Raw genomic sequence first — 56865 nt, 5'->3', positions numbered from 1 at the left:
ACGTTGAACGCGGCCGATTTCTATCGGCGCTGCGGTTATGTGGGGGAGGGGAGTGCGGTATACCAATCACCTTCAGGGCTGCAACTGGCGTGCGTGCCAATGGTGAAGACGTTGGGGTAAAGATCAAAAGATCGCAGCACCTACATTGGGACGGCGTACACCCTGTAGGAGCTGCCGAAGGCTGCGATCTTTTGATCTTGAAACCCCAAACGCAAAAACGGCACCCGAAGGTGCCGTTTCTGTTTTCTACCGAGTATCGCTAAACGATCAACCCGCCAGCACTGCCTGCTGAACCAGAGTCAGCAACGGCTGTGGATACAGGCCGAGGAAGAACGCCAGTGCGGCGATGGCCAGCAGCATCACGCCGCCTGCACGTTGTTCCCAGTGCAGTTGCGCATCGTGGCGACGCAGGTTCGGCTCGATCAGGTACAGGGTGACCATCACGCGCAGGTAGTAGAAGACGCCGATGGCGCTGCCCAGTACCAGGGAACCGACCAGCCACCATTGGTGCGACTCGACGCCGGTAGCAATGATGTAGAACTTGCCAATGAAGCCCGCGGTCAGCGGGATACCGGCCAGGGACAGCATCATCACGGTCAGTACGGCGGTCAGGTACGGACGACGCCAGAACAGGCCGCGGTATTCGTACAGTGCGTCGGCGTCACGGCCTTTGTACGGCGAGGACATCAGGGTAATCACGCCGAAGGCGCCGAGGCTGGTGATCACGTAGGTGACCAGGTACACGCCGATGGCTTCCACGGCCAGACCTTTGCTCGCCACCAGGGCGATCAGCAGGTAACCGAAGTGAGCGATGGACGAGTAACCCAGCAGACGCTTGAGGTTGCTTTGGGTCAGTGCCAGCAGGTTACCGAACAGGATCGACGCGATGGCGATGATGGTCAGCACGTCGCTCAGCACACCGCTGCTCGCCGCTGGGGAGATCTGGAACAGACGCACCATCACCGCAAACACGGCGACTTTGGAAGCGGTCGCCAGGAACGCGGCCACCGGTGCCGGAGCACCTTCGTAAACGTCCGGGGTCCAGAGGTGGAACGGTACCAGCGACAGCTTGAACGCCAGGCCGATGAGCATCATGCCCAGGCCCATCTGAGCCAGCGAGCTTGGCAGGCCGGTAGCCGCCAGCGCCTGACCGATACCGACGAAGCTCAGGCTGCCGGAGTCGGCGTAGAGCAGGGCCATACCGAACAACAGGAACGCGGAACCGGCAGCCGACAGCACCATGTACTTGATGCCGGCTTCCAGTGACCGCTTGTTGAAGAAGGCGTAGGCCACCAGGCCGTAGACCGGCACCGACAACAGTTCCAGACCGATGAACAACCCGGCCAGGTGTTGCGCGCTAACCAGAACCAGGCCACCGGCGGCGGCCATCAGGATCAGCAGGTACAGTTCTTCGCGGTTGCCCGGGTAACCCGTGCCGCCATCGCCGAGGTAGGCGTGGGCGAGGGTCACACAAGCGAGGGTGGCGACCAGGATCAGCGCCATGTACAAGCAAGCGAAGCTATCGATTTGCAGCAGTGGGGTCACGGCCAGAGGCGCGACCTTCAAGGCTGGCAGGATCGACAGCAACGCCAGGTTCAGGCCCGCCACGGAAATCAGGAAGGTCTGCGAGTGGTTGCGGCGCCAGGCAATTGCCAACATCACCACGATGATCGTGGCGGTGGTGATCAACAACGGCGCGAGCGCGATAAAGTGTTGAGTCGTGAATTCCATAGCGCTCTTACCGGGCCGAAGCGAGTTGAGTGAAGGCGGTACCGAACCACTGCTGCACGCCATGCATCGTCGCGGCAGAGGTGTCGAGGAACGGTTGCGGGTACACGCCGATGTAAATCAGCAGCGCCGCAAGCCCAACCACCATGATCAGTTCGCGACCATCCATGCCATGCAGTACCGCGTCCGATTTGGACGGGCCGAAGTAGGCGCGGTGGATCATGATCAGCGAGTAGACCGAACCGAACACCAGGCCAGAGGTTGCAATCGCGGTGATCCACGGTGCAGCAGCGAACGTGCCGATCAGGATCAGGAACTCACCGACGAAGTTACCGGTACCCGGCAAGCCCAGCGATGCAGCGGCGAAGAACAGGCTGATGGCCGGCAGGTAAGCGATCTTCGACCACAAGCCACCCATTTCACGCATGTCGCGGGTGTGGGTGCGTTCGTACAACTGACCACTCAGGATAAAGAGTGCCGCGGCCGAAATACCGTGCGCCAGCATCTGCATCACTGCGCCCTGCAGCGCCAGTTGGCTGCCGGAGTAGATGCCGATCAACACGAAGCCCATGTGGGAAACGGAGGAGTAGGCGATCAGACGCTTGATGTCGGTTTGGGCGAAGGCCAGGAACGCACCGTAGAAGATCCCGATCAGACCGAGGGTCATGGCGATCGGCGCAAACTCGGCCGAGGCATTCGGGAACAGCGGCAGGGCGAAACGCAGCAGACCGTAAGCAGCCGTCTTCAACAAGATACCGGCCAGGTCGACCGAACCTGCGGTTGGCGCCTGGGCGTGAGCGTCAGGCAACCAGGAGTGGAACGGTACGACCGGCAGCTTCACCGCGAAGGCGATGAAGAAGCCGAGCATCAGGATGTACTCGGTAGTGAGCGACATCTTGGTTTTCAACAGGTCGGAGTAGTTGAACGTGATTACGCCGGTGCTGTTGAAGTTGACCAGTACTAGACCCAGGATCGCCACCAACATGATCAGGCCGGAAGCCTGAGTGAAGATGAAGAACTTGGTCGCTGCGTAGATCCGGGTTTTCTTGCCGTCCGAAGAACTGTGACCCCAGAGCGCGATGAGGAAGTACATCGGCACCAGCATCATTTCCCAGAAGAAGAAGAACATGAACAGGTCGAGGGCGAGGAACACGCCGACGACACCGCCCAGGATCCACATCAGGTTCAAGTGGAAGAAGCCAACGTGACGCTGGATCTCTTTCCACGAGCAGAGTACCGAGAGGATACCCAGCAGACCGGTCAGCAGGATCATCAACAGCGACAGGCCGTCGAGGGCCAGGTGCACGCTGATGCCGAAGCGCTGGATCCAGATGTGCTTGAACTCAAGCGCCCAGACCGGATCGGCGCCAGGCGCCGGAGCAAATGAATAATTACCGTGGGCCCACAGCCAGAGGCCGAGAGCGAGTTCCAGGGTCATGGTCAACAGCGCAATCCAGCGGGGGAGGGTGGCGCCGAAGCGCTCACCCATCCAGCACAGCAGGCCGCCGATGAAGGGGATCAGGATTAGCCAAGGCAGAATCATGACGGGCTCAATTCCTTTCGCAAGTTCGCAAGGTTCATATTCAGACCGCTACCAGCACGATGGCGCCGATGACCAGCACGGAGCCGGCTGCCATCGATGCCGCGTACCAACGCAGTTGACCGGTTTCGGTACGGCTCAGGGCGGTATGACCACCCTTGGCCATACGCGGGATCAAACCGATGGTTTGATCGAGCGGGTCTTTGCGCAGTGCGTGGCTGATCGCGAGGTATGGCTTGACGAACAGTTTGTCGTAGATCCAGTCGAAGCCCCAGGCAGCGAACCACCAGGCCGAAAGGAAGCGGCCGATGCCGCTGTTGGCGATTGCAGTGACGAAACGACGCTTGCCGAGAAACAGCAGTGCGGCCAGCAGGATACCGGCCAGGGCGATGGCGCCCGAAGCGATTTCCAGACTGTGCTTGGCTTCGCCGCCGGCATGGCCGACGCTCTCTGGCAGTACGCCGTGCAGCGGCGGAACGATCATCGCGCCAACGAAGGTCGACAGAACGATCAGCACCGACAGTGGCAGCCAGTGAGCGATGCCGTGACCGGCGTGGGCTTCGGTCTTCGCTTCACCGTGGAACGCGATGAAGATCAGGCGGAAGGTGTACAGCGAAGTCATGAACGCGCCGACCAGACCTGCATACAGCAGACCGTGGTTGCCGCTGGCGAACGCTTCCCAGAGGATTTCGTCCTTGGAGTAGAAGCCCGCGGTCACCAGTGGCAGGGCAGACAGTGCCGCGCCGCCGACGATGAAGCTGGTGTAGGCCAGCGGCAGTTTCTTCCACAGGCCGCCCATCTTGAAGATGTTCTGCTCGTGGTGGCAGGCAACGATCACCGCACCGGATGCCAGGAACAGCAGCGCCTTGAAGAAGGCGTGGGTCATCAGGTGGAAGATCGCGCCTTCCCATGCACCAACGCCCAGCGCCAGGAACATGTAGCCGATCTGGCTCATGGTCGAGTAGGCGAGGATACGTTTGATGTCGGTCTGGACCAGTGCAGCAAAACCGGCGAGTACCAGGGTCACGCCGCCGACAATGCCGACCAGGTGCAGGATATCCGGCGCCAGGGCGAACAAGCCGTGAGTACGGGCGATCAGGTAAACGCCTGCGGTCACCATGGTTGCCGCGTGGATCAGTGCCGAAACCGGGGTAGGACCGGCCATCGCATCCGCCAGCCAGGTTTGCAGCGGCAGTTGCGCGGATTTACCGACAGCGCCGCCCAGCAGCATCAGGGTCGCCAGAACGATCCAGAAGTCGCCGACCTTGAAGTGCTCAGGTGCCTTGACCAGCAGTTCCTGGATATTCAGCGTGCCCAACTGTTGGAACAGGATGAACAGCCCGATGGCCATGAACACGTCGCCGATACGGGTGACGATAAAGGCTTTGAGTGCCGCGTTACCGTTGTTGCGGTTGCTGTAGTAGAAACCGATCAACAGGTACGAGCACAGGCCCACGCCTTCCCAGCCGAAGTACAGGAACAACAGGTTATCGCCCAGGATCAGGAACAGCATGCTGGCGATAAACAGGTTGGTGTAGGCGAAGAAGCGCGAGTAACCATCTTCACCGCGCATGTACCACGATGCGAACAGGTGGATCAGGAAGCCGACGCCGACAACCACACCGAGCATGGTCACGGACAGGCCATCCAGGTACAGCGCGAAGTTCGGCGTGAAGCCTTCAACGGCCATCCACTGCCACAACACCTGGGTGTAGTGACCGCCTTCCGGCGGGGCGACGTTGAATTGCCAGATCACGTAAGCCGCGACGATGGCAGACAGGCCAATGGAACCGACGCCAATCAGCGCCGACAGGTTTTCCGAGAAGCGGCCGCGTGAGAACGACAGCAGCAGGAAACCTATAAGAGGGAATACGAAAGTCAGATAGAGAAGATTCATCCGCGCATCTCGCTGGCAGCGTCGATATCGAGAGTGTGGAAGCGGCGATACAGCTGCAACAGAATCGCCAGGCCAATACTGGCCTCGGCGGCTGCCAGGCTGATCACCAGGATGAACATGATCTGTCCATCCGGCTGACCCCAGCGGCTACCGGCAACGATGAATGCCAAAGCGGAGGCATTCATCATGACCTCCAGGCTCATCAGCACGAACAAAATGTTGCGGCGGACCATCAGGCCGACCAGACCGAGGCAGAACAGGATGCCGGCAACCGCCAGGCCATGTTCCATTGGGATAGCAGGCATGACTTACTCCTTCGCCTCGTTACGGCCGAGATGGAACGCCGTGACGGCTGCGGCGAGCAGCAACATCGAGGCGAGTTCAACCACCAGCAGATACGGACCGAACAGGCTGATGCCCACGGCCTTCGCATCGACGGTGGTGTGGCCGACGGCCTGACCGCTGGAGTGGCTGAACAGCACGTACAGCAGTTCAGCCAGCAGCAGGGCGCCGAGAATGACCGGGCCGAGCCAGATGCCGGGCTTGAGCCAGACGCGCTCTTGCTGAACCGAGGCGGGACCGAGGTTCAGCATCATCACCACGAACACGAACAGCACCATGATGGCGCCAGCGTAGGCGATCACTTCCAGCACACCGGCAAACGGTGCGCCGAGGGCGAAAAACGTCATCGCCACGGCAATCAGCGAAATGATCAGGTAGAGCAGGGCGTGCACAGGGTTGGTGTTGGTGATCACGCGAAGCGTGGACACCACAGCGATACCCGATGCGAAATAGAAAGCGAATTCCATCTTTCTTCCTTAAGGCAGCAAGCTCTTCACGTTGATCGGTTCGGCTTCATTCTGCGCGGCGCCTTTGGGCTTACCGGCAATCGCCATACCTGCAACACGATAGAAGTTGTAATCAGGGTTTTTGCCGGGGCCGGAGATCAGCAGATCTTCTTTCTCGTAAACCAGGTCCTGACGTTTGAACTCGGCCATCTCGAAATCCGGTGTCAGCTGGATCGCGGTGGTCGGGCAGGCTTCCTCGCAGAGGCCGCAAAAGATGCAGCGCGAGAAGTTGATGCGGAAGAAGTCCGGGTACCAGCGACCGTCTTCGGTTTCGGCTTTCTGCAGCGAGATGCAACCGACCGGGCACGCTACGGCGCACAGGTTGCAGGCTACACAACGCTCTTCGCCATCAGGGTCGCGGGTCAGGACGATACGGCCACGGTAGCGCGGCGGCAGGTACACGGCTTCTTCCGGGTACTGCAGCGTGTCGCGCTTGCGGAAGGCATGGCCGAAGATCATCACCAGGCTGCGAAGCTGGGTGAAGAAGCCATGCACGATGTCAAAAATGTACTTCATGATTCTCTATCCTCACTGAGCCGCGACGGCGGGCGTGTTGAGCAACACGATCGCAGCGGTCACCAGCATGTTGACGAGGGTCAGCGGCAGGCAGAACTTCCAGCTGAAATCCATCACTTGGTCATACCGTGGGCGCGGAATCGAGGCGCGCAGCAGGATGAAGATCATGATGAAGAACGCGGTTTTAAGCGCGAACCAGATGAACGGGATCTGCGGCAGAATGCCGAACGGACCGTGCCAGCCACCGAAGAACAAGGTCACCAGCAGCGCCGAAATCAACACGATGCCGATGTACTCACCGACGAAGAACATGCCCCATTTCATGCCGGCATATTCAATGTGGTAACCGTCAGCCAGTTCCTGTTCCGCTTCCGGTTGGTCGAACGGGTGACGGTGAGTCACGGCGACGCCAGCGATGAAGAAGGTCAGGAAGCCGAAGATCTGCGGAATGATGAACCACAGGTGCTGGGCTTGATAATCGACGATGTCGCGCATGTTGAACGAGCCGACCTGGATCACGATGCCCATCAACGACAGGCCCATGAACACTTCGTACGACACGGTTTGTGCCGAGGCCCGCAAGCTGCCCAACAGGGCGAACTTGTTGTTACTCGACCAACCGGCGAACAACACCGCGTAGACCGACAGACCGGCCATGGCGAAGAAGAACAGGATGCCGATGTTCAGATCCGCGACGCCCCAGGTCGGGGTGATCGGGATGATCGCGAAGGCAATCAGCAGGGCGCTCATGGCCACAACCGGTGCCAGGGTGAAGATCATCTTGTCGGCGAATGGAGGCGTCCAGTCTTCCTTGAAGAACATCTTGATCATGTCGGCCGCGATCTGGAACGCGCCGAACGGGCCCACGCGGTTCGGACCGTAACGGTCCTGCCAGAGGGCGAGCAAACGACGCTCGACCCAGCTCAGCAGCGCGCCGCAAACCACCACGGCGAGCAGAATCACGATGGCCTTGAGGACGGCGATGATTACGTCGATCACTTCAGGCGTGAACCAGGTCATTGAGCTGCCTCCTGCAGACCGTCAACGGTTTTGCCAAAGATTGCCGCTGGAATGCCGGCGATACCCGCAGGCAATGCCACCAGGCCAGCACCCAGCTCTTCGTTGATGCGCAGTGGTAGACGCAAGGTCTGGCCGGCTACGGTCAAGCTGAGCATTGCGCCATCGTTGACACCCAGACGGTCGGCTTCGGATTTGGCCAAAGCGACGTAGGCGGCCGGGATGCGTTCCTGAACCGGTGCGGCTTTGGAAGAGGTCTCTTCGCTGCCGAGCAGGTGGAAGAACGGCACGACCTGCCAGGTACCTGGCGCCGGGTTGAACGCGCGCGGAACACTGGCGAACCAGTTCAGCGAATCACCAGCACTTTCGATCAGGCGGGTGCCCGGGTCGCCAGCGCGGATGTGACCACCGACTTCGTCCTGGAACTTGTTCCAGGCTTGCGGCGAGTTCCAGCCCGGCGACCAGGCGAATGGCACTTGCTGACGCGGTTCGACCGAGCCCGAGTAACCTTCCATCGAGAAGTTGAACGCGGTGTCGTTGTCTTGCGGGGTACGCGGTTCGTGCACGCTGATGTCAGCGCGCATGGCGGTACGACCGGAGTAACGCAGCGGTTCGCGGGCCAGTTTCATGCCCTTGATGCGGAACGCGGCGGACGGTGCGGCGTCAACGATACGCGCCAGTTGCGGCGTGCTCGAAGCAACGGCAGCGGTGACGTGGTCCAGTTGGGTCCAGTCGATCGGCTGATTCAGCAGGGTTGCGCGCAGGGCATGCAGCCAGCGCCAGCCTTCGTGAACCAGGATGCTTGCGTCCATGTATTTCGGGTCGAACACTTGGAAGAAGCGCTGGGCGCGGCCTTCCTGGCTGACCAGCGTACCGTCGCCTTCAGCGAAGCTGGCGGCTGGCAGAACCAGGTCCGCGCGATCGCTGGTGGCAGTCTTCTGATGGTCTGCAACGATCACCACTTTCGCGGCGTTCAGGGCAGCATCGACCTTCGCTTTGTCGGTGCGGGTGTACAGATCGTTTTCCAGCACGACGATGGCGTCGGCCTTACCGTCGATCACCGCTTGCAGCGCATCGTCGACCGAGTTGCCACCGAGCATGGCCAGGCCGAGGCTGTTGGCCTCTGGCACGATCAGGCTGATGGAACCGTTCTTCTCGCGCAGCTTCAGGGCTTTGGCAATGTTCGCCGCCGCTTCGATCAGCGCTTTGGAACCCAACGAAGTACCGGCAATGATCAGCGGACGCTTGGCGGCCAGCAGGGCATTGGCGATACGTTGAGCCAGTTCAACGGCTTCCGCGTCCAGGCCTTCAACGGCGGGTGCGCTGGCGTCGAGGGCGTGAGCCACAGCGAAACCGATGCGGGCCAGGTCGTCCGGGGCCGCGTGTACGCATTCTTCAGCGATGTCGTCGAGCTTGGTTTCAGCCAGGCTGGCGATAAACAGCGGGTTCAGCTCGTGCTGACCGATGTTCTTCACCGCAGCGTCGAGCCACGGCTGAACGCGCATCGCGTCGGCCATGTCTTCGGCTTTGCCCTTGACCGATTGACGCAGGGACAGGGCCATACGGGCGGCGGTCTGGGTCAGGTCTTCACCGAGGACGAAGATCGCGTCGTGGTCTTCGATGTCGCGCATGTTCGGGATCGGCAGCGGGCTGTCTTTCAGAACTTGCATGACCAGGCGGATGCGATCCAGCTCGGCGGCTTCGATACCGGAGTAGAAGTGCTCGGCGCCGACCAGTTCACGCAACGCGAAGTTGCTTTCGAGGCTGGCACGCGGCGAACCGATACCGACGATGTTGCGACCGCGCAGCAGGTCAGAGGCTTTATCCAGTGCTTCGTCGAGGCTCAGCTTGGCGCCGTTGGCCAGCAGTGGCTGACGCGGGCGGTCTTCGCGGTTGACGTAGCCATAGCCGAAACGGCCACGGTCGCACAGGAAGTACTGGTTTACCGAACCGTTGAAGCGGTTTTCGATACGACGCAGTTCACCGTAGCGCTCGCCCGGGGAGATGTTGCAACCGCTGGAGCAGCCATGGCAGATGCTCGGCGAGAACTGCATGTCCCACTTGCGGTTGTAGCGCTCGGAGTGAGTCTTGTCGGTGAACACACCGGTCGGGCAGACCTCGGTGAGGTTGCCGGAGAACTCGCTTTCCAGCACGCCGTCTTCAACGCGACCGAAGTACACGTTGTCGTGGGCGCCGAATACACCGAGGTCGGTGCCGCCAGCGTAATCCTTATAGAAGCGCACGCAGCGGTAGCAAGCGATGCAGCGGTTCATTTCGTGGGAAATGAACGGGCCCAGTTGCTGGTTCTGGTGAGTACGCTTGGTGAAGCGATAACGGCGCTCGTTGTGGCCGGTCATCACCGTCATGTCTTGCAGGTGGCAGTGACCGCCTTCTTCACAGACCGGGCAGTCGTGAGGGTGGTTGGTCATCAGCCATTCGACGACGCTGGCGCGAAACACTTTCGCTTCTTCGTCTTCGATGGAGATCCAGCTGCCGTCGGTGGCGGGGGTCATGCAGGACATGACGATCCGACCACGGGTGTCGTTGGCGTCGGTGTACTGCTTGACCGCGCACTGGCGGCAAGCGCCAACACTGCCCAGGGCTGGGTGCCAGCAGAAATAAGGGATATCGAGGCCTAGCGACAGACATGCCTGTAACAGGTTGTCTGCCCCATCGACTTCGAGCTCTTTGCCGTCTACGTGGATAGTGGCCATGGTTCAAAGTTCTTCGTTGGCCCGGTGTCAGCGGGCGTGGCTAATGGAATCTTGTTATTCGCGTGAATCAACACAGCCGTTTAAGGCGTCATCACACGAGAAGGCGAAGGGCACGGACCCTTCGCCTTTTTTAAGTGTTTACGCGCCGACTACGATCGGCCTTGCCAGAGGCGGGACGGCGGCGCTGGTAGGCGCGATGCCGGCTTCGAACTCTGGGCGGAAGTATTTGATTGCGCTGCCCAATGGCTCCACGGCGCCCGGTGCGTGAGCACAGAAGGTCTTGCCAGGGCCGAGGAAACCGACCAGACCCAGCAGGGTCTCGATATCGCCGGCTTGCCCTTCACCGTTCTCGATCGCACGCAGAAGCTTGACGCTCCACGGCAAACCGTCACGGCACGGGGTGCAGAAGCCGCACGACTCGCGGGAGAAGAACTCTTCCATGTTGCGCAGAAGGGAAACCATGTTGACGCTGTCGTCCACAGCCATGGCCAGGCCGGTACCCATCCGGGTGCCAACCTTGGCGATGCCGCCGGCGTACATTTGTGCGTCCAGGTGTTCCGGCAACAGGAAACCGGTACCGGCGCCGCCGGGCTGCCAGCACTTGAGCTTGAAGCCGTCGCGCATGCCGCCGGCGTAGTCTTCGAACAACTCGCGAGCGGTCACGCCGAATGGCAGTTCCCACAGGCCCGGGTTCTTGACCTTGCCAGAGAAGCCCATGAGCTTGGTGCCCATGTCTTCGCTGCCTTCACGCGCCAACGATTTGTACCAGTCCACGCCGTCGGCAATGATTGCCGGCACGTTGCACAGGGTTTCAACGTTGTTCACGCAAGTCGGCTTGCCCCAAACGCCAACGGCGGCAGGGAAGGGCGGCTTGGAGCGCGGGTTGGCGCGGCGGCCTTCGAGGGAGTTGATCAGTGCGGTTTCTTCACCGCAGATGTAACGCCCGGCGCCGGTGTGGACGAACAGCTCGAAATCGAAGCCGCTGCCCAGGATATTCTTGCCCAGCAGACCTGCTGCCTTGGCTTCTTCCACGGCACGGTTCAAGTGCTTGGCGGCGGTGGTGTATTCGCCACGCAGGAAGATGTAGCCACGGTAGGTTTTCAGCGCGCGAGCACTGATCAGCATGCCTTCGATCAGCAGATGGGGCAGTTGCTCCATCAGCATGCGGTCTTTCCAGGTGTTCGGCTCCATTTCATCCGCGTTGCACAGCAGGTAGCGGATGTTGATGGATTCGTCCTTGGGCATCAGGCCCCACTTGACTCCAGTGGGGAAGCCTGCACCGCCGCGACCTTTCAGGCCGGCGTCTTTCACGGTCTGGACGATGTCGTCCTGGGCCATGTCGGCGAAGGCTTTGCGCGCAGCTGCGTAACCGTTCTTGGCCTGGTACTCGTCGAGCCACACAGCCTCGCCGTCGTCACGCAGACGCCAGGTCAGCGGATGAGTCTCGGCCGAACGCTTGAAGCGGTTGGCAGGACCGAAGGAAGTCAGGGTCATACGTAGCCCTCGAGCAATTTGGCGACGCCAGCAGGCTGCACATCACCGAATGTGTCGTCGTCGATCATCAACGCCGGCGCCTTGTCGCAGTTGCCGAGGCAGCAAACCGGCAGCAGGGTGAAACGACCGTCGGCGGTGGTCTGACCCAGGCCGATGCCAAGCTTGCTCTGGATTTCGCTGACCACGGATTCATGGCCGCCGATGTAGCAGACCATGCTGTCGCAGACGCGAATGATGTGACGGCCCACTGGCTGACGGAAGATCTGGCTATAGAACGTCGCCACCCCTTCAACGTCGCTGGCCGGGATGCCGAGCATCTCGCCGATGGCGTAGAGCGCGCCGTCAGGCACCCAGCCACGTTCCTTCTGGACGATCTTCAGGGCTTCGATCGACGCCGCGCGCGGGTCTTCGTAGTGATGCAGCTCGTGCTCGATGGCCGAGCGCTCGGTTTCGCTCAGGGCGAAACGGTCTGTCTGGATAAGCGTGCTGTTCATGCTTAGCGGTCCACGTCGGCCATAACGAAATCGATACTACCCAGGTACGCGATCAAGTCCGCGACCATGCTGCCTTTGATCACCGAAGGGATCTGCTGCAAGTGCGGGAAGCTTGGGGTGCGAATCCGGGTGCGGTAGCTCATGGTGCCGCCATCGCTCGTCAGGTAATAACTGTTGATGCCCTTGGTCGCTTCAATCATCTGGAAGGACTCGTTGGCCGGCATGACCGGGCCCCACGAAACTTGCAGGAAGTGTGTGATCAGGGTCTCGATGTGCTGCAGCGTGCGTTCTTTCGGCGGCGGCGTCGTCAGCGGGTGATCCGCCTTGTACGGGCCTTCCGGCATGTTGCGCATGCACTGCTCGATGATTTTCAGGCTCTGGCGCATTTCTTCGACGCGCACGATGCAACGGTCGTAGGCATCGCCATTGGCCGCCAGCGGGACTTCGAATTCGAAGTTCTCGTAGCCGGAGTACGGGCGAGCTTTACGCAAGTCGAAGTCGCAACCGGTCGAACGCAAGCCTGCACCGGTGACGCCCCATTCCAGGGCTTCTTTGGTGTTGTAGGCCGCGACGCCGATGGTCCGGCCTTTGAGGATGCTGTTGTCCAGCGCGGCTTTCTGGTATTCGTCCAGACGCTTTGGCATCCACTCGACGAAGTCTTTAACCAGTTTTTCCCAGCCGCGTGGCAGGTCGTGAGCAACGCCACCGATGCGATACCAGGCCGGGTGCAGACGGAAACCGGTGATGGCTTCGATCACCGTGTACGCCTTCTGGCGGTCGGTGAAGGTGAAGAACACCGGAGTCATTGCGCCGACGTCCTGGATGTAGGTGCCCAGGAACAGCAGGTGGCTGGTGATCCGGAAGAACTCGGCCATCATGATGCGGATGACGTCGACCTTCTCGGGCACCTTGATGCCGGCCAGCTTCTCGACCGAGAGCACGTACGGCAGGTTGTTCATCACGCCGCCGAGGTAGTCGATACGGTCGGTGTACGGGATGAAGCTGTGCCAGGACTGACGCTCGGCCATCTTCTCGGCACCACGGTGGTGGTAGCCAACGTCCGGTACGCAATCGACGATCTCTTCACCGTCCAGCTGCAGGATGATGCGGAACGCACCGTGCGCGGAAGGGTGGTTTGGGCCGAGGTTGAGGAACATGTAGTCCTCGTTCGCACCGGAACGCTTCATGCCCCAGTCTTCAGGCTTGAAGCGCGCGGCCTCTTCCTCAAGCTGTTGCTTGGCCAGGTTCAGGGTGAACGGGTCGAACTCGGTGGCACGGGCCGGGAAGTCCTTGCGCAGCGGGTGACCTTCCCAGGTCGGCGGCATCATGATGCGGGTCAGGTGCGGGTGACCTTTGAAGTCGATCCCGTACATGTCCCACACTTCACGCTCGTACCAGTTGGCGTTCGGCCAGATGCTGGTGACGGTCGGCAGGCTGAGGTCGCTCTCGGACAAGGCGACCTTGATCATTACGTCACTATTACGTTCGATCGACATCAAGTGATAGAACACAGTGAAGTCGGCGCCGCTTGGCAGCCCTTGACGCTTGGTGCGCAGACGCTCGTCCACGCCGTGCAGGTCATAGAGCATGACGTACGGCTTGGGCAGGTTGCGCAGGAAGGTCAGGACTTCGACGAGTTTGGCGCGGGCAACCCAAAGCACCGGCATGCCGGTGCGGGTAGGCTGGGCGGTGAACGCCTCAGGGCCAAAACGATTGTTCAGTTCGACGACCACATCCTGGTCGTCTGCCTTATAAGGCGGGATGTACAGAGCGCTGCCTGTAGTCATGGTTATTTATCGCTTTCGGTCAACGTAAAGAATGAAGCCAGTGTCTCGTTCTATAAAAGAAGCAGATCTGGATCAGACTTCGTCGGGGCTGCGCAGGTTGGTGACTGCGATTCGCTGTTCGCGGCGCTGTTCCTTTTGCGAAGGCATCTCGGCGCGGTACACGCCTTGATCGCCGACGACCCAGGAAAGCGGACGACGCTCCTGTCCAATCGACTCTTGCAAGAGCATCAAGCCTTGCAGAAAAGCTTCAGGGCGGGGCGGGCAGCCAGGCACGTAGACGTCCACGGGCAGGAACTTGTCCACCCCTTGAACGACGGAGTAGATGTCGTACATGCCACCGGAGTTGGCGCACGAACCCATGGAGATAACCCATTTAGGTTCGAGCATTTGCTCGTAGAGACGCTGAATGATCGGCGCCATCTTGATGAAGCAGGTACCGGCGATAACCATGAAATCCGCCTGACGCGGCGATGCCCGGATAACCTCGGCGCCAAAGCGCGCGATGTCGTGGGGCGCCGTGAAGGCGGTGGTCATTTCCACGTAGCAGCACGAAAGACCGAAGTTATACGGCCACAGGGAGTTCTTGCGCCCCCAGTTGATCGTGCCGTTAAGCACGTCTTCGAGCTTGCCCATGAAGATGTTTTTGTGGACTTGATCTTCTAACGGATCGGAAACGGTTTCCCGCTCGCCAATCGGATACTGCTCGTTAGGAGCATCGGGGTCGATCCTGGTGAGATTGTATTGCATTGCCAAAGCCTCATTGTTTCAGCTTCGCCTGCCGCTTGCGACGAGCTTCCGGAGCCCAGTCAAGGGCGCCCACTCGGAACAGGTAGACAAGACCTGCCAACAGAATTGCTATGAAAACGAGAGCTTCGACGAATCCGGTCCAGCCGCTTTCGCGGACGGACACAGACCAGGCAAAGAGAAAGAGGGCTTCGATATCGAAGATCACGAAGAGCATCGCGACCAGATAGAATTTGGCTGAGAGCCGCAAGCGGGCGCCACCTGTAGGTAGCATGCCGGACTCGAACGGTTCGTTTTTGCTGCGGCCCCAGGCTTTTGACCCTAGGAGGCTGGAGACGCCGAGCATGAAGGCGCAGAGGCCGACGACGCCCAGAAGGAAAATGGCAAAGCCCCAGTTGTGGGCCATGAGTCCTGTCGCTTCGGGCATGCTGGTAATCCTTAACAGAGAGCAAAGGTCTCTGAGCTTGAAAAGAAACAAAGCAGTGACGATATGTCGCAGCAATCAATCGCGGTGATTTTATGGCTAAACACCGAGCAAGTAAAATTCCTATAGCGAAATTATTTATAGGAATAAGGACATAGCGCACCTCCAAGGGCCTGCAGCCCATGCGGTTCGGGCATTAGGGGGCATTTCATCAATTATGTTTTGTAGGGAATGTAACGAACAAAGTTGTTGATAAATGATAATCAATATCGTTTGTGCTGGTTTTTAAACTGTTTAACGGGTGGGTGGCCGGGAAGTTGTCTTATATAGCTGTTACTGCAAGTAGCAGCCTAGGTCGTTTTACCGCAGTTTTCTGATCGCCATGCTGCTCTGGATCAATATTTTTTGCCCTTGTAGGAGCGAGCGGTGCGGCGATCCGACTTGCCCGCGAAAAACGATGACGCGGTATCCCTGAAAAACCGCGGCGCATTCTTCGCTCCTCCAGGATTGGGTGAAATTCCAGGCAAAAAAACGCCCCGAACCAGTCGGGGCGTCTAGAGGTGCGACGCTGCGGTTAGTTTTCTATCCGATCCGCAACGGCCGTTTGCTCAGTTACAGCCAGTCAGTGGAACTGTTCTTCTTCAGTCGAACCGGTCAGCGCGGTCACCGAAGACGAGCCACCTTGAATTACGGTGGTCATGTCGTCGAAGTAGCCGGTGCCCACTTCCTGCTGGTGAGCCACGAAGGTGTAACCCTTGGCAGCGTCAGCGAACTCTTGCTCTTGCAGCTTCACGTAGGCAGTCATGTCGTTGCGGGCGTAGTCGTGCGCCAGGTTGAACATGCTGTGCCACATGTTGTGAATGCCGGCCAGGGTGATGAACTGGTGCTTGTAACCCATGGCGGACAGTTCGCGCTGGAACTTGGCGATGGTCGCGTCGTCCAGGTTTTTCTTCCAGTTGAAGGAAGGCGAGCAGTTGTACGACAGCAGTTGGTCCGGGTATTCCTTTTTGATCGCTTCGGCGAAGCGACGAGCTTCGTCCAGGTCCGGCTTGGCGGTTTCGCACCAGATCAGGTCGGCGTACGGCGCGTAAGCCAGGCCGCGAGCGATAGCCTGGTCGAGACCGGCGCGTACTTTGTAGAAGCCTTCCTGGGTACGTTCGCCAGTCACGAATGGCTGGTCGTACGGGTCGCAGTCCGAAGTCAGCAGGTCAGCGGCGTTAGCATCGGTACGCGCCAGGATGATGGTCGGCGTGCCGGCAACGTCAGCTGCCAGACGAGCAGCGGTCAGCTTTTGCACAGCTTCCTGGGTAGGAACCAGTACCTTGCCGCCCATGTGGCCGCATTTCTTCACGGAAGCCAGTTGGTCTTCGAAGTGAACGCCGGCGGCGCCTGCTTCGATCATGCTCTTCATCAGCTCGTAAGCGTTCAGTACGCCGCCGAAACCGGCTTCAGCGTCAGCCACGATTGGCGCGAAGTAGTCGATGTAACCTTCGTCGCCCGGGCCTTTGCCGGCTTTCCACTGGATCTGGTCAGCACGACGGAACGAGTTGTTGATGCGCTTGACCACGGTTGGAACCGAGTCCACCGGGTACAGCGACTGGTCCGGGTACATCGATTCGGCGGAGTTGTTGTCCGCAGCTACTTGCCAGCCCGACAGGTAGATCGCCTGGATACCGGCTTTAACTTGTTGTACAGCCTGGCCGCCAGTCAGGGCGCCCATGCAGTTGACGAAATCTTTCTCAGGACGGAAGGACGGCTTGGCACCCTGGGTCACCAGGTTCCAGAGCTTCTCGGCGCCCAGTTTTGCAAAGGTGTGCTCAGGTTGAACCGAGCCACGCAGACGGACGACGTCAGCAGCGGTGTAAGCGCGTGTCACGCCTTTCCAGCGTGGGTTTTCAGCCCAATCTTTTTCAAGGGCTGCAATTTGCTGTTCGCGTGTCAGTGCCATGGAGATAAACCTCGTCGCATAGGTCTGGGGTGGAAAATTCCTGCTCCTGCCGAGTACGCATATTTAGAGAGGCGTAAAAGGCTGCTCGCTGACCAGAAGCTTAGGCGGTCAAGTCGGATTCGGCGGGGATGGCGACGGGATGAACGATGGGCTCGAGGGGGAGTGAGCAGGTAAGGGCGAACTGGCGAGCGCATTCGGGCGTCGTGGGCCTCTATACGAACTTCAGTGTGGTGCCGGGTTACCTAATTACGCTTCCGTCCCTCGGGACAACTTCGTTCCAGTCGGCAACCTCGTCAAACACACCTTGTGGGCGGTACAGACACGAAGCGGCTCGCGGGGTAGATGCGAGCAGCGCCTCGAAGGCCCTTGCCAGGGCCCCTGATTAGCGGGAGCGAGGCCATCATGCCTTTGCTTTTTTGGCTCGTCAAACGTTTTGTAGTGCTTTTTTTCAGGCACTACATCTTTAGTCTAATACGACTAATCAGTCAGTTTTTGGTGCTTTAGTCCAGCGTGTCGACTTTCACCCGCAAGGTCATGTCATCCCGGCCCTGAGTAGAGTAGCTGCGGGTTATGCCCTGTTTGTCGGCCTGAGTCTGGCGATTCACGCCGGCCAGGGTGATCCACTCGCCCAGGCGCCCCGTGACAGTTGTGTCGGTACTTTGCACATTCACTACATCGGGACGTTCCTGGCTCATGCGGTCACGGTTGGTACTGATCGCCAGGTGAACGATGTTGCCGGTGACGCTGGCGGTGACGTAGAACCCCTGGGTGACGTTGCGATACTGAGTCTGGCTTTGCACGCGACCGTAAGTATCGGTTTGCGTGCTGGTCAGCGGCACGCTCTGGCCAACCTGGATCAGTGCCGGCGAACCTTCGCTGGCCTGAACCTGCTGGATGCCGCCGTCACGGCTGTCGGTGCTGCGATTGATGATCCGGGTCTGGCTCGGCGCGGCGCCGTTCACGGAGTAACCCTGATCGCCCTGGAAGTTGTTTTCGTTGGTGTCGACAGTGATCAGCAGGCGTTTGGGTGCGGTGTCGAGTTGGGCGATGAAGGTCTTAAGTTCGTCGATCTTGTCAGGTTCTGCGTTGACGATCAGTTGGTTGCCATAGGCGCTGACCTGGCCGTCCTTGCCAATAAAATTCTGCGCCACCGGCAGCATGTCGGCGCTGGTGCGGTAGCTCAGGGGCACGATCTCGGTGGCGGCTATGACCGAAAAACTGCAGGTCAACAACAGCGTGGTGAGCAGGGTGCGTAGGGACATGTCCGTTATCTCCGCTTTCTAAAGGCTTGATATTGCCAGTTTGTCGGCCCAGGGTGGGGCAAGTTGAATCGTAGACAGCAAAACGCCCCGGCATCCAAGGATGGCGGGGCGATTTGATGGTGTTCACAGGCTGTTTTTGTGGCGAGGGAGCTGGCTTCCGCTGGGGCGCGAAGCGGCCCCAAAATCTTGGGTCTGCTGCGCAGCCCAGCGGGAGCAAGCTCCCTCGCCACAAGGGCTAGGCCGAATGCCGAACCATGTCCACATGCGGTATCCCGGCTTCCAGGAATTCCTCACTGACCAGGCTAAACCCCAAGCGCTCATAGAACGCTGTGGCCTGTACCTGTGCACTCAGCATCTGCTGCTTCAGCCCGCGCTTCTCGGCCTCGCCGATCACCGCTTGCATCAGCGCATCGCCGACTTTCAAGCCGCGCCAGTCCTTGAGTACCGAAACCCGGCCAATGTGACCATCGGGCAGCAGGCGGGCGGTGCCAATCGGAAAGTCGCCTTCGAAAGCGAGGAAATGCACCGCTGTGGCGTCATCGGCATCCCATTCCAGCTCAGGCGGAACGGATTGCTCGGCGATGAACACCGTCTCACGAATGCGCCGTATCTCGGCGATATCCTTCTGCCAGTCTGCGACACGAACGTGGATTTTATTCATCAGCAAACCCCAGGCTGCCTTGCTTGACCAGCTCGCACAGCAGGCCGCGGCCGTCTTCGTCGTTCAGCCAGTCACCAAGGTTATCGGTGTGCAGGGCGTCAGCAGCGCAGATCAGCTTCAGCAACTCGCGCAGTTTGCCCGGCAGGTAACGGCTCTGGCCGCTGGCGAACAGCAGCAGGTCGTCATCGACTTCGGACCAGGCCATGCGCGCGCTTGGGTTGCGAATCAGCACAGCACCTTGTTCCAGGCTGGCGAGGAAGTCTTCTTCTTCGATTTCTTCCGGGCCGACCACCAGTTCCGGGTAGCGCGGCTCGGTCATGTACTGGCCGAACCAGGTCAGCAGCAGGCGCTCATCGCTCATGTGCTCGGCCAGCAAAGCTTTCAGGCGATCAAGGGCGTCGTGCTGGATCTGGTGCGGATCGACTGCCGGCAGGGCGTCGGCATCGGTGTAACGCTCTTCATCTGTCAGGAACTGGCTGAGGAAGTCGGTGAAATGAGTCAGCACTTCAGAGGCGCTTGGGGCGCGGAAGCCGACCGAGTAGGTCATGCAGTCATCAATCGCGACGCCGCAGTGAGCCAGGCGCGGCGGCAGGTAGAGCATGTCGCCCGGTTCCAGAACCCACTCATCGGTGGCTTCGAAGTCGGCGAGGATGCGCAGGTCTGCGTGTGGCAGCAGCTTGCTCTCGGAATCGCACATCTGGCCGATTTTCCAGTTGCGCTTGCCGTGGCCTTGCAGCAGGAACACGTCGTAGTTATCGAAGTGCGGGCCGACGCTGCCACCGGGGGCGGCGAAGCTGATCATCACGTCGTCGACGCGCCAGCTCGGCAGGAAGCGGAACTGCTCCAGCAACTCGCCCACTTCTGGCACGAATTGGTCAACCGCTTGAACCAGCAGGGTCCACTCGGTTTCCGGCAGCTTGCTGAATTCGTCTTCGGCGAACGGGCCGCGGCGCAATTCCCAAGGACGCTCACCGTGCTCGATCAGCAGGCGCGATTCAACTTCTTCTTCAAGCGCCAGGCCGGCCAGTTCGTCGGGATCGATCGGGCTTTCGAAATCGGGGATCGCCTGGCGGATCAGCAGCGGTTTTTTCTGCCAGTAGTCACGCAGGAATTCGCGTGCCGTGATGCCACCCAGAAGTTGAAGAGGAATATCAGGATTCATGTGTAACCTATTGAAAAAATGCACTTTTCAGACGGGAATAAAAACGCCCGGCGCTGCCGGGCGTCTCAAAAGGGTCAAGCGGTCGATCAGATGCGTTTGGCTTGCTCTACAGCGTTACCGATGTAGTTCGCCGGGGTGAGCAATTTCAGCTCGGCTTTGGCTGCGGCTGGCATGTCCAGGCCGTCGATGAAAGTTTGCAGCGCTTCAGGGCTGATGCCCTTGCCGCGAGTCAACTCTTTCAGCTTCTCGTACGGGTTTTCGATGTTGTAGCGGCGCATCACGGTCTGGATTGGCTCGGCCAATACTTCCCAGCACGCGTCCAGGTCGGCAGCAATTTTCTGAGCGTTGAGCTCAAGTTTACTGATGCCTTTGAGGCTGGCTTCGTACGCGATCACGCTATGGGCGAAGCCGACACCGAGGTTACGCAGTACGGTGGAGTCGGTCAGGTCGCGCTGCCAGCGGGAGATTGGCAGTTTGCTCGCCAGGTGCTGGAACAGTGCGTTGGCGATACCCAGGTTGCCTTCGGAGTTTTCGAAGTCGATCGGGTTGACCTTGTGCGGCATGGTCGACGAGCCGATTTCGCCAGCGATGGTGCGCTGCTTGAAATAACCCAGGGAGATGTAGCCCCAGATGTCGCGGTCGAAGTCGATCAGGATGGTGTTGAAGCGGGCGATCGCGTCGAACAGCTCGGCAATATAGTCGTGCGGTTCGATCTGCGTGGTGTATGGGTTGAAGCCCAGGCCCAGCTCGTCTTCGATGAAGGCGCGGGCGTTTTCTTCCCAGTCGATTTCCGGGTAGGCGGAGATGTGTGCGTTGTAGTTGCCGACAGCGCCGTTGATCTTGCCCAGCAGCGGAGCGGCAGCGACTTGAGCGATTTGACGCTCCAGACGGTAAACCACGTTCGCCAGCTCTTTGCCCAGGGTGGTCGGCGAAGCCGGTTGACCGTGGGTGCGCGACAGCATTGGCACGTCAGCGAAACGGATCGCCAGTTCGCGGATGGCTTCAGCGGTCTGGCGCATCAGCGGCAGCATCACGTCATCACGGCCTTCGCGCAGCATCAGGGCGTGGGACAGGTTGTTGATGTCCTCGCTGGTGCAGGCAAAGTGGATGAACTCGCTGACCTTGGCCAGTTCCGGCAGCTTGGCCGCTTGCTCTTTGAGCAAGTATTCGATGGCTTTAACGTCGTGGTTGGTGGTGCGCTCGATCTCTTTGACACGCTCGGCGTGCTCCAGAGCGAAGTTGTCCGCCAAGGTGTTCAGCACCGCGTTGGCTTCGGCGGAGAACGCCGGCACTTCGCTGATGCCTGGGTGGGCGGCCAGGCGCTGGAGCCAGCGCACTTCAACCAGAACGCGAGCACGGATCAGACCGTATTCGCTGAAAATTGGGCGCAGGGCCTGGGTTCTGCCGGCGTAGCGGCCGTCAACAGGGGAAACCGCAGTGAGCGAAGAGAGCTGCATGGGGTGTTCTCGGACAGTCGGGCAACGAAATGGGGCGCGTATCATACATGAAAAATTCCGCCGGTCCGTTGCCAACTGACCGGCGTACTACGCGTTACTGACTACAAAGCGGTGTTGCGGGCGCGGTTCAGCTGCTGCGCATCAGCGGGTAAAGCTCTTTGAGCAACTTGCGACGGCTAATCACCAGCTGCCAGCGATGGCCACCCAACTGCCGCCACAACCGCGCCGAACGAATCCCGGCGAGCAACAGCGCGCGGATCTTCGAGGCGTTGCTCGGTTGCTGCAAGTTACGCATGTCGCCGTGGACCTGGATCCGTTGGCGCAAGGTGCTCAGGGTGTCCTGATACAGCGCACCGCAGGCCGCGATCACGTTTTCGTGGGCCGGACCGAAGTGCTCAACCTGGGATTGAATCTGTGGCAGGCGCTTGCCGATCACCTCGAGCATGTCGCCACGCTTGGCCAATTGACGCTCAAGACCCAGCATCGCCAGGGCATAACGCAGTGGTTCGCGCTGCAGGGTGCTCGGGTCGCGTTCCAGGGCACCGATCAACGCGCGATAGCCTTCACGCAGATTGATGTCGTCGCCGCCGTAGACTTCCAGGGTGTCCTTGGGGTCGCGAATCAGCAAGCTGCCGAGCATGCACGTCAGGCCGGCTTCGCTGGTCTGGCCGCTCTTGGCGATCTTGTCCACCAGCACGGCGGCGAGAAACACGCCGCCCAGTGCCGTCAATTGCTCCTGAGTCGGGCTCATTGCTGTGCGCCTTGAGGAGTGCCTTTGCTGGTCCACGGCTCGGCAATTTCGATCACGCCGCCGCCGAGGCAGATTTCCCCGTCATAGAACACCACGGATTGGCCTGGGGTGACCGCGCGTTGCGGGTCATCGAAGATCGCGCGGTAGCCGGTGGCGGTCTTTTCCAGCGTGCAAGGCTGGTCGCTTTGGCGATAACGGACCTTGGCGGTCAAACGGCGGGATTCGCTCAGATCAATCGGGTTGACCCAATAGATGTCCGAGGCGAGTAGGGCGCGGGAGAACAGGTACGGGTGATCATTGCCCTGGCCAACGATCAGCTCGTTGTTGACCAGATCCTTGATCAGCACATACCACGGCTCGTCACTGGCGTCTTTCAAGCCGCCGATGCCCAGGCCCTGGCGCTGACCGATGGTGTGGTACATCAAGCCGTGGTGACGGCCAATGACTTCACCTTCGGTGGTCTTGATCTCGCCTGGCTGCGCCGGCAGGTACTGCTTGAGGAAGTCGCTGAAGCGGCGTTCGCCGATAAAGCAGATCCCGGTGGAGTCCTTTTTCTTCGCGGTGGCCAGTTCGTGCTTCTCGGCAATCGCGCGGACTTCGGGTTTTTCCAGCTCGCCGACCGGGAACAGGGTCTTGGCGATCTGTTCACCGCCCACGGCGTGCAGGAAGTAGCTCTGGTCCTTGTTCGGGTCCAGGCCCTTGAGCAACTCGGTGCGGCCATCGATGTCGCGGCGGCGCACGTAGTGGCCGGTGGCGATCAGGTCGGCGCCGAGCATCATGGCGTAGTCGAGGAACGCCTTGAACTTGATCTCGCGGTTGCACAGGATGTCCGGATTCGGCGTGCGCCCGGCCTTGTATTCGGCCAGGAAGTGTTCGAACACGTTGTCCCAGTACTCGGCGGCGAAGTTGGCGGTGTGCAGCTTGATGCCAATCTTGTCGCACACAGCCTGCGCATCCGCCAGGTCGTCCATGGCGGTGCAGTATTCCGTTCCATCGTCTTCTTCCCAGTTCTTCATGAACAGGCCTTCCACCTCGTAACCCTGCTCGATCAGCAGGAGAGCGGAAACGGAAGAGTCCACGCCGCCGGACATGCCGACAATGACGCGCTTCTTTTGTGTGTCAGAAGGGGCTGGATCACGCATAGGGATTCAATGAGTGTCTTGAAAAAGGACGCGATTCTAACAGGCCGAAGCCCGCAAGGCTAAAGAGAAGGGCGGATCAGTTCGAGACCGAAGTGTTTACCGTCCAGATAATCATCGATGCAGCGGATGATCAGCTCACTGCGCCAGTTTGCGCGCTGTTCTACCAATTCGTCACGGGTCAGCCATTTGGCGCCGACGATGCCGTCATCCAGCTGATAGTCGGGGTGGTGTTTCAGCGCTTTGGCGGTGAAGCAGACCCGCTGATAGGTCACGCCGTTGCTCGGTGCGGTGTAGAGGTAAATGCCCACCACGCCCGTCGGCTCGACGTCCCAGCCGGTTTCTTCGAGGGTTTCGCGCACGGCGGCTTCGATCAGGGTTTCGTCCGGGTCCAGATGGCCGGCGGGTTGGTTGAGTACCGCTTGTCCGCCCTTGAGTTCTTCGACCATCAGGAACCGGCCGTTGTCTTCGACGATAGTGGCGACGGTGATGTGGGGTAGCCAGGCCATAGGACTTCCTCGATTCTTACTGTTTGAACACGATCAAATGTGGGAGCGGGCTTGCTCGCGAATGCGGTGGGTCAGTCAATAAAGATGTTGAATGATAAGCCGTATTCGCGAGCAAGCCCGCTCCCACATTGTCCAGCGTTCACATTTGAATGTGTGCCACAAGCAGAAACCCCGGCACGGGGCCGGGGCTTCTTTGCATCCTTACAACCTTAAACCAACGCAGCGATCGCGGCGTTGAAGGTGTTGCTTGGGCGCATGGCCTTGCTGATCAGCTCGGCATTGGCGTGGTAGTAACCGCCGATGTCCACTGGCTTGCCCTGAACGGCATTGAGCTCGGCGACGATGGTCGCTTCGTTCTCGGCCAGGGTCTTGGCCAGTTGGCCAAACTGCGCTTGCAATGCAGTGTCTTCGGACTGGGCGGCCAGGGCTTGTGCCCAGTACAGCGCCAGGTAGAAGTGGCTGCCGCGGTTGTCGATGTTGCCGACTTTGCGCGATGGCGACTTGTTGTTGTCCAGGAACTGGCCAGTGGCCTGGTCCAGGGTCTTGGCCAAAACCAAAGCTTTAGGGTTGTTGTACGTCACACCCAAATGCTCAAGGGAAGCGGCCAGGGCCAGGAACTCGCCCAGGGAATCCCAGCGCAGGAAGTTTTCTTCCAGCAGCTGCTGAACGTGCTTCGGTGCCGAACCGCCAGCGCCGGTTTCAAACAGGCCGCCGCCATTCATCAGCGGGACGATCGACAGCATCTTGGCGCTGGTGCCCAGTTCCATGATCGGGAACAGGTCGGTCAGGTAGTCGCGCAATACGTTGCCGGTCACCGAGATGGTGTCCTTGCCTTCGCGAGTGCGGCCCAGGGTGAACGCCATCGCGTCGACTGGCGACATGATGCGGATGTCCAGGCCCGAAGTGTCGTGATCCTTCAGGTAAGCCTGAACTTTTTCGATCACAACGCCGTCGTGGGCGCGCATTGGGTCCAGCCAGAAAATCGCTGGAGTGGCGCTTGCGCGAGCACGGTTGACGGCCAGTTTGACCCAATCCTGGATCGGCGCGTCTTTGGTCTGGCACATGCGGAAGATGTCCCCGGCTTCAACCGACTGTTCCAGCAGGGTGCGACCAGCGCTGTCGGAAACCCGAACCACGCCGTTGCTCTTGATCTGGAAAGTCTTGTCGTGCGAGCCGTACTCTTCAGCTTTTTTCGCCATCAGGCCAACGTTTGGCACGCTGCCCATGGTGGTTGGATCGAAGGCGCCGTTTACCTTGCAGTCTTCGATGACCGCCTGGTAGATGGTGGCGTAGCAGCGATCCGGGATCACGGCCTTGGTGTCGTGCAGTTGACCGTCAGTGCCCCACATTTTGCCGGAGTCACGGATCATTGCCGGCATCGAGGCGTCGACGATAACGTCGCTCGGCACGTGCAGGTTGGTGATGCCTTTGTCGGAGTTGACCATGGCCAACGACGGACGAACGGCGTAGACCGCCTGGATGTCCGCTTCGATCTGCGCTTGCTGCTCGGCCGGCAGGGCCTTGATGCGAGCGTACAGGTCGCCGATGCCGTTGTTCAGGTTAAAGCCGATCTGCGCCAGCACGTCAGCGTGTTTGGCCAGTGCGTCTTTATAGAACTCGGCAACGATCTGGCCGAACATGATCGGGTCGGAGACCTTCATCATGGTGGCTTTCAAGTGAACCGACAGCAGCACGCCTTTTTGCTTGGCGTCTTCGATCTCGGCTGCAATGAAGCTGCGCAGGGCGTTTTTGCTCAGTACCGCGCAATCGAGGATCTCACCGGCTTGCACGGTGGTCTTTTCTTTCAGGACGGTGGTGGTGCCGTCTTGAGCGATCAGTTCGATTTTAACGGCGTCAGCGGCGTCGATCAGGGCAGCTTTTTCGCTGCCGTAGAAATCGCCGGTGCTCATGTGCGCGACGTGGGACTTGGAGTCCGCAGCCCAGGCGCCCATTTTGTGCGGGTGCTTGCGAGCGTAGTTCTTGACCGACAGCGGGGCACGACGATCAGAGTTGCCTTCGCGCAGAACCGGGTTTACGGCGCTGCCCTTGATCTTGTCGTAACGCGACTTGGCTTCTTTGTCTGCGTCGCTGCTCACGGTTTCCGGATAGTCCGGCAGTGCGAAGCCCTGGGCTTGCAGCTCTTTGATCGCGGCTTGCAGTTGCGGAACCGAGGCGCTGATGTTCGGCAGCTTGATGATGTTGGCTTCAGGCGTAACGGCCAGGTCGCCCAGTTCGGCGAGGTGGTCGGCTACGGCTTTGTCACCCAATTGCTCGGGGAAGCTGGCCAGGATGCGCCCTGCAAGAGAGATGTCGCGGGTTTCCACGGCAATATCAGCGGAGGCGGTGAAGGCCTCTACGATAGGCAACAGTGAATAGGTGGCGAGGGCTGGGGCTTCGTCGGTGAAGGTATAGATGATCTTCGAGCGGGTGGGCATATTCGGATTAACTCTCTCTTCTTTGCTAAAGCGTGCGCCGAAACTCGAGGGGCGCCGTGTAAGCGCGTTCGTTCAAAGTCATCCATGAGCCGAATGTCGAGGTTTCTTCGCGGTGATGTTGGGTGCATCAGTCGAGCGTCAAGCGGGTGGGCTGCGGTAACAACCCGGCTTCAATCTGGCTGAAAGTCTCGTAATAGAGAGCTTGGCCTTTGTGACCCTTCGGTCAGCGGCGGCATTATACATAGGTAGCTGGCAATCTGCCGATGGTTCATATGCAACGATTCTCGTCCATTGGTCTAAAGGTCGCAGGGCGGCGGGCGGCGTAGAGTCTTGCACCGTGCTTGAGTTTGGCGCTTTTCCCTTTGCTTTCAGGCTTGTAGATCACGAACTGCACAGCTTTGCGGCAGATGGGTGGAACATAGGGTTTGCGCGCTGATTTAACTGGGGTACGCTCGAACGAAGCCAGATGTTCAATCCAAACAATGGAGTTCAGCATGGGATACAAGAAGATTCAGGTTCCAGCAGTCGGCGACAAAATCACCGTCAATGCAGACCATTCTCTCAATGTTCCTAACAACCCGATCATCCCCTTCATTGAAGGTGATGGCATCGGCGTTGATATCAGCCCGGTCATGATCAAGGTTGTCGATGCTGCTGTTAAGAAGGCTTACGGCGGCGAGCGCAAAATTTCCTGGATGGAAGTCTACGCCGGGGAAAAAGCGACTCAGGTTTACGATCAGGACACCTGGCTGCCTCAGGAAACCCTGGACGCAGTCAAGGATTACGTGGTTTCCATCAAGGGCCCTCTGACCACCCCGGTCGGTGGCGGCATCCGTTCGCTGAACGTGGCCCTGCGCCAACAACTCGACCTTTACGTCTGCCTGCGTCCGGTACGCTGGTTCGAAGGCGTGCCGAGCCCGGTCAAGAAGCCAGGCGACGTCGACATGACGATCTTCCGTGAGAACTCGGAAGACATCTACGCCGGCATCGAGTGGAAGGCCGGTTCGCCGGAAGCGACCAAAGTCATCAAGTTCCTGAAAGATGAAATGGGCGTCACCAAGATCCGCTTCGACGAAAACTGCGGTATCGGTATCAAGCCGGTTTCGCTGCAAGGCACCAAGCGTCTGGCGCGCAAGGCTCTGCAATATGTGGTCGACAACGACCGCGATTCGCTGACCATCGTGCACAAAGGCAACATCATGAAGTTCACCGAAGGTGCCTTCAAGGAGTGGGCCTACGAAGTGGCGGCTGAAGAGTTCGGCGCGACCCTGCTCGACGGCGGTCCGTGGATGCAGTTCAAGAACCCGAAAACCGGCAAGAACGTCATCGTCAAGGATGCCATCGCCGACGCCATGCTCCAGCAGATCCTGCTGCGCCCGGCTGAGTACGATGTGATCGCGACCCTGAACCTGAACGGCGACTACCTCTCCGACGCCCTGGCGGCTGAAGTAGGCGGTATCGGTATCGCGCCGGGTGCCAACCTGTCCGACACTATCGCCATGTTCGAAGCGACCCACGGTACTGCGCCGAAATATGCCGGCAAAGACCAGGTCAACCCGGGCTCGCTGATCCTGTCCGCCGAGATGATGCTGCGTCATATGGGCTGGACCGAAGCGGCTGATCTGATCATCAAAGGCACCAACGGCGCGATTTCCGCCAAGACCGTGACCTATGATTTCGAGCGTCTGATGGAAGGCGCCAAACTGGTGTCTTCTTCCGGCTTCGGCGATGCGCTGATTTCGCACATGTAAGAAATTTGCACCAAAAAAAACCGCCTTCGGGCGGTTTTTTCATGACTGGATGACGGGTTGCGTCAGCTCGACACCGATTCTTTGTGGATGGAAGGTGCGGTGTGTTCGTTCGCAGTAGTGGCAGCCGTGATCTTCACCGCGTGCAGGCCTTTGGGTCCCTGGATGATCTCGAAGTTTACGGATTGTCCGGCCTTGAGGGTTTTGTAGCCCTCCATGTCGATGGCCGAATAGTGGGCAAAGAAGTCGATCTCTTTGCCGTCCTCATCGCGTCCTTCTCTGGCGTCGGTATTAATGAAACCGAACCCCTTGGCATTGTTGAACCACTTCACCTTACCGACTGCCATGCTCATATCCCTCTGCAACAGACTCCATCACTGGAGTATCATCCAGTACATCCGCAGTCGAATCTCATAAATAAGATTGACTCCGCGGACCTTTTTTACCCACTGTGGGCTCTATTGGTTGTAACACCGTTTTCCCGATAGTCAAGGTGACTGGGCAGTCGGAGTTGAAATCGTTGATAGCCGCCCCCACCACTGTATTTGCACAACTGACGAACCTTTCTTTCCATGCATGCAATCAGCCAGATTCGACTAACATTCAATCAGGATCGCCCGACTCTCCAGAAAGATCTCCCGGAGGAGCACGACGACGATTCCGCAGGCATTGCTGTTCAGGAGGCCAAGCCTGCTTTACAGGCGCCGCCGATGTACAAGGTGGTTTTGTTTAATGATGACTACACACCGATGGATTTCGTCGTCGAAGTGCTCGAGGTGTTTTTTAACCTGAATCGCGAGCTGGCGACCAAGGTCATGCTGGCCGTCCACACAGAAGGGCGGGCAGTATGTGGAGTGTTTACCCGCGACATCGCCGAGACGAAGGCCATGCAGGTCAACCAGTACGCCAGGGAAAGCCAGCATCCGCTACTCTGTGAAATCGAGAAGGACGGTTAATCGCCGACCACTTGGGTATGAGGTGAAGCTATGTTAAACCGCGAGCTCGAAGTCACCCTCAATCTAGCCTTCAAGGAGGCTCGTTCGAAGCGTCATGAATTCATGACCGTCGAACACCTCTTGCTGGCCCTATTGGACAATGAGGCTGCCGCCACCGTTTTGCGTGCATGCGGCGCAAACCTCGACAAACTCAAGCATGACCTGCAGGAGTTCATCGACTCCACCACGCCGTTGATCCCCGTTCATGACGAGGATCGCGAGACCCAACCAACCCTGGGCTTCCAGCGTGTTCTGCAGCGTGCTGTCTTTCACGTACAGAGCTCGGGCAAACGCGAAGTGACTGGCGCCAACGTGCTGGTCGCAATCTTCAGTGAGCAAGAAAGTCAGGCGGTGTTCCTGCTGAAACAGCAGAGCGTTGCCCGCATTGATGTCGTCAACTACATCGCCCATGGCATTTCCAAAGTGCCGGGGCACGGCGATCACTCTGAAGGTGAGCAAGATATGCAGGACGACGAGGGCGGCGAGTCTTCTTCTTCAGGCAATCCCCTGGATGCTTATGCCAGCAACCTCAACGAACTCGCGCGCCAGGGTCGAATCGATCCGCTGGTAGGCCGTGAGCTCGAAGTCGAGCGTGTCGCGCAGATCCTGGCGCGTCGTCGCAAAAACAATCCGCTGCTGGTGGGCGAGGCTGGCGTGGGTAAAACCGCGATTGCCGAAGGCCTGGCCAAGCGCATTGTCGACAATCAGGTGCCGGACCTGCTGGCCAACAGCGTGGTTTACTCCCTTGACTTGGGGGCCTTGCTGGCCGGGACCAAATACCGCGGTGATTTCGAGAAACGCTTCAAGGCGTTGCTCAATGAGCTGAAAAAACGTCCGCAGGCGATCCTGTTCATCGACGAAATCCATACCATCATTGGTGCGGGTGCCGCGTCCGGTGGCGTCATGGATGCCTCGAACCTGCTCAAGCCGTTGCTGTCGTCCGGCGATATCCGCTGCATCGGTTCGACCACGTTCCAGGAATTCCGCGGGATCTTCGAGAAGGACCGTGCCTTGGCACGACGCTTCCAGAAGGTCGATGTGTCGGAGCCTTCGGTAGAAGACACCATCAGCATCCTGCGCGGCCTGAAAGGGCGTTTCGAAACGCACCACGGCATCGAGTACAGCGATGAAGCCCTGCGTGCAGCGGCTGAACTGGCGTCACGCTACATCAATGACCGGCACATGCCGGACAAGGCTATCGACGTTATCGACGAGGCGGGTGCCTACCAGCGCCTGCAGCCAATCGAGAAACGCGTGAAACGCATCGAAGTGCCTCAGGTCGAGGACATTGTCGCGAAAATCGCGCGGATTCCGCCTAAGCACGTCAACAGTTCCGACAGAGAGCTGCTGCGTAACCTTGAGCGTGACCTGAAGCTGACGGTGTTTGGTCAGGATGCCGCGATCGACTCGTTGTCGACTGCGATCAAACTGTCCCGTGCCGGCCTCAAGTCGCCTGACAAGCCAGTTGGTTCGTTCCTGTTCGCCGGGCCTACCGGTGTCGGTAAAACCGAAGCGGCGCGTCAGTTGGCCAAGGCGCTGGGCATCGAGCTGGTTCGCTTCGACATGTCCGAGTACATGGAGCGCCACACCGTATCGCGTCTGATCGGTGCACCTCCGGGCTATGTCGGGTTCGATCAGGGCGGCCTGCTGACCGAAGCCATCACCAAGCAACCGCACTGCGTATTGCTGCTCGATGAAATCGAGAAGGCGCATCCGGAAGTCTTCAACCTGCTGTTGCAGGTCATGGATCACGGTACGCTGACTGATAACAACGGGCGCAAAGCGGATTTCCGTAACGTGATTGTCATCATGACGACCAACGCGGGCGCCGAAACCGCAGCCCGCGCTTCGATCGGTTTCACCCATCAGGACCACTCGTCCGATGCGATGGAAGTGATCAAGAAGAGCTTTACGCCAGAGTTCCGCAACCGTCTGGACACCATTATCCAGTTTGGTCGCCTCAGTCATGAGGTCATCAAAAGCGTGGTGGACAAGTTCCTTACCGAGCTTCAAGCGCAGTTGGAAGACAAGCGCGTGCAGTTGGAAGTGACCGACGCTGCACGCAGTTGGCTGGCAGCGGGTGGCTACGACTCGGCAATGGGCGCTCGACCAATGGCGCGTTTGATCCAGGACAAGATCAAGCGTCCGCTGGCTGAGGAGATTCTCTTTGGTGAATTGGCTGACCATGGTGGTGTGGTTCACATCGACCTTAAGGACGGCGAGTTGACCTTCGAGTTCGAGACCACGGCTGAAATGGCTTGATGGTTGGTTGGTTGTAAAGCAAAGCTAAAGGCGCCTTCGGGCGCCTTTTTTGTGTTTTGTGGGTTGGGTGTTTTTGGGTGTATATCCGTTGCTGCGGTGGTGGCTTATTAGGGTTTCGCCCTTACGGCGAGGCACTTTTTTCAAACGCCAAAAAAAGTAAGCAAAAAACGCTTGCTCCTACGTTCGGCCCGCTCGCTGGGGCTCGGGGTTCCTTCGCTCCGGGATCGATCCGGGCGCAGCGCCTACGGTTTGCTGCGCTGCACCTCCTCTCGCTGTGTTTGGCTGCGCCAAACGGTCGCTGCGCTCCCACGCCCGGATCAATCCCTCCACTCAGCCTTCCGACGTCGCCCGTGGATCAGGATCAAGAGCAGGCGAGCTGACACTCGGCCTATTGAGTGGTGAAGAGCACGGGTATTCGGCTTTGGATTTGCGGTGGATTTGCCTCTCATCGGAACGCCGCCCGCCTAGCCGTCTCCCGAGGGAGAGGGGAGGATTGGTGTGCTTTTCAAGTCTGAGTTCAACGCGATATCGCACGTCGGCGTAACTCCCCCAAACACCTCGATCAGTCCCCTCTCCCGCCGGGAGAGGGCTAGGGTGAGGGACTCTTGATCTTCAGCCCCTTCGGGAGGCTGAGTGGAGGTGTTCATCTGGGGGTTAGGCGCGTAGCGCCGTGCGGCGAAGCCGCACACATCGAGAGGAGGTTGAAGCGAAGCCGACCGGAGGCGATGCCCCCGGATGGGCGCCGTAGCGAGGGAACACTGAGCCTCAGCGAAGTGCCGTACGCCGGGGCCAAGCCTTTTGGGTTACCTTTTCGGCGTTTGGAAAAGGTGACTCGCTGTAAAAGCGAAACCGCCAGCGGCAGCACCCGAAAAAACGGATATGCCCCCAACCCACCAACCCCAAAGACAAACAAATCAAAAGATCGCAGCCTTCGGCAGCTCCTACATTGGTTATCACGGCTTACCCGCCAAGCCCCTCAGCTGCCAAAGCCCGCGATTTTTGATCTGGCGCTGGCTTTTGATCTTGCTTTGGCTTTTGATCTCTCGCCCCTTCGGCAGGCCGAGCGTAGGTGTTCATCAGGGGGTTAGGCGCGTAGCGCCGTTCGGCGGAGCCGAACACATCGAGAGGAGGTCGTCGCGAAGCAGACCGTAGGCGATGCCCCCTGATGGACACCGTAGCGAGGGTACATCGAGCGTAGCGAGATGCCGTACGCCGGGGCGAAGCCTTTTGCTTACTTTTCGGCGTTTGGAAAAGTGAGTCGCTGTAAGAGCGAAACCCTAAGCAGCCGTTACCGCAGCAACGGATATACACCCAACCCTAGAGAGCCCACTAAAACAGCGCACACACAAAAACGCCCGGCATAAACCGGGCGTTTTGTATTGACTTGATTAGCGAGCGCGGTAAGTAATGCGCCCTTTGCTCAAGTCATAGGGCGTCAGCTCGACGCGCACTTTGTCACCGGTAAGAATACGAATGTAGTTCTTGCGCATCTTGCCGGAAATATGCGCGGTTACGACGTGCCCATTTTCCAACTCCACACGAAACATGGTGTTGGGCAGGGTGTCGACGACAGTGCCTTCCATTTCGAAGCTGTCTTCTTTCGACATGCAGTAAAGCCCTCGGTATCCAATGAATGGCCCGGTGCAACTGCGCCAGGCAAAAGCGGCGTGCATTGTGCCCGAAAAATGGGGTTTACGCCAAGCGGTTTACAGATTGCCTTAGTTCAGGATGACCCAGCGCTGATTTATCAGCAATTCGATGGGGCGATACTGGGTCTTGTAGTTCATCTTTTTGCAGTTCTTGATCCAGTAGCCGAGGTAGACCGCTTCCAGTCCCAGACGCTGGGCTTCTGCGATCTGCCAGAGGATTGCGTAACGTCCGAGGCTGCGATGGTCCTCGGCGGGCTCGTAGAAGGTGTAGACCGCCGACAGGCCATTGGGCAGCAAGTCGGTAACCGCCACGGCCACCAACCGGCCGTCGAGACGAAATTCGTAGAACCGCGAAAACGGCAGGTCACGCACCAGGAAGGTCGAAAACTGATCGCGGCTCGGCGGGTACATGTCGCCGTCGGCGTGACGCTGTTCGATATAGCGTTGATAGAGGTCGAAATACTCTTCGCTGAACCCGGGCCTGGCCGGGCGCACCTGCAAGTCTGCGTTGCGCTTGAAAATGCGTTTTTGCTGACGGTTGGGCGCAAATTGAGCCACAGGGATGCGTGCAGGCACGCACGCATTGCAATTTTGGCAATGAGGCCGATAGAGATGATCGCCACTGCGACGAAAACCCATTTCCGACAGGTCTGCGTAGACATGCACATCCATGGGCTGGCTAGGATCGAGAAACAGGGTTGTGGCCTGCTCCTCGGGCAGATAACTGCAAGAGTGGGGCTGAGTGGCATAGAACTTCAAACGCGCCAACTCGGTCATGATCAACCTCGGGGATAAGCTTTTGAATAAGTGTAAGCCACGCGCGCAAAAGTCGCTCAGCAAACCCAGGTGGCGTGATTAGGTTGATCCAGATGTCGAGCCAGATAGCCGGCAAACTCGCTGCGGGGTATCGCTCGGGCACCGAGGCTGTGCAAATGGTCGGTAGGCATCTGGCAATCGATCAGCACAAAACCTGAGTCTTTCAGATGTTGCACCAGTGTGGCAAAGCCATATTTGGAGGCGTTGTCGGCGCGACTGAACATCGACTCGCCAAAAAACAGCTGACCCATGGCCAGGCCGTACAAGCCGCCGACCAGTTCACCCTGGTCCCAGACTTCCACCGAATGGGCGTAGCCGCGCTTGTGCAACTCCAGGTAGGCGTTCTGCATGGCTTTCGTGATCCAGGTGCCGTCGGCGTAATCGCGCGGCGCGGCGCAGGCGCGGATGACCGCGGCAAAATCCTGATCGAAGGTCACTTGATAGCATTGTTGGCGCAGCAACTTGTTCAGGCTGCGGGAAACGTGCAGTTCGTCGGGAAACAGCACGGTGCGTGGATCGGGCGACCACCAGAGAATCGGTTGGCCTTCGGAAAACCAAGGGAAGCAGCCGTGGCGATAGGCCTGGATCAGCCGATCAGCGGACAGATCACCGCCCGCCGCCAGCAGCCCATTGGGATCGCGCATGGCTTTTTCCAGGGGCGGAAAAGTCAGGGTGTTGCGTTGTAACCAAGTCAGCATGGCATCCGGGCTTGCAGAAGGGGAGGGCAGGGGCGGACGTTTCGGTCCGCCGTGAAGTCGTGCATCAAACGGTAGGAATATCGTCGAGGTATTTCTCGGCGTCCAGCGCGGCCATGCAGCCAGCCCCGGCAGACGTCACAGCCTGGCGGTAAACATGATCGGCCACATCGCCGGCGGCGAACACACCTTCGATGTCGGTGGCGGTGGCATCGCCTTCGTTGCCACCCTTGATCAGCAGGTAGCCGTCACGCATTTTCAGTTGGCCCTGGAACAGGTCGGTGTTGGGCTTGTGGCCGATGGCAATGAACACGCCGGTCAACGGCAGTTCGCGGGTTTCGCCAGTGTTGCTGTCACGCAGGCGGGCGCCAGTTACGCCGCTGGCATCGCCCAACACTTCATCAAGATTCTGATTCCAGTGCAGGCGGATATTGCCGTTGGCGGCTTTTTCGAACAGCTTGTCCTGAAGGATCTTCTCCGAGCGCAGCTTGTCACGACGGTGCACCAGGTGGACTTCCTTGGCGATGTTCGACAGGTATAACGCCTCCTCAACCGCCGTGTTGCCGCCGCCGACCACGGCGACTACCTGATTGCGGTAGAAGAAACCGTCGCACGTCGCACAGGCGGAAACGCCCTTGCCGGCAAAGGCTTCTTCCGACGGCAGCCCCAGGTACTGGGCCGAGGCGCCGGTGGCGATAATCAACGCGTCGCAGGTGTAGGTGCCGCTGTCGCCGATGAGTTCAAAAGGGTGCTGTTGCAACTTGGCGGTGTGGATGTGGTCGTAAACGATCTCTGTGTCAAAGCGCTCGGCGTGTTTTTGCATGCGTTCCATCAGCACCGGGCCAGTGAGGCCTTCGACGTCGCCAGGCCAGTTGTCGACTTCGACGGTGGTGGTGAGTTGGCCACCGGCCTGTATGCCGGTAATGACGACGGGTTTGAGGTTGGCGCGGGCGGCATAAACGGCGGCGCTGTAACCGGCAGGGCCAGAACCCAGAATGATCAGGCGTGAATGCTTGGCTTCGCTCATAAAAACACCTCATAAGCCTTTGTCACAAAAGAGAATGCATGCTCAAATTGAACCGTGTGTCATGTGCTTTTGGCTATGCTACACCCAAGGGTCTGAAGCATGGCATCGGGCGAACAAACCCGTACAATGCCGGCTTGTAACAGCGCTTGTATCAAAAAAGCTGTGCATGCCCTGTTTTGAAACACCGGGGTGCAGTGTTAAAAGTAGTCCCAGTTGCGCCTGTTAACTTTTTTACCTGCCTGGATTGGGCAGTTTTTATAGTCATTCAACAGATGGACGCGCCATTGGCGCAGGAATAGAAGCGTTTTGAAGAAATCCACCGCAGCACCTAAACCAGCCGTCGTTCCGCTCTGGCGCCAGCATTTGCACTACCGACTCAAGGAAGGTGCGCTGATCGCCATCGGTGCCTTGTGCCTGTTCCTGATGATGGCCTTGTTGACCTATGGCAAGGACGATCCGGGCTGGAGCCACAACAGCAAGATCGACGATGTGCAGAACTTCGGCGGGCCGGTTGGCTCCTACAGTGCCGATATCCTGTTCATGGTGCTCGGTTACTTCGCCTACATCTTCCCGCTGTTACTGGCGGTCAAGATCTACCAGATCTTCCGTCAACGTCACGAACCGTGGCAGTGGAGCGGTTGGCTGTTCTCCTGGCGCCTGATCGGTTTGGTCTTCCTGGTGCTGTCGGGCGCGGCCCTGGCCCACATCCATTTCCATGCAGCGACCGGCTTGCCGGCTGGCGCTGGCGGCGCGTTGGGCGAAAGCCTTGGCGACCTGGCCAAAAATGCCCTGAACATCCAGGGCAGCACGCTGCTGTTCATCGCGCTGTTCCTGTTCGGCCTGACGGTGTTCACCGACCTGTCGTGGTTCAAGGTGATGGACGTCACGGGCAAAATTACACTCGACTTGTTTGAACTGTTCCAAGGCGCGGCTAATCGCTGGTGGTCTGCGCGTACCGAACGCAAGCAACTGGTCGCCCAGTTGCGTGAAGTCGATGACCGCGTCCACGACGTGGTGGCGCCGACCGTCACCGACAAGCGCGAGCAGGCCAAGGTCAAGGAACGCCTGATCGAACGCGAGCAGGCGCTGAGCAAGCACATGTCCGAACGCGAGAAACAGGTGCCGCCGGTCATCGCCCCGGCTCCGATCAAGGCGCCCGAGCCAAGCAAGCGCGTACAGAAAGAGAAACAGGCGCCGTTGTTCGTCGACAGCGCCGTGGAAGGCACCTTGCCGCCGATCTCGATTCTCGATCCGGCGGAAAAGAAACAACTCAATTACTCGCCTGAATCCCTGGCTGCGGTTGGCCACTTGCTGGAAATCAAGCTCAAGGAGTTCGGCGTCGAAGTCACCGTGGATTCGATTCACCCAGGCCCGGTGATTACCCGTTACGAAATCCAGCCGGCAGCCGGCGTCAAGGTCAGCCGCATTTCCAACCTGGCCAAAGACCTGGCGCGTTCGCTGGCTGTAACCAGTGTGCGGGTGGTTGAAGTGATTCCGGGCAAGACCACGGTCGGTATCGAGATTCCTAACGAAGACCGGCAGATCGTGCGCTTCTCCGAAGTGCTGTCGTCGCCCGAATACGACAACTTCAAATCCCCGGTGACCCTGGCCCTCGGCCACGACATTGGCGGCAAGCCGGTCATCACTGACCTGGCGAAAATGCCTCACTTGCTGGTGGCCGGTACCACCGGTTCCGGTAAGTCGGTGGGTGTGAACGCGATGATCCTGTCGATCCTGTTCAAGTCCGGCCCGGAAGACGCCAAGCTGATCATGATTGACCCGAAAATGCTTGAGCTGTCGATCTACGAAGGCATTCCGCACTTGCTCTGCCCCGTGGTCACCGACATGAAGGACGCGGCCAACGCCCTGCGCTGGAGCGTGGCGGAGATGGAGCGTCGCTACAAACTGATGGCGAAGATGGGTGTGCGTAACCTGTCGGGCTTCAACCAGAAGGTCAAGGATGCCGAGGAAGCTGGCACGCCGCTGGCCGACCCGCTGTACAAGCGTGAAAGCATCCACGACGAAGCGCCGCTGCTGCACAAGTTGCCGACCATCGTCGTGGTGGTGGACGAATTCGCCGACATGATGATGATCGTCGGCAAAAAGGTTGAAGAACTGATCGCCCGTATCGCCCAGAAGGCCCGTGCGGCCGGGATCCACTTGATCCTTGCGACCCAGCGTCCGTCGGTTGACGTGATCACCGGTCTGATCAAGGCCAACATTCCGACCCGTATGGCGTTCCAGGTATCGAGCAAGATCGATTCCCGGACCATCATCGACCAGGGCGGTGCCGAGCAACTGCTGGGCCACGGTGACATGCTCTACATGCCGCCAGGCACCAGCCTGCCTATCCGTGTCCATGGCGCGTTCGTCTCCGATGAGGAGGTTCACCGGGTGGTCGAGGCCTGGAAACTGCGCGGGGCACCGGAATACAACGACGAGATCCTGGCCGGTGTCGAAGAGCCCGGTAGTGGTTTTGAAGGCGGCAGCGGTGGCGATGATGACAGTGAATCCGATGCGCTCTACGACGAAGCCGTGCAGTTCGTGCTGGAAAGTCGTCGGGCGTCGATTTCGGCGGTTCAGCGCAAGCTGAAAATCGGCTACAACCGCGCCGCGCGCATGATCGAGGCCATGGAAATGGCCGGGGTCGTGACGTCCATGAACACCAACGGTTCGCGCGAAGTCCTGGCCCCTGGCCCGGTGCGCGACTGATTTGAATTGAAAAGGGTGGCGCAATGACGCGCCTCCGCAACTCCCACGAATATCAAGAGGACTCCCATGCGTCTTATCCGCATGCTGTTGCTGCCGGTTCTGGCTTTGACCACACTCTCGGCCCACGCCGATGACAAGGACGTGGCGCGTCTGACCCAATTGCTCGAAACATCCAAGACCCTGACCGCACACTTCTCCCAGTTGACCCTCGATGGCAGCGGCACCCAGTTGCAGGAAACCGCCGGTGACATGTCGCTGCAGCGTCCGGGCCTGTTCTACTGGCACACCAATGCGCCGGCTGAACAAACCATGGTTTCCGACGGCAAGAAGGTCACCCTGTGGGACCCGGACCTGGAACAGGTCACCATCAAGAACCTCGACCTGCGCCTGACCCAGACCCCGGCGCTGCTGTTGTCCGGTGACGTGTCCAAGATCAGCCAGAGCTTCGATATCAGTGCCAAGGAAGCCGGCGGCGTGATCGACTTCACCCTGAAGCCGAAAACCAAGGACACCCTGTTCGACAGCCTGCGCCTGTCGTTCCGCAATGGCCTGGTCAATGACATGCAACTGATCGACAGCGTCGGCCAGCGAACCAATATCCTGTTCACCGGCGTGAAGGCCAACGAGCCGATCCCGGCGTCCAAGTTCAAGTTCGACATCCCTAAAGGGGCGGACGTGATCCAGGAATAAACAACAGGACCTGTGGGAGCGGGCTTGTGTGGCGAGGGGGCTTGCCCCCGTTGGGTTGCGAAGCGGCCCTAAAACCTGCATCCGCGGTTTTTCAAAAAACACCGCATGCGATGGTTTTACGACTGCTTCGCAGTCGAGCGGGGGCAAGCCCCCTCGCCACAGGTAAGTCGCTCTTGTCACAGGATTTTCGCCAGACTTGAGAGCAATGTCATAAAGCGAGGTTTGAACCTTACGTGATGGACCTGTTTCGCAGTGCCCCGATTGCTCAGCCCTTGGCCGCCCGTTTGCGTGCGGCCAATCTGGATGAGTACGTCGGTCAGGAACACCTGCTCGCTCGCGGCAAGCCTTTGCGCGAAGCCCTGGAGCAGGGGGCCCTGCATTCGATGATCTTTTGGGGCCCGCCGGGGGTAGGTAAAACCACCCTGGCGCGGTTGCTGGCGGAAGTCTCGGATGCGCACTTCGAAACGGTTTCGGCGGTGCTTGCCGGTGTGAAGGAAATCCGTCAGGCGGTGGAAATCGCCAAGCAGCAGGCCGGGCAGTACGGCAAGCGCACGATCCTGTTTGTCGATGAAGTACACCGCTTCAACAAATCCCAGCAGGACGCCTTTCTGCCGTATGTGGAAGACGGCACGCTGATTTTCATCGGTGCGACCACCGAAAACCCGTCCTTCGAACTCAACAACGCCTTGCTCTCCCGGGCTCGTGTTTACGTGCTCAAAAGCCTCGACGAGGCCGCGCTGCGCAAACTGGTGCACCGTGCACTCACTGAAGAACGTGGCCTGGGCAAGCGGCAACTGACCCTCAGCGATGAAGGCTTTCAGATGTTGCTGTCCGCTGCTGATGGCGATGGCCGACGCCTGCTCAACCTGCTGGAAAACGCCTCGGACCTGGCCGAAGACAACAGCGAGATCGGCGTCGATCTGCTGCAAAGTCTGCTCGGCGATACCCGTCGGCGTTTCGACAAGGGTGGCGAAGCCTTCTACGACCAGATTTCCGCGCTGCATAAATCCGTACGTGGCTCCAACCCCGACGGCGCGCTGTACTGGTTTGCCCGCATGATCGACGGCGGTTGCGATCCGTTGTACCTGGCCCGGCGCGTGGTGCGCATGGCCAGCGAAGACATCGGCAACGCCGACCCTCGCGCCCTGAGCCTGTGTCTGGCGGCGTGGGAAGTGCAGGAACGGCTCGGCAGCCCGGAAGGCGAGTTGGCGGTGGCCCAGGCCATCACCTATCTGGCTTGCGCGCCGAAAAGCAACGCGGTGTACATGGGGTTCAAAGCCGCGCTGCGCAGCGCCGCCGAACACGGTTCCCTTGAAGTGCCGCTGCACCTGCGCAACGCACCGACCAAGCTGATGAAGCAATTGGGTTACGGCGATGAATACCGTTATGCCCATGATGAGCCGGACGCCTACGCCGCTGGTGAAGACTACTTCCCGGAAGAGCTCGACCCGCAACCGTTCTATCAACCGGTGCCGCGAGGCCTGGAACTGAAAATCGGCGAAAAGCTTAACCACCTCGCCCAACTTGACCGACTCAGCCCCCGGCAGCGGAGAAAATAGTGATTCGAACGATTCTTGCGGTGTCCGTGGCCGGTATCGCTGGTACATTACTGCGTTTCGCAACCAGCACTTGGGTCAGCGCCAATTGGCCGCGGCATTTTTATGCGGCGACCCTGGCCGTCAATCTGGTGGGCTGCCTGATTATCGGTTTGCTGTATGGGCTGTTTCTGACGCGCCCGGAAGTACCAATCGAAATCCGCGCCGGCCTGATCGTCGGTTTTGTGGGCGGTCTGACGACTTTTTCATCCTTTTCTCTGGATACGTTGCGCTTGCTGGAAAGCGGGCAGGCACCGATAGCCTTCGGTTATCTGGCCATCAGCGTATTCGGCGGGCTGCTCGCCACCTGGGCCGGCCTGTCCCTGACCAAACTTTGATAACGAGAGACCGACATGCTCGATTCCAAACTGTTACGTAGCAACCTTCAGGACGTAGCGGACCGCCTGGCATCCCGTGGCTTTGTGCTGGATGTTGCGCGCATCGAAGCGCTGGAAGAACAGCGCAAGACCGTCCAGACCCGCACTGAAGCACTGCAGGCTGAACGTAATGCGCGCTCCAAATCCATCGGTCAGGCCAAACAACGCGGTGAAGACATCGCGCCGTTGATGGCTGACGTCGAGCGCATGGCCAGCGAGTTGAGCGCCGGCAAGGTTGAACTGGACCAGATCCAGACCGACCTGGATTCGATCCTGCTCGGCATCCCGAACCTGCCGCACGAATCCGTGCCGATCGGCGCTGACGAAGACGGCAACGTCGAAGTGCGCCGCTGGGGCACCCCGACCGCGTTCGATTTCCCGGTTCAGGACCACGTGGCCCTGGGCGAGAAGTTCGGCTGGCTGGACTTCGAAACTGCCGCCAAGCTGTCCGGCGCGCGTTTCGCCCTGTTGCGCGGCCCGATCGCCCGTCTGCACCGCGCACTCGCGCAGTTCATGATCAACCTGCACACCACCGAACACGGTTACGAAGAGGCCTACACGCCTTACCTGGTTCAAGCGCCGGCCTTGCAAGGCACCGGCCAGTTGCCGAAGTTCGAAGAAGACCTGTTCAAGATCACTCGCGAAGGCGAAGCCGATCTGTACCTGATCCCGACGGCTGAAGTGTCGCTGACCAACATCGTCGCTGGCGAAATCCTCGATTCGAAACTGCTGCCGATCAAGTTCGTTGCCCACACGCCGTGCTTTCGCAGCGAAGCCGGCGCGTCGGGTCGTGACACTCGCGGCATGATCCGCCAGCACCAGTTCGACAAGGTCGAAATGGTCCAGATCGTTGAGCCATCGACCTCGATGGAGGCGCTGGAAGGCCTGACCGCCAACGCGGAGAAAGTCCTGCAATTGCTGGAACTGCCGTATCGCACTCTGGCGCTGTGCACTGGCGACATGGGCTTCAGCGCGGTCAAGACTTACGACCTGGAAGTGTGGATTCCGAGCCAGGACAAGTACCGTGAAATTTCGTCGTGCTCCAACTGCGGCGATTTCCAGGCCCGTCGTATGCAAGCGCGCTTCCGTAACCCGGAAACCGGCAAGCCTGAACTGGTTCACACCCTGAACGGTTCCGGCCTGGCGGTCGGTCGTACTTTGGTCGCCGTGCTGGAAAACTACCAGCAGGCCGACGGTTCGATCCGTGTGCCAGCCGTACTGAAGCCGTACATGGGTGGCCTTGAGGTCATCGGCTAAATGGACTATCTGCCGCTGTTTCATAATCTGCGCGGCAGTCGTGTGTTGGTCGTCGGCGGCGGGGAAATTGCCTTGCGCAAGTCCCGCCTGCTGGCCGAAGCCGGTGCGCTGCTGCGGGTGGTCGCACCTGAAATCGAACCGCAACTGCGCGCACTGGTGACCGGCAGCGGTGGCGAGTGCCTGTTGCGCGGCTACGTCGAGGCGGACCTGGACGGTTGCGGGCTGATCATTGCCGCCACCGACGACGAGCCGCTGAATGCGCAAGTCTCCGCCGATGCCCATCGGCGTTGCGTGCCGGTCAACGTAGTGGATGCGCCCGCCCTGTGCAGCGTGATTTTCCCGGCGATTGTCGACCGTTCCCCGCTGATCGTTGCCATCTCCAGCGGCGGCGATGCGCCGGTGCTGGCGCGGCTGATCCGGGCCAAAATCGAAACCTGGATTCCTTCCACCTACGGTCAACTGGCCGGCCTGGCGGCGCGCTTTCGTACTCAGGTCAAAAACCTGCTTCCGGATGTGCAGCAGCGTCGGTCGTTCTGGGAGGATGTTTTCCAGGGCCCGATTGCCGATCGGCAACTGGCCGGGCAGGGCGCTGAAGCCGAGCGCTTGCTGCTGGCGAAAATCGCTGGCGAGCCGCCGAAAAAAACCGGTGAAGTGTATTTGGTCGGCGCCGGGCCGGGCGATCCGGACCTACTGACCTTCCGTGCGTTGCGGCTGATGCAGCAAGCCGATGTGGTGCTCTACGACCGGCTGGTCGCGCCGGCAATTCTGGATTTGTGTCGTCGCGATGCTGAGCGGGTTTACGTCGGCAAGCGTCGCGCCGATCACGCTGTGCCGCAGGATCAGATCAACCAACAATTGGTGGATCTGGCCAAGGCTGGCAAGCGCGTGGTGCGGCTCAAGGGGGGTGATCCGTTCATCTTCGGTCGTGGCGGTGAAGAGATCGAAGAACTGGCGGCCCATGGCATTCCGTTCCAGGTCGTGCCGGGCATTACGGCGGCTAGCGGTTGCGCGGCGTATGCCGGGATTCCGCTGACTCACCGTGATTACGCGCAGTCGGTGCGGTTCGTCACCGGCCACCTGAAGGATGGTTCCACCGATTTGCCGTGGGCCGACCTGGTCGCCCCGGCGCAAACCCTGGTGTTTTACATGGGGCTGGTGGGCTTGCCGATCATCTGCGAGCAGTTGATCAAGCATGGTCGCGGGGCGGATACCCCGGCGGCGTTGATTCAGCAGGGCACCACGGTCAATCAGCGGGTGTTTACCGGTACGTTGGCTGATTTGCCACGACTGGTGGCGGAGCATGAAGTGCATGCGCCGACATTGGTGATTGTTGGGGAAGTGGTGCAATTGCGCGAGAAACTGGCGTGGTTCGAGGGGGCTCAGGCGCAAGTCTAGAGACCGAGTCGCCTTCTTCGCGGGCAAGCCTCGCTCCTACAGGTTTTTCGCACGTCGTGAGAGCGACGCTGTACCTGTAGGAGCGAGGCTTGCCCGCGAAGGGGCCCTCAAAACCGGCACAAACCTCAGGCCCTGCGCCAAACCCCTTTCCCACTCAACCGCGCCCGATCATGCGCCGCGGTAAAGTCCTGCGCCGGCCCTTTCGGCACAATCCCCGTCGGGTTAATGGTCTTGTGGCTGCCGTAGTAGTGATGCTTGATGTGCTCAAAATCCACCGTCTCGGCAATCCCTGGCCACTGATACATTTCCCGCAACCAGTTCGACAGGTTCGGATAATCGGCTATTCGCCGCAGGTTGCACTTGAAGTGCCCGTAATACACCGCATCGAAGCGGATCAGCGTGGTGAACAACCGAATGTCCGCTTCCGTCAGGTATTCACCGACCAGGTAGCGGTTCTTGTCTAACAGCAGCTCCAGCCGATCCAGCTCGGCAAACACATCATCGAACGCTTCTTCATAAGCGGTCTGCGATGTGGCAAACCCGGCGCGGTACACGCCGTTGTTCACCGCCGGATAAATCCGTTCATTTAACGCATCGATCTCGCCCCGCAGCGGCGCCGGATAGAAATCCAGGTCATTGCCGGTCAGGTCATCGAAGGCGCTGTTGAACATGCGGATGATTTCCGCCGATTCATTGTTGACGATGCGTTTCTGCTGTTTGTCCCAGAGCACCGGCACGGTGACGCGGCCGGTGTAGTTGGCGGTATCGGCGGTGTAGCGTTGGTGCATGAAATTGAAGTGATCGAGTTTGTCGCCGGTGGAGCCGAGGTTCTGGTCGAAGGTCCAGCCGTTTTCCAGCATCAGCCAACTGACCACCGACACATCGATCAGGTTGTCGAGGCCTTTGAGTTTGCGCAGGATCAGCGTGCGATGGGCCCACGGGCAAGCCAGGGACACATAAAGGTGATAGCGACCGGCTTCGGCCGCAAAGCCACCGACACCGGACGGGCCTGGCTTGCCGTCGGCGGTCAGCCAGTTGCGGCGCTGCGCTTGTTCACGTTGGAACGCGCCGTCCTTGCTGCTTTCATACCACTGGTCTTGCCAGCGGCCTTCAACTAACAAACCCATGTTCAAGACTCCTTAACCAATAAGCGTTGGAGAGGAGTCTATGCCCATGAGTTCGAACAAAAAGCGCAAAGGTTGGGCAGTTATGATCGGTTAAATCGATTTGTCCCGGGCGTCCCAGTATTGCTGGGCGGTTTCGAAGGCTTGCTCGCGGGTCTGGCCGAGGCCGCGCAAGGCCAGGGCCATGGTCGAAATCAGCGCCATTTGCGGATAGCTGTCGACCACATCGCCACGCCACACGGCCTTCATGTGTTCAGGATCGAGCGTCGCCGGTTTGACGTGGCGCTGTGCCGACAGTTGCGGCCACTCCTCATCCCAGCTTTCGCCGCCGGTGGTGCCGTACAAGTGACTGTCGGCGTCCGGGTTGATCTCTATTTCGCCGCCGTCGCCCTTGACCACAATTGCCGTATCACCGAGCAAGCCGCTGGCATCGCGATGCACGGCTTGGTAGCCGGGGTGGAAAATGCTTTGCAGGCCACAGCGCGCACTCAACGGATTGAGAATCCGCGTGAGGGAGTGGATGGGTGAGCGCAGGCCCAGGGTGTTGCGCAGGTCGATCATGCGCTGAAGTTGTGGCGCCCAATCCACCAACGGCATGAATGCCAGGCCGCCGTTATCCAGCGCTTCGCCGACCTGCTGCCAGTTGCGGCACAAGGGGATTTTCAGTTCTTCCAGCAGTTGCTCGCTGTACAGCCGACCTGCCGTGTGCGCGCCGCCGCCGTGCATAAAAATCCGCACGCCGTTCTGCGCCAGGCACTTGGCCGCCAGCAGATACCACGGCAGATGACGCTTCTTGCCGGCGTAGGTCGGCCAGTCCAGATCGACATTTAAAGCCGGAGCCTTCAAGCGTTCACGAAGGGCTTCGGTAAACCCCGCCATCTCCTCGGCGCTTTCTTCTTTGTGTCGCAACAGCATCAAAAACGCGCCGAGCTGGGTGTCTTCGACTTTGTCGTCCAGAACGAAGCCCATGGCTTGCCGGGCTTCCTCACGAGTCAGGTCGCGGGCGCCGCGTTTGCCTTTGCCGAGGATCCGCACGAACTGAGCGAACGGATGCTCGGCGGGCGTTTCGAGGGTCAGTGCTGGGTAGTCGGTCATAAGCAATTCGTCGGTTTGGGCAGGCCCGCCAGTTTTGCGGCGAGTTTGGCAGGGGTGCCTTTGAACAGTCGGTTCAGGTGCAGGCTGTTGCCTTTTTCCGGGCCGAGTTTCAACGCGGTGTATTTGATCAGCGGGCGTGTGGCCGGGGACAGCTGGAATTCAGCGTAGAAACTGCGCAGCAATTCGAGGATTTCCACATGCTCGGGGCTCAGCTCGAGGTCTTCGGCGGCCGCTAGGGCGCTGGCTACATCCAGGCTCCAGTCGCTCAGATCGACCAGGAAACCATCCTTGTCCAGCTCGATGGCGCGGGCGCCGACGGTCAGGGAGTTCATAGCCAACTGTTGACCTTGTCGTAGTGAATCGACAGTTCGACGAAGGACGGGTAGTCGATGGCTTGGGCCCAATCGGGCACTGGGAGCGCGCGAGCCTGGGCGTCTTCAACCAGTACGAACAGTTTCAGGCCACGAATGCTCAATGCGTTGAACGGCGCGGTGCCTGGCTGCAAGGCATAAGCCGCGTCGCCAGACAGCAGCAGCGCGTCGTCAGCGCCGATTACACGCAGGCAACTGGTCAGGCGATCGTCGCCAAACGGGGAATGAGACAACACATGCAGAGTCGACATCAGAGGGTGATCACCTGGTCGTAACGGTCAATAAGGGCGGTGATTTCTTTGGCGGTCAGTGCCTGGACTTCTTCCAGCGACAATGCTGTCGGGTCGAGGCCGCGCTCGGCGGCACTGTCGGCGCAAACAAACAGCTCTTCGACACCAAACATCGGCAACGCTTGCAGGTTGGCGCTCAGGTCTTTTTGCTGCAGGACCTTGGCGTCCTGTTTCGACGCGAGTTGGAAAACCCCGTCATCGAGAAACAGCAGGCCGATCGGCAAGTCGAACGCGCCGCCGGCCAGCACGATGTCCAGCGCTTCCCGCGCGTTCGGCCCGGACCACGGCGCCTGGCGGCTGATCATCAGCAAGGATTTAGGCATGTCACGCGCCTCCAAAACAGATCAGTCGGTCGGCGTCTTGTACTGCGTCATGCAGTTGGCCGAGGCCGGACAATTCCCACGGCGCACCGACTGCCACTGCTTCGCGCTGATAGCGCTTGGCTTCCTCTTCGTTCAACACCCCACGCCGCAGGGCAGCGGCGATGCAGACGACGCCGTCCAGTTGATGCTCGGCAACAAAGGCGCGCCATTGCTTGGGCAAGTCCTGCTCGTCCTGGGGCGTGACGACGCTGCCGGACGCGTTGTAGACGCCGTCCTGATAGAAAAACAGCCGGACAATCTCATGCCCGCCGGCCAGCGCGGCCTGGGCGAACAGCAAGGCACGGCGCGAGGAGGGCGCATGGGCGGCGGAAAACAGCGCGATGGCGAACTTCATGACGGACTCGATCAGCAAAACTGCGGCCATGATAAAGCTTTATCGGCGGGGCGGCGAAACCCAAGTTGCCTGAGTGAATGAGCTTGTAGGAGCTGCCGAGTGAAACGAGGCTGCGATCTTTTGATCTCGCTTTTTAAAATCAAGATCAAAAGATCGCAGCGTGCCGCAGCTCCTACAGTATTAAGTGCGTTTTCAGCGGGGCATGTAGCCGAGCTGCCAGCGACGGGGGATGGTCAGGGACAACAATCCCAGGATCGCCGCCAGCAAGCCGCTGACGAACAAGGCCTTGAGCCCCAGATGATGTTCCAGCACTGCACCCAGAATCGCCCCGACAAACATGCCGCTCCACGGCACCAGTTGCACCCGCCAGCCGCTGCGGCGCTCGCCGAGCATCCAGCGCCCCAGTCCTCGGCCGAATCGCGACAGTGCCCCGGTCACGTAGGTCAACCCGACCGGCAGACCGTTCACTTCTTCGACGGCTGCGTTAAGCATGCCCATCGCGACAATCGCCGCCAGCAGCGCTGGCAACTGCGCGTCGGCAGGCCAGGCTGCCGCTGCGCAGAGCAGGGTGGCGATGCACAGCAGCAACGGCAACGTGCGCCGGCCGCCCAGCCGTGCGATCAACACGCCCAAGGCATTGCCGACTATAAACGTGGCCACGAGGATGACCAGGCGCAACGCCAGCCCCCAGTCGCCATCACTGATCGCCACCGCCAATCGAGTGGTGTTACCGCTCATGAACGAGACGAAATCGCCGCTGGCCATGAAACCGATGGCGTCGGTCATGCCAGCCAGTACCGACAGGCTCGCGACCAGCGCCAGTCCCACGCGACCGCGCCATTTCTGCGTGTGCAGATGACCGGGACTGGCATGCCGGGTTGAGGTCGAGGGCAGCATCGATACAAGAGTCCTTGAGTGGCGGTTACGGTTCTATGCCATACAGTTCGCAGTATTCCAGCCAGTCCATCCCGGCCATTTCCGCCACTTCACGGTGCACTTCCAGACGCTGCGCCTGATACTCCTCAGGCGAATCAGCGGTCAGTTGCAGCGTCAGTTCCCAGGCGAACAATCCAAGATGTTCTGCTTCCGCCTCAAAGGCTTCGTGCAGACGCTCTTCACGATACTGTGCCTGGGTTTCGCCTTTGGCCTGGGCCAGCAATGGATTGAGATGGTCGAGGGTTTCGCGCAAGTCAGGTCGCGCGTCGAGAAACATTTTCAGGGCGTGTTCATGTCGCTGATCGGTAGGCGCCATGGGTTTTCCTTGTGAGGCTGATGACCTTAGGTTGCCGCAGCGGTGCGTGCGTGTCGCGGTATAAATGAAGTAAAGCAGAACGATACGCCGCGCCACGGTGATACAGTCCGCTTTTTCTTGATGAGCGAACACAATGCGAATTCTGATGGTGGCGCTGGCCGCAACCCTGCTGGCGGGATGCGCGGGCTCGGTGATGGATGACTCCCGCACCAAATCCCCGACCAAGGTCCTGAACTCGGACAAACCGGAAAAAGTCGTTGCCCAATGCGTGCAATTCGCCTGGCAGGACGAGGCGGTGTTCGGGATTGATGCCGGGGCTTACCTGCAACCGGGCCGCAAGGGCGGTTCTACGGTCTACACCCGTTCGGCGGAATCGTTTGTGGACTTGTCCAGCAATGCGTCCGGCACGGTGCTGAGTTACTACGCGCAGCACGATGATTTCGTGGCCAAGCGCCGATTGGCGGCGTTGGCGACCTGCCTCTGAGAATGCTGTGAGACAAACGCCGCCATCGCGAGCAGGCTTACTTCTGCATTGGAGTTGTGAACGACACGAACAATGCAGGAATGAGCCTGCTCGCGATGGGGTCGCTCCGGTCAGCCTACAAGCCGCTTCTGGAAGAAATGCCGCTTATGCCCCAGCGGATAATCGACAATCTCGCCACACTCGACGTATCCCACCTTCCGGTAAAACTCCGGCGCCTGAAACGAGAAAGTATCGAGCCAGATCCCGACGCAATCGTTCTTGCGTGCAAAGTCTTCAGCCATCTGCATCAGTTGCGATCCGATGCCCTGCCCGCGACCTTGTTCCGGCACCGCCAGCAGTTCAATGAATAACCAGCGATAAAACGTGTGGCCATACAGGCCGCCCAGTATCGCGTCGTGCTCATCGCGCACCAACAGCGCCAACGGCTCGAGCTTCGACGGCCCGGCCTTGGCAACGTTATGGGCTCGCAATGGTGCCAGAATCGCGTTGCGTTGTTCTTCGTTGGGGTTCTGCGACAGCTCGATACGCAAGTTCATGCATGACTTCCTTGTGGTCTGGGACGCCAGACTATCCTGCTCGACGGTCGCGTTCCAAGCCTCTGCGCAAAACCGGTGGAACCGCTGCGCAAATGCCGAGGTCTAGCCTTTACAGCGTCATTCCAGAACGCGGTTGATGAGGATAGCCAATGAACATTTTCGAAGCCTTGCGCGAAAGCCACGACCGCCAGCGCAGCTATGCCGACGCGCTGATCCAGACCAGCGGTGACACCCCGGAACGGACCGAGGCCTACAAACGGCTTAAATCCGAGCTCCAGGCCCACGAAACCGCGGAAGAACGGTATTTCTACATTCCGCTGATGGAGTTCGACAACGGAGTCGATCTGAGCCGTCATGCCATTTCCGAACACCATGAAATGGACGAAATGATGGAGACGCTGGATGAGACACAGATGTCTGATCCGACGTGGCTGGTGACGGCGAAAAAGTTGTCCGAAAAGGTCCATCACCACCTCAAGGAAGAAGAGCAGAAGTTCTTCCAGATGGCCGGCAAACTGCTTGATGAAAAACAGAAAGTGCAACTCGCCGGGCAATACGAAAAAGAGTTCCAGGCGCAACTGCCGTAAATCGCTGAATGCAGGTTTTCGTAGCCTCGGCGCGTACGCCTTTGCCTACACGCCGAGTGCGACGGCTCGCAATACACTGTTCATCCATCCAGTCTTTTCGTGATTTTGCGGGGTGTGCCTTGTCTGAGTGCGACAAAAGCGCCGATGGACAAAAAACCACCTCCGTTAGCTTGAAGGCCTCTCCTCGGAAGGGAGAGTTCTTAAATCAACGGAGTGAAAAACATGAATCAACCACAAGCACAAACCCAACTGCGACACGGTCGCGTTACCTCCCCGGCGAGCCGCGGTGCGGTCGCTATCGAGCAAGGATTGCTCGGCGCCTGGCAGGTTAACGAAATGGAGGGAGGCAAGAACTTCCCGGCATTGGTGGCCGGTCCGTTTCCTGCGCCATACCAGACCGACTCGGCCAGTGTCGCGCCGCCGGCTGATGGCTACATTCTCAGCGGTGGCAAGACCGATGCCCGCGATTGTGTGAACTTCACCAACGAGGAACTGAGCAAAAAGCTCAACCGTCCGTTCGCCTGGCCACTGCTGAATGTCACCCCGGGGCAGGTCCTCGAAGTCACCTGGGAATACACCGCTCCCCACGTCACTCGTGGCTACAGCTGGTTTATCACCAAGGATGGCTGGGACCCGAAACAGCGCATCAGCCGTGCGCAACTGGAGCCGAAATCGTTTTTCGACGACTTCTACACCCAGGTTCCGTACTACAGCCATTCCGAAGAAATGAAGGCCAAGGTCAACCACGAAGTGAAATTGCCGGGCAATAAAAGCGGCCATCACGTGATCGTGCTGGTGTGGATCGTGGCCAACACCGGCAACGCCTTCTATCAAGCGTTCGACGTGGACTTCAAGTAAGCCGACAGCGTTAACCCCCACACGTTCTGAAGGAATAGAACATGTCAAAGATCGACTTTACGTTAATGAAATCTCAACTGAGCGACGCTGCTTCGTTGATGCCGAGCATTGCCGGCAAAAAAATCCTGATGGGCTTCTGGCATAACTGGCCCGCCGGGCCGAGTGACGGTTACCAGCGTGGCCAATTTGCCAACATCGCGCTGCAGGACGTGCCCAAGGATTACAACGTGGTGGCCGTGGCCTTCATGAAGGGTAATGGCATTCCGACCTTCAAACCGTACAACCTGTCCGACGCCGAGTTCCGGCGCCAGGTCGGCGTGCTGAACAGCCAGGGTAGGGTGGTGCTGATTTCCCTCGGCGGTGCCGATGCGCACATCGAGCTGCACAAAGGTAACGAACAGCCACTGGCCAACGAAATCATCCGTCTGGTGGAAACCTACGGCTTCGATGGGCTGGACATCGATCTTGAGCAAAGCGCGATTGATTTCGCCGACAACAAGACCGTCCTGCCCGCCGCGCTGAAACTGGTCAAAGACCATTACGCCGGTGAAGGCAAACACTTCATCATCAGCATGGCGCCGGAATTCCCGTACCTGACCACCGCCGGCAAATATGTCGGCTATATCCAGGCCCTGGAAGGTTATTACGACTTCATCGCCCCGCAGTATTACAACCAGGGCGGTGACGGGGTTTGGGTGCAGGAAGCCAATAACGGCGCTGGCGCGTGGATTGCCCAAAACAACGACGCGATGAAAGAGGACTTCCTGTTTTACCTGACCGAAAGTCTGGTGAGCGGTACTCGCGGGTTCACCAAAATCCCGGCGGACAAGTTCGTGATCGGCTTGCCGACCAACGTCGATGCCGCGGCCACGGGTTACGTGATCGACCCGGCGGCAGTGGTGAATGCCTTCAAGCGTCTCGACGCCAAAGGGCTTTCGATCAAAGGCCTGATGACCTGGTCGGTGAACTGGGATAACGGGGTCAACAAAGACCACGTGCCGTACAACTGGGAGTTCAGCCGTCGCTACGGGCCGTTGATCAACGGCAAGCGGCTTTCTACCCACGAGGAAGAGCACGCGGCGCCTGAAGTCGCCAGCCAACCGTAAAAAGAAGCCCGGCAGAGATGCCGGGCTTTTTGGTTTTCGCCTACCATGGGGGCTCTTCTGACAAAAAAAGGATGCGGTGTCATGGCAAATACAGCCGATAGGGTCAACATCATCGAATCACAGGTGTTGTCCCACGACTGGTACCTGCTGAAGAAAATCACCTTCGACTACCAGCGCAATAACGGCGAGTGGCAGCGCCAGACCCGTGAGGTCTATGACCGTGGCAATGGTGCGGCGATTCTGCTGTTTAACCGCGAGAAAAGAACTGTCGTGCTGACACGTCAGTTTCGGCTGCCGGTTTTCGTCAACGGCCACGATGGTTTGCTGATTGAAGTGGCGGCGGGGTTGCTCGAAGGCGCGGCACCTGAAGAGCGCATCCGCGCTGAAGCCGAAGAGGAAACCGGCTATCGCGTTCACCACGTGCAAAAGGTCTTCGAGTCCTACATGAGCCCCGGCTCAGTCACCGAAAAACTGCACTTCTTCATCGCCGAATATGACGCAGCATCGAAAGTCAGCGATGGCGGTGGGCTGGAAGACGAGACTGAAGAGCTTGAAGTGCTGGAGTGGAAGTTCGACGAGGCGCTTGAGGCGTTTTATCGCGGCGAGATCTGCGATGCGAAGACCATCATGCTGTTGCAGTATGCGGCGATGAAAAACCTGTTTACCTGATCAATCAAAAGATCGCAGCCTTCGGCAGTTCCTACAGGAAAACGCATTCCAGGGCAGGAACTGCCGAAGGCTGCGATCCCTTGATCTGTTTTAACTGACTAAAACAAATCCCCGGTTTTACCGACCTGTGCCCAGTCACCACCCTCCAGCGTCAACAATCGCTCCTTCGCCTCAAGCCCCCCGGCAAACCCCGTCAACTTCCCCGACGCCCCAATAACCCGGTGGCACGGTGCAATGATGGAAATCGGATTTCGCCCATTCGCCGCACCCACGGCCCGAACTGCACTCGGATTGCCAATCTGTTCGGCAATCTGGCTATAGCTACGGGTCTCGCCAAAGGGAATGGTCAGCAGCGCTTGCCAGACCTTCTTCTGGAACTCGGTCCCGACAAAATCCAGCTCCAGATCGAACTGATTGCGCGTGCCGGCAAAGTATTCCTGCAACTGTTTAACCGCGCGCATCAGGATCGGATTGTCCGCTGCTTCAGTCATCGGCCCGAGCCGTACTCGGTTTGGTTTGTCGTTTTCCCAGAGGATGGCCGCCAGTCTTGAGCCGTTCGCGACCAGCTTCAACTCGCCGACCGGGGAGGGCATGGTGGTGCAGGTGTAGGTCATGCCGGCGGACTCCGAAAAAGGCTGAACAGGCGCTCAGCATACTGCCTGATCAGAGAGGCGCAATACGCAATCCCAGCCATACTGGCTAGTGCTCTTGAAGCGTTCCCTCTGTTTGATACAGAGCCTAAAAACAAAAAAAGAGACCGAATCATGACGTTCGAACCTTTTGCCAAATCGCTGATAGCGACCTCATTGGCGCTCAGTTGCCTCAGTGCTTACGCCGCCTCCGTGGCCCCGGTTGCAGCCGAAAACGGCATGGTGGTCACCGCCCAGCATCTGGCCACTCACGTGGGCGTGGATGAACTCAAGAACGGCGGCAACGCCGTAGATGCCGCCGTCGCGGTCGCCTATGCGCTGGCGGTGGTTTATCCCGCGGCGGGCAACCTGGGCGGCGGTGGTTTCATGACCATTCAACTGGCGGACGGGCGCAAGACCTTCCTCGATTTCCGCGAAAAAGCCCCGCTGGCGGCCACCGCCAACATGTATCTGGACAAGGACGGCAATGTCGTCCCGGACCTGAGCACCCGTGGCCACTTGGCCGTGGGCGTGCCGGGCACTGTGTCCGGCATGGAGCTGGCCCTGAGCAAATACGGCACCAAACCTCGCAAGGAAGTGATCGCCCCGGCGATCAAGTTCGCCGAAGAAGGCTTCGTGCTGGAGCAGGGAGATGTCGATCTGCTGGAAACCGCGACTGACGTGTTCAAGAAGGACATGCGCGATTCGGGTTCGATCTTCCTGAGTAACGGCGAGCCGATGCAAGTCGGGCAGAAGCTGGTGCAAAAAGACCTGGGCAAAACCCTGCGGGAGATCTCCGAGAAGGGCGCCGACGGTTTCTATAAAGGTTGGGTGGCCGACGCGATCGTCACGTCCAGCCAGGCCAACAAAGGCATCATCACCCAGGCCGACCTCGATAAATACAAGACCCGTGAACTGGCCCCGGTGGAGTGCGATTATCGCGGCTACCACGTGGTCTCGGCGCCACCGCCAAGCTCCGGCGGCGTGGTGATTTGCGAGATCATGAACATCCTCGACGGCTACCCGATGAAAGACTTGGGCTACCACTCGGCCCAAGGCATGCATTATCAGATTGAAGCGATGCGCCACGCCTATGTGGACCGCAACAGCTACCTCGGCGACCCGGACTTCGTGAAAAATCCGATCGCCCACCTGCTCGACAAAAACTACGCGACCAAACTGCGCGCCGCCATCGAACCGCAAAAGGCTGGCGTGTCCCGCGAGATCAAACCTGGCGTAGCGCCGCATGAGGGCAGCAACACCACGCACTTCTCCATCGTCGACAAGTGGGGCAACGCGGTGTCGATGACCTACACCCTCAACGACTGGTTCGGCGCCGGCGTCATGGCCAGCAAAACCGGGGTGATCCTCAACGATGAAATGGACGACTTCACTTCGAAAATCGGCGTGCCAAACATGTACGGCCTGGTGCAAGGCGAGGCCAATGCCATCGCGCCCGGCAAGGCGCCGTTGTCGTCGATGAGCCCGACCATCGTCACCAAGGACGGCAAAGTGGTCATGGTCGTCGGCACCCCTGGAGGTAGCCGCATCATCACCGCGACCTTGCTGACCATCCTCAACGTGATCGACTACGGCATGAACATTCAGGAAGCCGTGGATGCGCCGCGTTTCCACCAGCAGTGGTTGCCGGAAGAGACCAACCTGGAGACCTTCACCACCAGTCCGGATACGGTGAAGATCCTCGAAAGTTGGGGGCATAAATTTGCCAAGCCACAGGATGCCAATCATGTGGCGGCGATTCTGGTCGGGGCACCTTCGCTGGGAGGCAAGCCGGTGGGCAAGAATCGCTTCTATGGGGCGAATGATCCACGCAGGAATACCGGGTTGTCACTGGGCTATTGAGGGAGTTAAAACGGGGCGGGCTCGCGTCCGCCCCTTTCTTTGATGGCTCAACACCGCATTACTGACGATGCCGGCAGTGCCGGCGCTTTCGCGAGCAAGCTTTGCTCCTACCGTTGCCCGGCGTGACCACAACTCCCCAACACCCCCAAACCCGGTAGGAGCTGAGCTTGCTCGCGAAAGCGCCGGTTCAGACGATGCAGATGTTGCCTGTGCCGAAGTCTTCGCGAGCAAGCTTTGCTCCTACCGTTGCTCGGCATGACCACAACTCCCCAACACCCCCAAACCCGGTAGGAGCTGAGCTTGCTCGCGAAAGCGCCGGTTCAGACGATGCAGATGTTGCCTGTGCCGAACTCTTCGCGAGCAAGCTTTGCTCCTACCGATGCTCAGCGTGACCACAACCCTCCAAACATCCCCAAAACCTGTAGGAGCTGAGCTTGCTCGCGAAAGCGCCGGTTCAGGCGATGCAGATGTTGCCTGTGGCGAAGTCTTCGCGAGCAAGCTTTGCTCCTACCGTTGCTCGGCATGACCACAACTCCCCAAACACCCCCAAACCCGGTAGGAGCTGAGCTTGCTCGCGAAAGCGCCGGTTCAGACGATGCAGATGTTGCCTGTGCCGAAGTCTTCGCGAGCAAGCTTTGCTCCTACCGTTGCTCGGCGTGACCACAACCCTCCAAACATCCCCAAAACCTGTAGGAGCTGAGCTTGCTCGCGAAAGCGCCGGTTCAGACGATGCAGATGTTGCCTGTGCCGAAGTCTTCGCGAGCAAGCTTTGCTCCTACCGATGCCCGGCGTGACCACAACCCTCCAAACATCCCCCCAAACCCGTAGGAGCTGAGCTTGCTCGCGAAAGCGCCGGTTCGGGCAACGAGGATCACTGGCATAATGCGCGCCGTTTGAAGAATGGAATCTATCGATGTTCGCCTTGACCCTCCGTCATGCCCTGGCGCTGACGGCCCTCGCGTTTACCTCCGTCGTCCACGCCAGCAGTTTCGATTGCGCCAGCGCTGGCAGCAAAACTGAAAAAGCCATTTGTGCCGATGCGGATCTTTCGCGGCTCGACGAGCAGCTCGCAGAGCGTTGGCGCGCGACGCTGGCCAGCGTCCCCGATCCCAAGGCGCTCAAGACCGATCAACGCCAATGGCTGAAAAATCGCAACGGCTGTGTCGATCTGACGGCCTGCTTGCGCCGTCAATATTTGATGCGTCTGGCCGAACTTGAGCACGCCACTCAACCCTTCAACTGGGACGCGACCTGGCAACTGATTCCGCCCGGCACCTCAACGTCGGCGACCGCGACTACCCAGCGCCGCGACGCCACTCACATCATCGTCAGCATAGAGGCGGCTGAGGGCGGCAACTCCGGCGATCTTGAGGGCGTCGCCACGCTCAAGGACGGCAAAGCGATCTACTCAGAGGACGAATGCACCCTGTTGCTCACGCCGATCAATGGTGTATTGGATATCTCGCAAACGGACGCTGGCGGTTATTGCAGCGCCGGCATGGGCGTGTATTACACCGGCCGCTTTATCGCCTCGGAGCA

The 56865-nt window shown here is 59.3% G+C and carries 53 protein-coding genes and 1 pseudogene (2 of these 54 running past the window's edge); 17 read left to right on the top strand and 37 right to left on the bottom strand.

What is annotated here, in order from left to right:
- Nucleotides 1-120, top strand: partial view of a GNAT family N-acetyltransferase gene (locus JFT87_RS22320; protein WP_201204603.1) — the end only. It extends 348 nt beyond the left edge of the window; the window shows 120 of its 468 coding nt (coding positions 349-468); its start codon lies off the left edge, out of view; its stop codon occupies nt 118-120.
- 147 nt (nt 121-267) lie between these two features.
- Here the strand turns inward: JFT87_RS22320 and nuoN are convergent, their stop codons facing one another.
- The 22 genes from nuoN to JFT87_RS22210 form a co-directional block, all read right to left on the bottom strand.
- On the bottom strand, nt 268-1731 hold the full coding sequence (gene nuoN, locus JFT87_RS22315) for an NADH-quinone oxidoreductase subunit NuoN (RefSeq protein WP_201204602.1): 1464 nt from the start codon (nt 1729-1731) through the stop codon (nt 268-270).
- A gap of 7 nt (nt 1732-1738) precedes the next feature.
- Nucleotides 1739-3271: an NADH-quinone oxidoreductase subunit M gene (nuoM, locus tag JFT87_RS22310; RefSeq protein WP_201204600.1), complete on the bottom strand. Its 1533-nt coding sequence runs from the start codon at nt 3269-3271 to the stop codon at nt 1739-1741.
- 40 nt (nt 3272-3311) lie between these two features.
- Nucleotides 3312-5165, bottom strand: a complete 1854-nt coding sequence (gene nuoL, locus JFT87_RS22305; protein ID WP_201204598.1) for an NADH-quinone oxidoreductase subunit L — start codon at nt 5163-5165, stop codon at nt 3312-3314.
- A complete protein-coding gene (nuoK, locus tag JFT87_RS22300) occupies nt 5162-5470 on the bottom strand; it encodes an NADH-quinone oxidoreductase subunit NuoK (protein ID WP_133838688.1) in 309 nt (102 codons plus the stop codon). Before nuoK ends, nuoL begins: the two co-directional genes overlap by 4 nt.
- A gap of 3 nt (nt 5471-5473) precedes the next feature.
- A complete protein-coding gene (gene nuoJ, locus JFT87_RS22295) occupies nt 5474-5974 on the bottom strand; it encodes an NADH-quinone oxidoreductase subunit J (protein ID WP_201204596.1) in 501 nt (166 codons plus the stop codon).
- A gap of 9 nt (nt 5975-5983) precedes the next feature.
- Entirely contained in the window at nt 5984-6529 is a 546-nt protein-coding gene (gene nuoI / locus JFT87_RS22290) for an NADH-quinone oxidoreductase subunit NuoI (protein WP_177331423.1), read from the bottom strand.
- Nucleotides 6530-6541: 12 nt separating this feature from the next.
- Nucleotides 6542-7549: an NADH-quinone oxidoreductase subunit NuoH gene (gene nuoH / locus JFT87_RS22285; protein WP_201204594.1), complete on the bottom strand. Its 1008-nt coding sequence runs from the start codon at nt 7547-7549 to the stop codon at nt 6542-6544.
- Nucleotides 7546-10260, bottom strand: a complete 2715-nt coding sequence (gene nuoG / locus JFT87_RS22280; RefSeq protein ID WP_201204592.1) for an NADH-quinone oxidoreductase subunit NuoG — start codon at nt 10258-10260, stop codon at nt 7546-7548. The genes nuoH and nuoG overlap by 4 nt, the downstream gene beginning before the upstream one ends.
- Nucleotides 10261-10398: 138 nt before the next feature.
- A complete protein-coding gene (gene nuoF / locus JFT87_RS22275; RefSeq protein ID WP_201204590.1) occupies nt 10399-11754 on the bottom strand; it encodes an NADH-quinone oxidoreductase subunit NuoF in 1356 nt (451 codons plus the stop codon).
- The gene (gene nuoE / locus JFT87_RS22270) at nt 11751-12248 is read right to left on the bottom strand and encodes an NADH-quinone oxidoreductase subunit NuoE (protein ID WP_201204588.1); all 498 of its coding nucleotides are present in this window, start codon (nt 12246-12248) and stop codon (nt 11751-11753) included. Before nuoE ends, nuoF begins: the two co-directional genes overlap by 4 nt.
- Nucleotides 12249-12250: 2 nt before the next feature.
- Nucleotides 12251-14035: an NADH-quinone oxidoreductase subunit C/D gene (gene nuoC, locus JFT87_RS22265; RefSeq protein WP_054053672.1), complete on the bottom strand. Its 1785-nt coding sequence runs from the start codon at nt 14033-14035 to the stop codon at nt 12251-12253.
- A 72-nt stretch (nt 14036-14107) separates the two neighbouring features.
- Nucleotides 14108-14782, bottom strand: coding sequence for a NuoB/complex I 20 kDa subunit family protein (locus JFT87_RS22260; RefSeq protein ID WP_008146035.1), 675 nt, complete (start codon nt 14780-14782; stop codon nt 14108-14110).
- 10 nt (nt 14783-14792) lie between these two features.
- A complete protein-coding gene (locus JFT87_RS22255; RefSeq protein WP_003223812.1) occupies nt 14793-15206 on the bottom strand; it encodes an NADH-quinone oxidoreductase subunit A in 414 nt (137 codons plus the stop codon).
- A gap of 619 nt (nt 15207-15825) precedes the next feature.
- On the bottom strand, nt 15826-17151 hold the full coding sequence (aceA, locus tag JFT87_RS22250; protein ID WP_201204586.1) for an isocitrate lyase: 1326 nt from the start codon (nt 17149-17151) through the stop codon (nt 15826-15828).
- A gap of 500 nt (nt 17152-17651) precedes the next feature.
- Nucleotides 17652-18413 (bottom strand): secretin N-terminal domain-containing protein, encoded by a 762-nt coding sequence (locus JFT87_RS22245; RefSeq protein WP_201204584.1) that lies wholly within the window; start codon nt 18411-18413, stop codon nt 17652-17654.
- Nucleotides 18414-18648: 235 nt separating this feature from the next.
- Nucleotides 18649-19074, bottom strand: coding sequence for a GNAT family N-acetyltransferase (locus tag JFT87_RS22240; RefSeq protein WP_054053668.1), 426 nt, complete (start codon nt 19072-19074; stop codon nt 18649-18651).
- Nucleotides 19067-20236, bottom strand: a complete 1170-nt coding sequence (locus tag JFT87_RS22235; protein WP_201204582.1) for a ribosomal protein uL16 3-hydroxylase — start codon at nt 20234-20236, stop codon at nt 19067-19069. The genes JFT87_RS22240 and JFT87_RS22235 overlap by 8 nt, the downstream gene beginning before the upstream one ends.
- 86 nt (nt 20237-20322) lie before the next feature.
- Nucleotides 20323-21693, bottom strand: coding sequence for an adenylosuccinate lyase (purB, locus tag JFT87_RS22230; RefSeq protein ID WP_201204580.1), 1371 nt, complete (start codon nt 21691-21693; stop codon nt 20323-20325).
- A gap of 127 nt (nt 21694-21820) precedes the next feature.
- Complete coding sequence (gene hflD / locus JFT87_RS22225) at nt 21821-22444, bottom strand: high frequency lysogenization protein HflD (RefSeq protein ID WP_201197121.1); 624 nt, start codon at nt 22442-22444, stop codon at nt 21821-21823.
- A complete protein-coding gene (mnmA, locus tag JFT87_RS22220) occupies nt 22441-23586 on the bottom strand; it encodes a tRNA 2-thiouridine(34) synthase MnmA (RefSeq protein WP_201204578.1) in 1146 nt (381 codons plus the stop codon). Before mnmA ends, hflD begins: the two co-directional genes overlap by 4 nt.
- A gap of 59 nt (nt 23587-23645) precedes the next feature.
- On the bottom strand, nt 23646-24092 hold the full coding sequence (locus tag JFT87_RS22215; RefSeq protein WP_201204576.1) for an NUDIX hydrolase: 447 nt from the start codon (nt 24090-24092) through the stop codon (nt 23646-23648).
- 209 nt (nt 24093-24301) lie between these two features.
- The gene (locus tag JFT87_RS22210; protein ID WP_201204574.1) at nt 24302-26527 is read right to left on the bottom strand and encodes an NADP-dependent isocitrate dehydrogenase; all 2226 of its coding nucleotides are present in this window, start codon (nt 26525-26527) and stop codon (nt 24302-24304) included.
- Between the two features lie 494 nt (nt 26528-27021).
- Between JFT87_RS22210 and icd the strand changes: the two genes are divergently transcribed.
- On the top strand, nt 27022-28278 hold the full coding sequence (gene icd, locus JFT87_RS22205) for an NADP-dependent isocitrate dehydrogenase (RefSeq protein ID WP_017339594.1): 1257 nt from the start codon (nt 27022-27024) through the stop codon (nt 28276-28278).
- A gap of 62 nt (nt 28279-28340) precedes the next feature.
- Here the strand turns inward: icd and JFT87_RS22200 are convergent, their stop codons facing one another.
- Nucleotides 28341-28622 (bottom strand): cold shock domain-containing protein, encoded by a 282-nt coding sequence (locus JFT87_RS22200; protein ID WP_201204572.1) that lies wholly within the window; start codon nt 28620-28622, stop codon nt 28341-28343.
- 225 nt (nt 28623-28847) lie between these two features.
- Between JFT87_RS22200 and clpS the strand changes: the two genes are divergently transcribed.
- Both clpS and clpA read left to right on the top strand, forming a co-directional pair.
- Nucleotides 28848-29231 (top strand): ATP-dependent Clp protease adapter ClpS, encoded by a 384-nt coding sequence (gene clpS, locus JFT87_RS22195; RefSeq protein WP_054053655.1) that lies wholly within the window; start codon nt 28848-28850, stop codon nt 29229-29231.
- Nucleotides 29232-29261: 30 nt separating this feature from the next.
- Nucleotides 29262-31532 (top strand): ATP-dependent Clp protease ATP-binding subunit ClpA, encoded by a 2271-nt coding sequence (clpA, locus tag JFT87_RS22190; RefSeq protein WP_201197127.1) that lies wholly within the window; start codon nt 29262-29264, stop codon nt 31530-31532.
- 1388 nt (nt 31533-32920) lie between these two features.
- On the opposite strand, the gene infA is transcribed toward clpA, so the two are convergent.
- The 4 genes from infA to trxB form a co-directional block, all read right to left on the bottom strand.
- The gene (gene infA / locus JFT87_RS22185) at nt 32921-33139 is read right to left on the bottom strand and encodes a translation initiation factor IF-1 (protein ID WP_002553999.1); all 219 of its coding nucleotides are present in this window, start codon (nt 33137-33139) and stop codon (nt 32921-32923) included.
- 111 nt (nt 33140-33250) lie between these two features.
- Complete coding sequence (locus JFT87_RS22180) at nt 33251-33958, bottom strand: arginyltransferase (RefSeq protein WP_201197128.1); 708 nt, start codon at nt 33956-33958, stop codon at nt 33251-33253.
- 56 nt (nt 33959-34014) lie between these two features.
- Nucleotides 34015-34695 carry a leucyl/phenylalanyl-tRNA--protein transferase gene (gene aat, locus JFT87_RS22175; protein WP_201204569.1) on the bottom strand — a complete coding sequence of 227 codons (681 nt, stop codon included), beginning with the start codon at nt 34693-34695 and terminating at the stop codon, nt 34015-34017.
- A gap of 64 nt (nt 34696-34759) precedes the next feature.
- Nucleotides 34760-35719 carry a thioredoxin-disulfide reductase gene (trxB, locus tag JFT87_RS22170; RefSeq protein ID WP_201204568.1) on the bottom strand — a complete coding sequence of 320 codons (960 nt, stop codon included), beginning with the start codon at nt 35717-35719 and terminating at the stop codon, nt 34760-34762.
- Between the two features lie 306 nt (nt 35720-36025).
- Here trxB and ftsK point away from each other — a divergent pair, with 306 nt between their 5' ends.
- The 6 genes from ftsK to cysG all read left to right on the top strand — a co-directional run bounded on the left by ftsK (nt 36026) and on the right by cysG (nt 43745).
- Entirely contained in the window at nt 36026-38431 is a 2406-nt protein-coding gene (gene ftsK, locus JFT87_RS22165; protein WP_201204567.1) for a DNA translocase FtsK, read from the top strand.
- 66 nt (nt 38432-38497) lie between these two features.
- The gene (gene lolA / locus JFT87_RS22160; RefSeq protein ID WP_201204566.1) at nt 38498-39121 is read left to right on the top strand and encodes an outer membrane lipoprotein chaperone LolA; all 624 of its coding nucleotides are present in this window, start codon (nt 38498-38500) and stop codon (nt 39119-39121) included.
- A gap of 236 nt (nt 39122-39357) precedes the next feature.
- Nucleotides 39358-40680, top strand: a complete 1323-nt coding sequence (locus tag JFT87_RS22155; protein ID WP_201204565.1) for a replication-associated recombination protein A — start codon at nt 39358-39360, stop codon at nt 40678-40680.
- Nucleotides 40680-41054, top strand: a complete 375-nt coding sequence (gene crcB / locus JFT87_RS22150; protein WP_201197133.1) for a fluoride efflux transporter CrcB — start codon at nt 40680-40682, stop codon at nt 41052-41054. Before JFT87_RS22155 ends, crcB begins: the two co-directional genes overlap by 1 nt.
- Before the next feature lie 15 nt (nt 41055-41069).
- On the top strand, nt 41070-42350 hold the full coding sequence (gene serS / locus JFT87_RS22145) for a serine--tRNA ligase (RefSeq protein ID WP_201204564.1): 1281 nt from the start codon (nt 41070-41072) through the stop codon (nt 42348-42350).
- Complete coding sequence (gene cysG, locus JFT87_RS22140; protein ID WP_201204562.1) at nt 42351-43745, top strand: siroheme synthase CysG; 1395 nt, start codon at nt 42351-42353, stop codon at nt 43743-43745.
- 125 nt (nt 43746-43870) lie between these two features.
- Here the strand turns inward: cysG and JFT87_RS22135 are convergent, their stop codons facing one another.
- From JFT87_RS22135 to JFT87_RS22100, 8 genes are all read right to left on the bottom strand, one after another.
- Nucleotides 43871-44872 (bottom strand): glutathione S-transferase family protein, encoded by a 1002-nt coding sequence (locus tag JFT87_RS22135; RefSeq protein ID WP_201204560.1) that lies wholly within the window; start codon nt 44870-44872, stop codon nt 43871-43873.
- Nucleotides 44873-44962: 90 nt separating this feature from the next.
- Nucleotides 44963-45964 (bottom strand): glycosyl transferase family protein, encoded by a 1002-nt coding sequence (locus tag JFT87_RS22130; RefSeq protein ID WP_201204559.1) that lies wholly within the window; start codon nt 45962-45964, stop codon nt 44963-44965.
- The gene (locus JFT87_RS22125; protein WP_201204558.1) at nt 45961-46296 is read right to left on the bottom strand and encodes a TusE/DsrC/DsvC family sulfur relay protein; all 336 of its coding nucleotides are present in this window, start codon (nt 46294-46296) and stop codon (nt 45961-45963) included. The genes JFT87_RS22130 and JFT87_RS22125 overlap by 4 nt, the downstream gene beginning before the upstream one ends.
- A complete protein-coding gene (gene tusB, locus JFT87_RS22120; RefSeq protein WP_201204557.1) occupies nt 46293-46586 on the bottom strand; it encodes a sulfurtransferase complex subunit TusB in 294 nt (97 codons plus the stop codon). The genes JFT87_RS22125 and tusB overlap by 4 nt, the downstream gene beginning before the upstream one ends.
- A complete protein-coding gene (gene tusC, locus JFT87_RS22115) occupies nt 46586-46948 on the bottom strand; it encodes a sulfurtransferase complex subunit TusC (RefSeq protein WP_201204556.1) in 363 nt (120 codons plus the stop codon). Before tusC ends, tusB begins: the two co-directional genes overlap by 1 nt.
- Nucleotide 46949: 1 nt before the next feature.
- Nucleotides 46950-47342: a sulfurtransferase complex subunit TusD gene (gene tusD / locus JFT87_RS22110; RefSeq protein ID WP_201205314.1), complete on the bottom strand. Its 393-nt coding sequence runs from the start codon at nt 47340-47342 to the stop codon at nt 46950-46952.
- A gap of 192 nt (nt 47343-47534) precedes the next feature.
- A complete protein-coding gene (locus JFT87_RS22105) occupies nt 47535-48239 on the bottom strand; it encodes a YoaK family protein (protein ID WP_201204555.1) in 705 nt (234 codons plus the stop codon).
- Nucleotides 48240-48264: 25 nt separating this feature from the next.
- Nucleotides 48265-48594: a DUF6388 family protein gene (locus JFT87_RS22100; RefSeq protein WP_201204554.1), complete on the bottom strand. Its 330-nt coding sequence runs from the start codon at nt 48592-48594 to the stop codon at nt 48265-48267.
- 133 nt (nt 48595-48727) lie between these two features.
- Between JFT87_RS22100 and JFT87_RS22095 the strand changes: the two genes are divergently transcribed.
- A complete protein-coding gene (locus tag JFT87_RS22095) occupies nt 48728-49078 on the top strand; it encodes a hypothetical protein (protein ID WP_201204553.1) in 351 nt (116 codons plus the stop codon).
- Between the two features lie 110 nt (nt 49079-49188).
- On the opposite strand, the gene JFT87_RS22090 is transcribed toward JFT87_RS22095, so the two are convergent.
- The gene (locus tag JFT87_RS22090) at nt 49189-49614 is read right to left on the bottom strand and encodes a GNAT family N-acetyltransferase (RefSeq protein WP_201204551.1); all 426 of its coding nucleotides are present in this window, start codon (nt 49612-49614) and stop codon (nt 49189-49191) included.
- 149 nt (nt 49615-49763) lie between these two features.
- Here JFT87_RS22090 and JFT87_RS22085 point away from each other — a divergent pair, with 149 nt between their 5' ends.
- From JFT87_RS22085 to JFT87_RS22070, 4 genes and pseudogenes are all read left to right on the top strand, one after another.
- Entirely contained in the window at nt 49764-50201 is a 438-nt protein-coding gene (locus JFT87_RS22085; RefSeq protein ID WP_201204549.1) for a hemerythrin domain-containing protein, read from the top strand.
- 222 nt (nt 50202-50423) lie between these two features.
- Nucleotides 50424-51059 (top strand): lytic polysaccharide monooxygenase auxiliary activity family 9 protein, encoded by a 636-nt coding sequence (locus JFT87_RS22080; protein ID WP_201204548.1) that lies wholly within the window; start codon nt 50424-50426, stop codon nt 51057-51059.
- A 41-nt stretch (nt 51060-51100) separates the two neighbouring features.
- Nucleotides 51101-52102: pseudogene (locus JFT87_RS22075) on the top strand (chitinase); the annotation flags it as partial.
- A 144-nt stretch (nt 52103-52246) separates the two neighbouring features.
- The gene (locus JFT87_RS22070) at nt 52247-52834 is read left to right on the top strand and encodes an NUDIX domain-containing protein (protein WP_201204546.1); all 588 of its coding nucleotides are present in this window, start codon (nt 52247-52249) and stop codon (nt 52832-52834) included.
- Between the two features lie 98 nt (nt 52835-52932).
- Here the strand turns inward: JFT87_RS22070 and JFT87_RS22065 are convergent, their stop codons facing one another.
- The gene (locus JFT87_RS22065) at nt 52933-53448 is read right to left on the bottom strand and encodes a methylated-DNA--[protein]-cysteine S-methyltransferase (RefSeq protein WP_201204545.1); all 516 of its coding nucleotides are present in this window, start codon (nt 53446-53448) and stop codon (nt 52933-52935) included.
- 150 nt (nt 53449-53598) lie between these two features.
- Here JFT87_RS22065 and ggt point away from each other — a divergent pair, with 150 nt between their 5' ends.
- Together ggt and JFT87_RS22055 are read left to right on the top strand one after the other, a co-directional pair.
- Nucleotides 53599-55326: a gamma-glutamyltransferase gene (gene ggt / locus JFT87_RS22060; protein ID WP_201204544.1), complete on the top strand. Its 1728-nt coding sequence runs from the start codon at nt 53599-53601 to the stop codon at nt 55324-55326.
- A 913-nt stretch (nt 55327-56239) separates the two neighbouring features.
- A protein-coding gene (locus JFT87_RS22055) for a lysozyme inhibitor LprI family protein (RefSeq protein WP_201204543.1) crosses the window boundary here: on the top strand, nt 56240-56865 show its 5' portion. 385 nt of this gene lie beyond the right edge of the window; the window shows 626 of its 1011 coding nt (coding positions 1-626); it begins with the start codon at nt 56240-56242; its stop codon lies beyond the right edge, outside the window.

It is taken from the genome of Pseudomonas sp. TH15 (genome assembly GCF_016651105.1).
In the GTDB taxonomy this organism is placed as follows: domain Bacteria; phylum Pseudomonadota; class Gammaproteobacteria; order Pseudomonadales; family Pseudomonadaceae; genus Aquipseudomonas.
Note: the sequence above shows the minus strand (reverse complement) of the source record. Positions and strands in the feature narration are given on the sequence as shown.

Bases quoted from the DNA above. Each gene is read 5' to 3' on its own strand.
- JFT87_RS22130 (WP_201204559.1), bottom strand. From the start codon at position 45,964: ATGACCGACTACCCAGCACTGACCCTCGAAACGCCCGCCGAGCATCCG.
- nuoE (WP_201204588.1), bottom strand. From the start codon at position 12,248: ATGAACAGCACGCTTATCCAGACAGACCGTTTCGCCCTGAGCGAAACC.
- JFT87_RS22200 (WP_201204572.1), bottom strand. From the start codon at position 28,622: ATGGCAGTCGGTAAGGTGAAGTGGTTCAACAATGCCAAGGGGTTCGGT.
- nuoH (WP_201204594.1), bottom strand. From the start codon at position 7,549: ATGACCTGGTTCACGCCTGAAGTGATCGACGTAATCATCGCCGTCCTC.
- tusD (WP_201205314.1), bottom strand. From the start codon at position 47,342: ATGAAGTTCGCCATCGCGCTGTTTTCCGCCGCCCATGCGCCCTCCTCG.
- JFT87_RS22065 (WP_201204545.1), bottom strand. From the start codon at position 53,448: ATGACCTACACCTGCACCACCATGCCCTCCCCGGTCGGCGAGTTGAAG.
- trxB (WP_201204568.1), bottom strand. From the start codon at position 35,719: ATGAGCGAAGCCAAGCATTCACGCCTGATCATTCTGGGTTCTGGCCCT.
- cysG (WP_201204562.1), top strand. From the start codon at position 42,351: ATGGACTATCTGCCGCTGTTTCATAATCTGCGCGGCAGTCGTGTGTTG.
- infA (WP_002553999.1), bottom strand. From the start codon at position 33,139: ATGTCGAAAGAAGACAGCTTCGAAATGGAAGGCACTGTCGTCGACACC.
- JFT87_RS22105 (WP_201204555.1), bottom strand. From the start codon at position 48,239: ATGCTGCCCTCGACCTCAACCCGGCATGCCAGTCCCGGTCATCTGCAC.
- JFT87_RS22215 (WP_201204576.1), bottom strand. From the start codon at position 24,092: ATGGCCTGGCTACCCCACATCACCGTCGCCACTATCGTCGAAGACAAC.
- ggt (WP_201204544.1), top strand. From the start codon at position 53,599: ATGACGTTCGAACCTTTTGCCAAATCGCTGATAGCGACCTCATTGGCG.
- hflD (WP_201197121.1), bottom strand. From the start codon at position 22,444: ATGAGCCCGACTCAGGAGCAATTGACGGCACTGGGCGGCGTGTTTCTC.
- aceA (WP_201204586.1), bottom strand. From the start codon at position 17,151: ATGGCACTGACACGCGAACAGCAAATTGCAGCCCTTGAAAAAGATTGG.
- JFT87_RS22085 (WP_201204549.1), top strand. From the start codon at position 49,764: ATGAACATTTTCGAAGCCTTGCGCGAAAGCCACGACCGCCAGCGCAGC.
- JFT87_RS22235 (WP_201204582.1), bottom strand. From the start codon at position 20,236: ATGAATCCTGATATTCCTCTTCAACTTCTGGGTGGCATCACGGCACGC.
- tusC (WP_201204556.1), bottom strand. From the start codon at position 46,948: ATGCCTAAATCCTTGCTGATGATCAGCCGCCAGGCGCCGTGGTCCGGG.
- JFT87_RS22180 (WP_201197128.1), bottom strand. From the start codon at position 33,958: ATGACCGAGTTGGCGCGTTTGAAGTTCTATGCCACTCAGCCCCACTCT.
- JFT87_RS22125 (WP_201204558.1), bottom strand. From the start codon at position 46,296: ATGAACTCCCTGACCGTCGGCGCCCGCGCCATCGAGCTGGACAAGGAT.
- JFT87_RS22245 (WP_201204584.1), bottom strand. From the start codon at position 18,413: ATGTCCCTACGCACCCTGCTCACCACGCTGTTGTTGACCTGCAGTTTT.
- JFT87_RS22255 (WP_003223812.1), bottom strand. From the start codon at position 15,206: ATGCCCGAAGCGACAGGACTCATGGCCCACAACTGGGGCTTTGCCATT.
- JFT87_RS22070 (WP_201204546.1), top strand. From the start codon at position 52,247: ATGGCAAATACAGCCGATAGGGTCAACATCATCGAATCACAGGTGTTG.
- nuoM (WP_201204600.1), bottom strand. From the start codon at position 3,271: ATGATTCTGCCTTGGCTAATCCTGATCCCCTTCATCGGCGGCCTGCTG.
- JFT87_RS22135 (WP_201204560.1), bottom strand. From the start codon at position 44,872: ATGGGTTTGTTAGTTGAAGGCCGCTGGCAAGACCAGTGGTATGAAAGC.
- serS (WP_201204564.1), top strand. From the start codon at position 41,070: ATGCTCGATTCCAAACTGTTACGTAGCAACCTTCAGGACGTAGCGGAC.
- JFT87_RS22155 (WP_201204565.1), top strand. From the start codon at position 39,358: ATGGACCTGTTTCGCAGTGCCCCGATTGCTCAGCCCTTGGCCGCCCGT.
- nuoG (WP_201204592.1), bottom strand. From the start codon at position 10,260: ATGGCCACTATCCACGTAGACGGCAAAGAGCTCGAAGTCGATGGGGCA.
- clpS (WP_054053655.1), top strand. From the start codon at position 28,848: ATGCATGCAATCAGCCAGATTCGACTAACATTCAATCAGGATCGCCCG.
- lolA (WP_201204566.1), top strand. From the start codon at position 38,498: ATGCGTCTTATCCGCATGCTGTTGCTGCCGGTTCTGGCTTTGACCACA.
- JFT87_RS22210 (WP_201204574.1), bottom strand. From the start codon at position 26,527: ATGCCCACCCGCTCGAAGATCATCTATACCTTCACCGACGAAGCCCCA.
- JFT87_RS22095 (WP_201204553.1), top strand. From the start codon at position 48,728: ATGCGAATTCTGATGGTGGCGCTGGCCGCAACCCTGCTGGCGGGATGC.
- purB (WP_201204580.1), bottom strand. From the start codon at position 21,693: ATGCAGCTCTCTTCGCTCACTGCGGTTTCCCCTGTTGACGGCCGCTAC.
- aat (WP_201204569.1), bottom strand. From the start codon at position 34,695: ATGCTGACTTGGTTACAACGCAACACCCTGACTTTTCCGCCCCTGGAA.
- clpA (WP_201197127.1), top strand. From the start codon at position 29,262: ATGTTAAACCGCGAGCTCGAAGTCACCCTCAATCTAGCCTTCAAGGAG.
- nuoC (WP_054053672.1), bottom strand. From the start codon at position 14,035: ATGACTACAGGCAGCGCTCTGTACATCCCGCCTTATAAGGCAGACGAC.
- nuoI (WP_177331423.1), bottom strand. From the start codon at position 6,529: ATGAAGTACATTTTTGACATCGTGCATGGCTTCTTCACCCAGCTTCGC.
- nuoL (WP_201204598.1), bottom strand. From the start codon at position 5,165: ATGAATCTTCTCTATCTGACTTTCGTATTCCCTCTTATAGGTTTCCTG.
- nuoN (WP_201204602.1), bottom strand. From the start codon at position 1,731: ATGGAATTCACGACTCAACACTTTATCGCGCTCGCGCCGTTGTTGATC.
- nuoF (WP_201204590.1), bottom strand. From the start codon at position 11,754: ATGACCCTGACTTCCTTCGGTCCTGCCAACCGCTTCAAGCGTTCGGCC.
- JFT87_RS22080 (WP_201204548.1), top strand. From the start codon at position 50,424: ATGAATCAACCACAAGCACAAACCCAACTGCGACACGGTCGCGTTACC.
- mnmA (WP_201204578.1), bottom strand. From the start codon at position 23,586: ATGCGTGATCCAGCCCCTTCTGACACACAAAAGAAGCGCGTCATTGTC.
- JFT87_RS22240 (WP_054053668.1), bottom strand. From the start codon at position 19,074: ATGAATAAAATCCACGTTCGTGTCGCAGACTGGCAGAAGGATATCGCC.
- JFT87_RS22090 (WP_201204551.1), bottom strand. From the start codon at position 49,614: ATGAACTTGCGTATCGAGCTGTCGCAGAACCCCAACGAAGAACAACGC.
- JFT87_RS22260 (WP_008146035.1), bottom strand. From the start codon at position 14,782: ATGCAATACAATCTCACCAGGATCGACCCCGATGCTCCTAACGAGCAG.
- nuoJ (WP_201204596.1), bottom strand. From the start codon at position 5,974: ATGGAATTCGCTTTCTATTTCGCATCGGGTATCGCTGTGGTGTCCACG.
- tusB (WP_201204557.1), bottom strand. From the start codon at position 46,586: ATGTCGACTCTGCATGTGTTGTCTCATTCCCCGTTTGGCGACGATCGC.
- icd (WP_017339594.1), top strand. From the start codon at position 27,022: ATGGGATACAAGAAGATTCAGGTTCCAGCAGTCGGCGACAAAATCACC.
- JFT87_RS22100 (WP_201204554.1), bottom strand. From the start codon at position 48,594: ATGGCGCCTACCGATCAGCGACATGAACACGCCCTGAAAATGTTTCTC.
- nuoK (WP_133838688.1), bottom strand. From the start codon at position 5,470: ATGCCTGCTATCCCAATGGAACATGGCCTGGCGGTTGCCGGCATCCTG.